This window comes from Streptomyces sp. NPDC007264, assembly GCF_042869095.1.
In the GTDB taxonomy this organism is placed as follows: Bacteria; Actinomycetota; Actinomycetes; order Streptomycetales; family Streptomycetaceae; genus Streptomyces.
This window is the reverse complement of the sequence record NZ_JBIAFD010000001.1, coordinates 511,346-566,467: the sequence shown is the minus strand read 5'-3', so window position 1 is coordinate 566,467 and position 55,122 is coordinate 511,346. Positions and strand designations below refer to the sequence as shown.

General features: G+C 73.4%; 55 protein-coding genes, 1 tRNA gene and 1 pseudogene (1 of these 57 running past the window's edge). 15 read left to right on the top strand and 42 right to left on the bottom strand.

What is annotated here, in order from left to right; all coding sequences use genetic code 11:
- Positions 1–309: the 5' portion of a diguanylate cyclase CdgB gene (gene cdgB, locus ACFYMU_RS02570; RefSeq protein WP_388366882.1), read on the bottom strand. It extends 1,365 nt beyond the left edge of the window; the window shows 309 of its 1,674 coding nt (coding positions 1–309); the start codon lies at positions 307–309; the stop codon falls past the left edge of the window.
- Positions 310–745: 436 nt separating this feature from the next.
- On the opposite strand from cdgB, the gene ACFYMU_RS02565 reads away from it, so the two are divergent.
- Positions 746–1,372, top strand: a complete 627-nt coding sequence (locus ACFYMU_RS02565; protein ID WP_388366880.1) for a flavin reductase family protein — start codon at positions 746–748, stop codon at positions 1,370–1,372.
- Between the two features lie 351 nt (positions 1,373–1,723).
- Here ACFYMU_RS02565 and ACFYMU_RS02560 read toward each other — a convergent pair.
- Positions 1,724–1,795: pseudogene (locus ACFYMU_RS02560) on the bottom strand (hypothetical protein); the annotation flags it as partial.
- Positions 1,796–2,302: 507 nt separating this feature from the next.
- Positions 2,303–2,731, bottom strand: coding sequence for an alternative ribosome rescue aminoacyl-tRNA hydrolase ArfB (gene arfB / locus ACFYMU_RS02555; RefSeq protein ID WP_388366879.1), 429 nt, complete (start codon positions 2,729–2,731; stop codon positions 2,303–2,305).
- A 195-nt stretch (positions 2,732–2,926) separates the two neighbouring features.
- Between arfB and ACFYMU_RS02550 the strand changes: the two genes are divergently transcribed.
- The 4 genes from ACFYMU_RS02550 to ACFYMU_RS02535 all read left to right on the top strand — a co-directional run bounded on the left by ACFYMU_RS02550 (position 2,927) and on the right by ACFYMU_RS02535 (position 5,448).
- Positions 2,927–3,502, top strand: a complete 576-nt coding sequence (locus tag ACFYMU_RS02550; RefSeq protein WP_388366877.1) for a TerD family protein — start codon at positions 2,927–2,929, stop codon at positions 3,500–3,502.
- 162 nt (positions 3,503–3,664) lie between these two features.
- Positions 3,665–4,213, top strand: a complete 549-nt coding sequence (locus tag ACFYMU_RS02545; protein WP_388366875.1) for a GNAT family N-acetyltransferase — start codon at positions 3,665–3,667, stop codon at positions 4,211–4,213.
- A gap of 13 nt (positions 4,214–4,226) precedes the next feature.
- Positions 4,227–4,724 carry a hypothetical protein gene (locus ACFYMU_RS02540; RefSeq protein WP_388366873.1) on the top strand — a complete coding sequence of 166 codons (498 nt, stop codon included), beginning with the start codon at positions 4,227–4,229 and terminating at the stop codon, positions 4,722–4,724.
- A 49-nt stretch (positions 4,725–4,773) separates the two neighbouring features.
- Entirely contained in the window at positions 4,774–5,448 is a 675-nt protein-coding gene (locus ACFYMU_RS02535) for a pentapeptide repeat-containing protein (protein ID WP_388366871.1), read from the top strand.
- Positions 5,449–5,543: 95 nt separating this feature from the next.
- On the opposite strand, the gene ACFYMU_RS02530 is transcribed toward ACFYMU_RS02535, so the two are convergent.
- From ACFYMU_RS02530 to ACFYMU_RS02485, 10 genes are all read right to left on the bottom strand, one after another.
- Positions 5,544–6,326, bottom strand: a complete 783-nt coding sequence (locus tag ACFYMU_RS02530; RefSeq protein ID WP_388366869.1) for a gamma-glutamyl-gamma-aminobutyrate hydrolase family protein — start codon at positions 6,324–6,326, stop codon at positions 5,544–5,546.
- Positions 6,323–7,852 (bottom strand): aldehyde dehydrogenase, encoded by a 1,530-nt coding sequence (locus tag ACFYMU_RS02525; protein WP_388366867.1) that lies wholly within the window; start codon positions 7,850–7,852, stop codon positions 6,323–6,325. Before ACFYMU_RS02525 ends, ACFYMU_RS02530 begins: the two co-directional genes overlap by 4 nt.
- Complete coding sequence (locus tag ACFYMU_RS02520; RefSeq protein WP_388366865.1) at positions 7,849–8,586, bottom strand: gamma-glutamyl-gamma-aminobutyrate hydrolase family protein; 738 nt, start codon at positions 8,584–8,586, stop codon at positions 7,849–7,851. Before ACFYMU_RS02520 ends, ACFYMU_RS02525 begins: the two co-directional genes overlap by 4 nt.
- Positions 8,587–8,588: 2 nt before the next feature.
- Complete coding sequence (locus tag ACFYMU_RS02515) at positions 8,589–9,305, bottom strand: substrate-binding periplasmic protein (protein ID WP_388366863.1); 717 nt, start codon at positions 9,303–9,305, stop codon at positions 8,589–8,591.
- On the bottom strand, positions 9,302–10,702 hold the full coding sequence (locus ACFYMU_RS02510) for a glutamine synthetase family protein (protein ID WP_388366861.1): 1,401 nt from the start codon (positions 10,700–10,702) through the stop codon (positions 9,302–9,304). Before ACFYMU_RS02510 ends, ACFYMU_RS02515 begins: the two co-directional genes overlap by 4 nt.
- Positions 10,703–10,789: 87 nt before the next feature.
- The gene (locus tag ACFYMU_RS02505; protein WP_388366859.1) at positions 10,790–12,016 is read right to left on the bottom strand and encodes an NAD(P)/FAD-dependent oxidoreductase; all 1,227 of its coding nucleotides are present in this window, start codon (positions 12,014–12,016) and stop codon (positions 10,790–10,792) included.
- A gap of 1 nt (position 12,017) precedes the next feature.
- A complete protein-coding gene (locus ACFYMU_RS02500; RefSeq protein WP_388366857.1) occupies positions 12,018–12,206 on the bottom strand; it encodes a ferredoxin in 189 nt (62 codons plus the stop codon).
- A gap of 270 nt (positions 12,207–12,476) precedes the next feature.
- The gene (locus tag ACFYMU_RS02495) at positions 12,477–13,676 is read right to left on the bottom strand and encodes a cytochrome P450 (RefSeq protein WP_388366855.1); all 1,200 of its coding nucleotides are present in this window, start codon (positions 13,674–13,676) and stop codon (positions 12,477–12,479) included.
- A gap of 156 nt (positions 13,677–13,832) precedes the next feature.
- Entirely contained in the window at positions 13,833–14,582 is a 750-nt protein-coding gene (locus tag ACFYMU_RS02490) for a cache domain-containing protein (RefSeq protein WP_388366853.1), read from the bottom strand.
- On the bottom strand, positions 14,575–15,348 hold the full coding sequence (locus ACFYMU_RS02485) for a FadR/GntR family transcriptional regulator (RefSeq protein WP_388366851.1): 774 nt from the start codon (positions 15,346–15,348) through the stop codon (positions 14,575–14,577). The genes ACFYMU_RS02490 and ACFYMU_RS02485 overlap by 8 nt, the downstream gene beginning before the upstream one ends.
- Positions 15,349–15,579: 231 nt before the next feature.
- Here ACFYMU_RS02485 and ACFYMU_RS02480 point away from each other — a divergent pair, with 231 nt between their 5' ends.
- Positions 15,580–17,127 carry an APC family permease gene (locus ACFYMU_RS02480; protein ID WP_388366849.1) on the top strand — a complete coding sequence of 516 codons (1,548 nt, stop codon included), beginning with the start codon at positions 15,580–15,582 and terminating at the stop codon, positions 17,125–17,127.
- A 179-nt stretch (positions 17,128–17,306) separates the two neighbouring features.
- On the opposite strand, the gene ACFYMU_RS02475 is transcribed toward ACFYMU_RS02480, so the two are convergent.
- Positions 17,307–18,257, bottom strand: coding sequence for a GlxA family transcriptional regulator (locus ACFYMU_RS02475; RefSeq protein ID WP_388366847.1), 951 nt, complete (start codon positions 18,255–18,257; stop codon positions 17,307–17,309).
- Between the two features lie 287 nt (positions 18,258–18,544).
- On the opposite strand from ACFYMU_RS02475, the gene ACFYMU_RS02470 reads away from it, so the two are divergent.
- Positions 18,545–19,066 carry a hypothetical protein gene (locus ACFYMU_RS02470; protein ID WP_388366845.1) on the top strand — a complete coding sequence of 174 codons (522 nt, stop codon included), beginning with the start codon at positions 18,545–18,547 and terminating at the stop codon, positions 19,064–19,066.
- A 2-nt stretch (positions 19,067–19,068) separates the two neighbouring features.
- Entirely contained in the window at positions 19,069–19,404 is a 336-nt protein-coding gene (locus ACFYMU_RS02465; protein WP_388366843.1) for a DUF3817 domain-containing protein, read from the top strand.
- Here the strand turns inward: ACFYMU_RS02465 and ACFYMU_RS02460 are convergent.
- The 4 genes from ACFYMU_RS02460 to gabT form a co-directional block, all read right to left on the bottom strand.
- Complete coding sequence (locus ACFYMU_RS02460; RefSeq protein WP_388366841.1) at positions 19,379–20,569, bottom strand: acyl-CoA dehydrogenase family protein; 1,191 nt, start codon at positions 20,567–20,569, stop codon at positions 19,379–19,381. The two genes, ACFYMU_RS02465 and ACFYMU_RS02460, sit on opposite strands and share 26 nt — an antisense overlap.
- Entirely contained in the window at positions 20,566–21,747 is a 1,182-nt protein-coding gene (locus ACFYMU_RS02455; protein WP_388366839.1) for a CaiB/BaiF CoA transferase family protein, read from the bottom strand. Before ACFYMU_RS02455 ends, ACFYMU_RS02460 begins: the two co-directional genes overlap by 4 nt.
- A 97-nt stretch (positions 21,748–21,844) precedes the next feature.
- Complete coding sequence (locus ACFYMU_RS02450) at positions 21,845–23,362, bottom strand: aldehyde dehydrogenase family protein (protein WP_388366837.1); 1,518 nt, start codon at positions 23,360–23,362, stop codon at positions 21,845–21,847.
- On the bottom strand, positions 23,359–24,702 hold the full coding sequence (gene gabT, locus ACFYMU_RS02445) for a 4-aminobutyrate--2-oxoglutarate transaminase (protein ID WP_388366962.1): 1,344 nt from the start codon (positions 24,700–24,702) through the stop codon (positions 23,359–23,361). The genes ACFYMU_RS02450 and gabT overlap by 4 nt, the downstream gene beginning before the upstream one ends.
- A 255-nt stretch (positions 24,703–24,957) precedes the next feature.
- Between gabT and ACFYMU_RS02440 the strand changes: the two genes are divergently transcribed.
- Entirely contained in the window at positions 24,958–26,436 is a 1,479-nt protein-coding gene (locus ACFYMU_RS02440; protein ID WP_388366835.1) for a PucR family transcriptional regulator ligand-binding domain-containing protein, read from the top strand.
- A gap of 48 nt (positions 26,437–26,484) precedes the next feature.
- On the opposite strand, the gene ACFYMU_RS02435 is transcribed toward ACFYMU_RS02440, so the two are convergent.
- From ACFYMU_RS02435 to ACFYMU_RS02420, 4 genes are all read right to left on the bottom strand, one after another.
- Positions 26,485–26,961 (bottom strand): GNAT family N-acetyltransferase, encoded by a 477-nt coding sequence (locus ACFYMU_RS02435; RefSeq protein ID WP_388366833.1) that lies wholly within the window; start codon positions 26,959–26,961, stop codon positions 26,485–26,487.
- Between the two features lie 68 nt (positions 26,962–27,029).
- Positions 27,030–29,681 carry a glycosyl hydrolase gene (locus ACFYMU_RS02430; protein WP_388366831.1) on the bottom strand — a complete coding sequence of 884 codons (2,652 nt, stop codon included), beginning with the start codon at positions 29,679–29,681 and terminating at the stop codon, positions 27,030–27,032.
- Between the two features lie 115 nt (positions 29,682–29,796).
- Entirely contained in the window at positions 29,797–31,203 is a 1,407-nt protein-coding gene (locus ACFYMU_RS02425) for an NAD(P)/FAD-dependent oxidoreductase (protein ID WP_388366829.1), read from the bottom strand.
- A gap of 9 nt (positions 31,204–31,212) precedes the next feature.
- Complete coding sequence (locus ACFYMU_RS02420) at positions 31,213–31,866, bottom strand: rhomboid-like protein (RefSeq protein ID WP_388366960.1); 654 nt, start codon at positions 31,864–31,866, stop codon at positions 31,213–31,215.
- A 127-nt stretch (positions 31,867–31,993) separates the two neighbouring features.
- Here ACFYMU_RS02420 and ACFYMU_RS02415 point away from each other — a divergent pair, with 127 nt between their 5' ends.
- Positions 31,994–33,067, top strand: a complete 1,074-nt coding sequence (locus ACFYMU_RS02415; protein WP_388366827.1) for a nitrous oxide reductase family maturation protein NosD — start codon at positions 31,994–31,996, stop codon at positions 33,065–33,067.
- A gap of 46 nt (positions 33,068–33,113) precedes the next feature.
- A complete protein-coding gene (locus ACFYMU_RS02410; protein ID WP_388366825.1) occupies positions 33,114–34,142 on the top strand; it encodes a methyltransferase in 1,029 nt (342 codons plus the stop codon).
- A 73-nt stretch (positions 34,143–34,215) separates the two neighbouring features.
- Here ACFYMU_RS02410 and ACFYMU_RS02405 read toward each other — a convergent pair whose 3' ends face one another.
- From ACFYMU_RS02405 to ACFYMU_RS02340, 14 genes are all read right to left on the bottom strand, one after another.
- Positions 34,216–34,548 (bottom strand): TcmI family type II polyketide cyclase, encoded by a 333-nt coding sequence (locus ACFYMU_RS02405; RefSeq protein WP_388366824.1) that lies wholly within the window; start codon positions 34,546–34,548, stop codon positions 34,216–34,218.
- Positions 34,549–34,565: 17 nt separating this feature from the next.
- Entirely contained in the window at positions 34,566–35,045 is a 480-nt protein-coding gene (locus tag ACFYMU_RS02400; protein WP_388366822.1) for an SRPBCC family protein, read from the bottom strand.
- Positions 35,046–35,047: 2 nt separating this feature from the next.
- Positions 35,048–35,305, bottom strand: a complete 258-nt coding sequence (locus tag ACFYMU_RS02395) for an acyl carrier protein (protein WP_388366821.1) — start codon at positions 35,303–35,305, stop codon at positions 35,048–35,050.
- Positions 35,306–35,362: 57 nt separating this feature from the next.
- Positions 35,363–36,601 (bottom strand): ketosynthase chain-length factor, encoded by a 1,239-nt coding sequence (locus ACFYMU_RS02390; protein ID WP_388366819.1) that lies wholly within the window; start codon positions 36,599–36,601, stop codon positions 35,363–35,365.
- Entirely contained in the window at positions 36,598–37,866 is a 1,269-nt protein-coding gene (locus ACFYMU_RS02385; RefSeq protein WP_388366817.1) for a beta-ketoacyl-[acyl-carrier-protein] synthase family protein, read from the bottom strand. Before ACFYMU_RS02385 ends, ACFYMU_RS02390 begins: the two co-directional genes overlap by 4 nt.
- Positions 37,863–38,324: a cupin domain-containing protein gene (locus ACFYMU_RS02380; RefSeq protein WP_388366816.1), complete on the bottom strand. Its 462-nt coding sequence runs from the start codon at positions 38,322–38,324 to the stop codon at positions 37,863–37,865. The genes ACFYMU_RS02385 and ACFYMU_RS02380 overlap by 4 nt, the downstream gene beginning before the upstream one ends.
- 75 nt (positions 38,325–38,399) lie before the next feature.
- The gene (locus ACFYMU_RS02375) at positions 38,400–39,557 is read right to left on the bottom strand and encodes a SchA/CurD-like domain-containing protein (RefSeq protein WP_388366814.1); all 1,158 of its coding nucleotides are present in this window, start codon (positions 39,555–39,557) and stop codon (positions 38,400–38,402) included.
- A 397-nt stretch (positions 39,558–39,954) separates the two neighbouring features.
- The gene (locus ACFYMU_RS02370; RefSeq protein WP_388366812.1) at positions 39,955–40,446 is read right to left on the bottom strand and encodes a GNAT family N-acetyltransferase; all 492 of its coding nucleotides are present in this window, start codon (positions 40,444–40,446) and stop codon (positions 39,955–39,957) included.
- A gap of 355 nt (positions 40,447–40,801) precedes the next feature.
- Positions 40,802–41,434 (bottom strand): hypothetical protein, encoded by a 633-nt coding sequence (locus ACFYMU_RS02365; RefSeq protein ID WP_388366811.1) that lies wholly within the window; start codon positions 41,432–41,434, stop codon positions 40,802–40,804.
- Positions 41,431–41,697, bottom strand: coding sequence for an SHOCT domain-containing protein (locus ACFYMU_RS02360; RefSeq protein WP_388366810.1), 267 nt, complete (start codon positions 41,695–41,697; stop codon positions 41,431–41,433). Before ACFYMU_RS02360 ends, ACFYMU_RS02365 begins: the two co-directional genes overlap by 4 nt.
- A gap of 147 nt (positions 41,698–41,844) precedes the next feature.
- Positions 41,845–42,495 carry a phosphatase PAP2 family protein gene (locus ACFYMU_RS02355; RefSeq protein ID WP_388366808.1) on the bottom strand — a complete coding sequence of 217 codons (651 nt, stop codon included), beginning with the start codon at positions 42,493–42,495 and terminating at the stop codon, positions 41,845–41,847.
- A 129-nt stretch (positions 42,496–42,624) separates the two neighbouring features.
- Complete coding sequence (locus ACFYMU_RS02350; protein WP_388366806.1) at positions 42,625–43,569, bottom strand: M56 family metallopeptidase; 945 nt, start codon at positions 43,567–43,569, stop codon at positions 42,625–42,627.
- A 28-nt stretch (positions 43,570–43,597) separates the two neighbouring features.
- Positions 43,598–43,987, bottom strand: coding sequence for a BlaI/MecI/CopY family transcriptional regulator (locus tag ACFYMU_RS02345; protein ID WP_388366805.1), 390 nt, complete (start codon positions 43,985–43,987; stop codon positions 43,598–43,600).
- A 105-nt stretch (positions 43,988–44,092) separates the two neighbouring features.
- Positions 44,093–44,165: transfer RNA gene (locus tag ACFYMU_RS02340), tRNA-Thr, on the bottom strand.
- Between the two features lie 177 nt (positions 44,166–44,342).
- Between ACFYMU_RS02340 and ACFYMU_RS02335 the strand changes: the two genes are divergently transcribed.
- The 4 genes from ACFYMU_RS02335 (at position 44,343) to ACFYMU_RS02320 (ending at position 48,669) form a co-directional block, all read left to right on the top strand.
- The gene (locus ACFYMU_RS02335) at positions 44,343–45,608 is read left to right on the top strand and encodes an RNA-guided endonuclease InsQ/TnpB family protein (RefSeq protein ID WP_388366803.1); all 1,266 of its coding nucleotides are present in this window, start codon (positions 44,343–44,345) and stop codon (positions 45,606–45,608) included.
- Positions 45,609–46,086: 478 nt separating this feature from the next.
- Positions 46,087–47,223: an ABC transporter ATP-binding protein gene (locus ACFYMU_RS02330; protein WP_388366801.1), complete on the top strand. Its 1,137-nt coding sequence runs from the start codon at positions 46,087–46,089 to the stop codon at positions 47,221–47,223.
- Positions 47,224–47,409: 186 nt separating this feature from the next.
- A complete protein-coding gene (locus ACFYMU_RS02325; protein ID WP_388366799.1) occupies positions 47,410–47,865 on the top strand; it encodes a hypothetical protein in 456 nt (151 codons plus the stop codon).
- Positions 47,866–47,937: 72 nt separating this feature from the next.
- Positions 47,938–48,669, top strand: a complete 732-nt coding sequence (locus ACFYMU_RS02320; RefSeq protein WP_388366797.1) for an NDP-sugar synthase — start codon at positions 47,938–47,940, stop codon at positions 48,667–48,669.
- A gap of 131 nt (positions 48,670–48,800) precedes the next feature.
- Here the strand turns inward: ACFYMU_RS02320 and ACFYMU_RS02315 are convergent, their stop codons facing one another.
- The 6 genes from ACFYMU_RS02315 to ispD form a co-directional block, all read right to left on the bottom strand.
- Complete coding sequence (locus tag ACFYMU_RS02315) at positions 48,801–50,552, bottom strand: DoxX family membrane protein (protein ID WP_388366795.1); 1,752 nt, start codon at positions 50,550–50,552, stop codon at positions 48,801–48,803.
- Positions 50,553–50,692: 140 nt separating this feature from the next.
- Positions 50,693–51,631, bottom strand: coding sequence for a 23S rRNA (guanosine(2251)-2'-O)-methyltransferase RlmB (gene rlmB, locus ACFYMU_RS02310; protein ID WP_388366793.1), 939 nt, complete (start codon positions 51,629–51,631; stop codon positions 50,693–50,695).
- 129 nt (positions 51,632–51,760) lie between these two features.
- Positions 51,761–53,161 carry a cysteine--tRNA ligase gene (cysS, locus tag ACFYMU_RS02305; RefSeq protein WP_388366791.1) on the bottom strand — a complete coding sequence of 467 codons (1,401 nt, stop codon included), beginning with the start codon at positions 53,159–53,161 and terminating at the stop codon, positions 51,761–51,763.
- 99 nt (positions 53,162–53,260) lie between these two features.
- A complete protein-coding gene (locus ACFYMU_RS02300) occupies positions 53,261–53,668 on the bottom strand; it encodes a PPOX class F420-dependent oxidoreductase (protein WP_388366789.1) in 408 nt (135 codons plus the stop codon).
- A gap of 117 nt (positions 53,669–53,785) precedes the next feature.
- Complete coding sequence (gene ispF, locus ACFYMU_RS02295; RefSeq protein WP_388366787.1) at positions 53,786–54,280, bottom strand: 2-C-methyl-D-erythritol 2,4-cyclodiphosphate synthase; 495 nt, start codon at positions 54,278–54,280, stop codon at positions 53,786–53,788.
- Positions 54,270–55,046, bottom strand: coding sequence for a 2-C-methyl-D-erythritol 4-phosphate cytidylyltransferase (gene ispD, locus ACFYMU_RS02290; RefSeq protein ID WP_388366785.1), 777 nt, complete (start codon positions 55,044–55,046; stop codon positions 54,270–54,272). The genes ispF and ispD overlap by 11 nt, the downstream gene beginning before the upstream one ends.
- Between the last annotated feature and the right edge of the window lie 76 nt (positions 55,047–55,122).

The following is a 55,122-nucleotide window of genomic DNA, read 5'->3' as shown; positions in this document are numbered from 1 at the left end:
CGGTATGAACCGCAGGTCTCCCCAGGCCTCGCCCATGCCCAGCCGGCGCTCCCAGGCGTCGCGGGAGCCGACCCGACCCGTGATCAGCGCCTCGGCGGCGGAGTTCCCGGCGAACGCGGCCACGACGAGGTCGCCGTCGGGGCGTACGAGGTTGACGGCGGCGAGCTCGTACCCGAGACCGTTGACGATGCCGTCGGCGACGGTCTGCAGTGTGTCCGCCAGGCTGCGGGCCGTGTTCATGTCCGCCATCACCTGGTGCAGCTGCCGCAGCGTCGCGAGGCGGACATAGGGCTCCGACTCGGTCTCCATCCGCCCTCCCCTCGATGTCTCGCGGCAACTCCAGGGACGCGTCGCCGAACTACGGTTCCGCCGGTTTCCTCGTCACGCTACGGGGCGTACTCCGGAGGTAGCGTCGTGCAGCGTCCCCGCCACTGAATCACAGCGCGCTGCCCACTAGGTACACAGGGTCAACAAAATACTGCCCCTGTGACTCAAGTCACAGCAGAACATGAACAATTGGGTAGGGATTCCGCGTTTTCCCCGCGCCTTTACGGAAGGCAATTCGGGAGTTGTGCGGATGCCGTGATCATACGTGCCAACTAACGGGCAGATGCACCGAGTTGCTTTCCACGGACCCTACCGCGAGACCCGGCCCGGCTCGCCCCGGGGTCCGCCGCTGGTCCTAGGTCGCGGTTCGGGCCCGGGGCCGATGCGGACGCCCCAAGGCGCCGACTAGCGTTCTGGCGTGCTCAAGACTCCCCCCGCCCCGTCCGCGCCCGCCGTCCCGCCCGCCTCCGGGCATGCTGAGGGGGTGAGCAACGACGAGTTCCGCGCCGTCATGTCCCGGCTGGCCGCCGGCGTGGTCCTGGTGACCGCGCACGAGCCGGCCCTGGACCCGGAGGTCCCGCCCGTCACCCGCCACCGCCCTGACGGGGGCGCTCCGCGCCGCGACATCACTCAGGGTGAGGACGTCGGCATGACGGCGACCGCCTTCCTCTCGGTGTCCCTGGACCCGCCCCTGGTCCTGGTCAGCCTGCGCGAGGGAGCCCGCATGGACGAGCTGCTGGCCGAGCAGCCCCTGTGGGCCGTCTCCGTGCTCGCGGAGAGTCAGCGGCACATCGCGGGCCGCTTCGCCATGAGGGGCCGCATCAGCGACCGGCTCCTGTTCGAGGACATCCCCTACGTCCACGGCGAGGTCAGCGGCGCCCCCCTGGTCCGCGGCGCCCTGGCGACCCTGGAGTGCCGCACCGAACAACGCGTGCCCGCCGGCGACCACACCCTGGTCATCGGCCGCGTCCTGACGGCCCACGTACCCAGCGCCGAAGGCGGCCCCCTGCTGTACTTCAGGGGCCGCTACCGCCACCTGGGCTGAGCCCCGAAAGCGACGCGACCTCGAATGGGGCGCGGCCCGAAAGGGGCGCGGGGAACTGCGCGACCAGCCACGGACGACCCGCACCGATCCACCACCCCACGAGAATCCCGGGCCCGGCCCGAAAAGGGGCGCGGGGAACTGCGCGACCAGCCACGATCGACCCGCACCGATCCACCACCCCACCCCCACGAGAATCCCAGGGGCCCGGGGCGGAGCCCCGTGACGCCACCCCCGAGAGGGCTCACCGCACCACGACCTCCAGCGCGGCCAGCGCCTTCGCGTCCGCGACGATCTGATCGCCACGATCCGCCCCCGCACCACCGTGAAGCACAGCACCCGCCCCACCCGGCCGGTCCCGGAACGGCTGAGCCTGATCCAGGTCTCCTGGACGGCGTCGTCGGCCTCGGCGAGCGAGCCGAGCATGCGGTGGGCGACGGCGCGCAGACGGGGGCGGTGGGTCTCGAACCGCTCGACGAGGAATTCGCTTTCCGCGCCGAGACCCTCGCCGCCGCGCCTTTCGTCCTTCCCTTTGTCCGGCACGCCGTTTCGCCCGTCGTACGGCCCCTCGTATCCCCCGTCGTATGCGATGCCGTACGTCATGCCGTATGCCGTGCCGTATCCCGCGCCGTTCCCTGCCGGGAATTCGCTCTCGCCCATCCGCACATCTCCTCGCCGCCGTTCGTCAGTGGATTGACGGACGGCGGCGAGAAGACGTGGCAGGAGCGTCCGCCGACGCGCGCCGGCTAGGCCCTGTCGTTCGGATCAGGCCGGCTGTGGGTCCCGCCGCCTTCCGGGCCGACCCGAGCGGGGTCCGGTGCGTGCAGCTGCAAGGCGGAGGAGGGCGCCGACGCGGGGCGTCGGCAACCGACGACAACGCCGCAGATGTGCGCACCGGACCCCGCGACGCCGGGATGATCCGAACGACAGGGCCTAACGCCAGTCGTTGCCCGAGCGCCCTCGCTTGGTCTCCGAGCGCTGCTTCTTCTCCCGCAGTCGGCGCTCGTTGATCCCGCGGGGGATGCGGGTCGCCCTGCGGGGCCTGGGCGGCGGCGCCGTCGCCTCGGCGAGCAGGGAGGCGAGCCGCACGGCGGCGGCCTCGCGGTTGCGCCACTGCGAACGGTGCTCGGAGGCGCGGACGGTGACGACGCCGTCGACGAGCCTGCCGGCGAGCCGCTGGAGGGCCCGCTCCTTCCACACCGGCGGCAGTGCCTGCGTCTTGGCCAGGTCGAAGCGCAACTCCACCTGGGTGTCGCTGGTGTTGACGTGCTGTCCACCGGGCCCCGAGGACCGCGAGAAACGCCACATGAGCTCGGCCTCGGGGAGCGAGACGGAGCCGCGGACGAGGTAGGGACCGGACATGCCTCCATGGTCGCGCGCCGTCCGGTTCGCGTCACCCCGTTTTCGGGCGGCCCGAACCATTTGGGTAAAGAAAGTAAAGAGATCCGGAACCGTGGGGACCCCCCTTGGCGTTGGTACGGGTAGCTGTAGCTTCGTGCCCGTACGAAGCCGTAGGTACCGCAGCGCGCACGCGAACGAGGGAAGGGACTCCCAACAATGGCTGTAAGCCTGTCCAAGGGCGGCAACGTCTCGCTCACCAAGGAGGCCCCAGGCCTGACCGCCGTCACCGTGGGCCTCGGCTGGGACGTCCGCACCACCACCGGCACGGACTTCGACCTCGACGCCTCCGCGATCGCGGTCACCGGCCAGGGCAAGGTCTACTCGGACCAGCACTTCGTCTTCTTCAACAACAAGCAGACCCCGGACAACACGATCGTCCACACCGGCGACAACCGCACGGGCGAGGGCGCGGGCGACGACGAGGCGATCAACGTCAACCTGGCGGGCCTCCCCGCCGACATCGACAAGATCGTCTTCCCCGTCTCCATCTACGACGCCGAGTCCCGTTCGCAGAACTTCGGCCAGGTACGCAACGCGTACATCCGCATCGTCAACCAGGCCGGCGGCCAGGAGATCGCGCGCTACGACCTGTCGGAGGACGCCGCCACGGAGACGGCCATGATCTTCGGCGAGCTGTACCGCAACGGCGCGGAGTGGAAGTTCCGCGCGGTCGGCCAGGGGTACGCCGCGGGCCTGGCCGGCATCGCCCAGGATTTCGGCGTCAACATCTGATCGCCCGGCGGCGCCCGTTCGTACGTACCTGCGGGTACGGACGGACGTACGTCGTGCAGGGACCGGGTCCGTACGTCGTGACACCCCCGCCCGCGGTGCGCGTGGCCGGGGGTGTCCGCGCACTCCCGGTCCGCGGCGCCCGTCCCGCGTTACGGTGCCCTCGTGCTCCTCCATCCCCTCCCCCGCACCCCCGGCGGCACCGTCCCGGCCCCGCTGCTGGCCGAGCTCACCTCGCTGTACGCCTCCAACCGCGCCTACCACGCTCTCAGCGGCGACTTCCCGGACCCGGACGACATCCGGCCGGAGCAGGTGGCGGCCGCGCTGGCCGAGGAGGCGGCGAACCCGGACGTCGAGGTGCTGGTGGCACGCGGCGAGCAGAGGCTCGTCGGGCTCGCGATCACCCTGGCCCGCCATCCCGACCCGGCCGACCCGGACCCGTGGATCGGGCTGCTGATGGTGGACGCGGGCATGCAGGGGCAGGGCCACGGCCGCCGGCTGGCGTCACTCGTCGAGGACCGCCTGCGTGCCGCCGGCCACACCGCCGTGCGCCTCGCCGTCCTCGACGACAACCCCGGCGGCCTCGCCTTCTGGACCGCCCTCGGTCACACGGTCCTCGGACGGCGCGAGGACCTCCAGCGGGGCCGGCCCTGCACGGTGCTGCGCAAGGTGCTGACGCGGCGGCCCGCCGTGGGGGGACCGGCCGGGCCGTGACACCATCGCCCCCGTGCTCGACATCGGCTACGCCCTCTCCCTCCGCTTCCCCGACCCCCCGCAGACCGACTACCGCCGCGCGGACGTCCACGCCCTGCGGCACGACCTGTTCTGCGGTGACGTCTATCTGGCCGACACCGAGGCGGACCGGGAGCTGTCCACAGCCTGGGGATGGGTGCCGGTGCTCGACTTCGCGTGGGCGTTGTGCGACATCGCCGAGCGGCTCGACCGCGACCCCCTCGGCAGCCGTGCCGCCCGGCCGCAGCGCGCCGAGCTGGACTTCACCGAGTCCACCGACCGCCTGCTTTTCGAGCGCCGCTTCGGCTGGGTGGAGATCGCGGCGCAGTGGCTGCCGGCCGAACCGCCGCTGGCCTTCTCGCACACCGAACTGCGCCGCGAGGCGCGCGACTTCCTGCACGATCTGATCGCCGACCTCACGGACCTCCATGAGGACCTGGCGGAGAACCCGGCGATCTGGACCCTCCAGGCACGCTTTCCCCGCGTCGGCTGACCGAGGTCGAGGCCGCGCCGGTGTCAGTGGTGGGGTGCAGCATGGGGGCATGGTGCGCAGGAGACAGGTGGTGAAGCCGGCACGGCGGCCGGATGTACGGCTGCCGGAGCTGGTCGCTTTCGAGGACGGGGAGCTGGCGCCCGACGGGGACTACGACGGGCTGGAGTTCCGGGACGGGGACTTCGCCGGACAGGACGGCGGGGGCGCCCGGTTCATGGACTGCGCGCTGACGGGCTGCGCGCTGGACGAGACCCGGCTGCACCGCGCCCGGATGCTGGACTCGGTCCTCACGGGCGCACGGGGCGTGGGCACGGACCTGGCCGAGGCCACGCTGCGCGACGTGGAACTGGTGGACGCCCGGCTCGGCGGGGTGCTGCTGCACGGGGCCGTGCTGGAACGGGTGCTGGTGCGCGGCGGCAAGATCGACTATCTGAATCTGCGCGGGGCGCGGCTCACCGACGTCGTCTTCGAGGGCTGTGTCCTCGTCGAGCCGGACTTCGGGAGCGCCCGGCTGGAGCGGGTCGAGTTCATCGACTGCGTCCTGAAGGGGGCCGACCTCACGGGGGCGGTCCTGCGGGACGTGGACCTGCGCCGCGCGGCGGAGCTGGACCTCGCCCGCGGCGTCGACCGCCTGTCCGGCGCGGTGATCAGCCACGCCCAGCTCCTGGACCTGGCACCCGTGCTGGCGGCGGAGCTGGGACTGCGGGTGGCGGAGGCCGGCTGACCCGGGAGGGAGCGCGGGCTCCCGGGGCGCCGCGTACCCGCCGCGCACGAGCCGGCCTGTGCGGGGTCGGCTCGTGCGGGGTCGGCTCGTGCGCGTCAGTGCGGCGCGGCGCAGGCGGTGACGAAGCCGGAGAACAGCCGGCGGCGGTGGACTGCGCAGCCGTCGGGGTCCTCGGGGTGCCACTGCACACCGACCACCCACCGTCCCGGGTGCTCCACCGCCTCGACCACTCCGTCGTCGGCGCGTGCCGCGACGATCAGGCCGGCGCCGACCCGGTCGACGGCCTGGTGGTGGCCGGAGCGCACCGTCGGCCGGAGTTCCCCGGCGAGGTCCGCCACCCGGGTGCCGGGGGTGATCGTCACCTTCTCGTCGAGGAACATCGGCTGCCCCGGGCCGCCGTGGTGCAGCCGGTGATCCGCGAGGTCCGGTACCAGGGTGCCGCCGTGGGCGATGTTGACCAGCTGGCTGCCGCGGCAGACGCCCAGCACCGGCCGGGCCGCGGCGCACGCCCACCGGATCGCGGCGAGGGTGTGCTCGTCCGCACGGCGGTCGACGCCGTAGGAGTTCGGCACCGGCCCGCTCACCCCGTACAGCTCCCCGTCCACGTCGCCGCCGCCGAGCACCAGCAGTCCGTCGAACGCGGTCACGGCGGACGGGTCGGGCAGCGGCTCGGCGGACGTGTCGATCAGGAGGTGCGCGGCGCCCAGGTCGCGCAGGGTCGCCAGCGCGGTGCGGGTGAAGCGCCGCACCAGCCCGGCCACGGGCACGGTGAGGCCGGGGAAGTTCAGCGAGACCAGGACCGCGATCCGCGGCCCGTCCGCCGGTGCGGGACCCGGGGGTTCGACCTCGTGCCGGTGCACGGCGGCGCGGGCGCTCACAGCCGGATCCAGGTGGTCTTGAGCTGGGTGTACTTGTCCAGCGCGTGCAGCGACTTGTCGCGGCCGAAGCCGGACTGGGCACAGCCGCCGAACGGCACCGTGATGTCGCTGTCGTCGAAGCAGTTCACCCAGACCGTGCCCGCGCGGACCGCCCGGGACATCCGGTGGGCGGTGGACAGGTCCCGGGTCCACACGGCGGCGGCCAGACCGTAGTCGGTGCCGTTGGCGATCCGCACCGCCTCCTCGGCGTCGTCGAAGCCGATCACCGTGAGCACGGGTCCGAAGACCTCCTGCCGGGCGATGCGCATCGCCGGGTCGACGTCGTCGAAGACCGTCGGTTCCATGTAGTACCCGCCGGTCCCGGCCAGCACCCGGCCGCCGCCCAGCACCGGGCGGGCGCCGTCCTCGACGGCGCCGCGCACATGGCCCAGGACCCGCTCCAGGTGCTTCTCCTCCACCAGCGCCCCCACCCGGGTGCGCGGGTCGAGCGGGTCGCCGACCACGGTGCGGCGCGCCGCGTCGAGGACCAGCTCGAGCAGTTCGTCCTTGACCGAGCGGTGGACGAGCAGCCGTGAGCCGGCCGAGCACACCTCGCCCTGGTTGAAGAAGATGCCCCCGGCGACGGCCCGGGCCACCACCTCCAGGTCCGGCGCGTCGGGCAGCACGATCTGCGGTGACTTGCCGCCGAGTTCCAGGGAGACCTGCTTGATGTTGGACTCGGCCGAGTAGGACAGGAAGAGCCTGCCGACCTCCCCGGAGCCGGTGAAGGTGACGGCGTCCACGTCCGGGTGGCGGCCGAGGGCGGCGCCCGCCGTCGGGCCGAGGCCGGGCACCACGTTGAGGACACCGTCGGGCACGCCCGCCTCGGTCGCCAGTTCCGCGAACCGCAGAGCCGTCAGCGGGGACTGCTCGGCCGGTTTGAGGACCATGGTGTTGCCCGCGGCGAGGGCGGGCGCGACCTTCCAGACCGCCATCATCAGCGGGAAGTTCCACGGCACCACGGCGCCGACGACCCCGAGCGGCTCACGGGTGACGGTGGCCAGCACCTCGGGGCCGGTGGGCGCCACCTCGTCGTACCGCTTGTCCGCGGCCTCGGCGTAGAAGTCGAGGGTCTGGACGGTCACCCGCAGGTCCACGGCGAGCGCGTCGGTGTACGGCTTGCCCATGTCGACGCTCTCCAGCAGCGCCAGTTCCTCGGCGTGCTCCTCCACCAGCCGGGCCAGCCGTTGCAGCACCGCGCGTCGCCGCCGGGGGTGCAGGGCCGACCAGCGGCCGCCGTCGAAGGCCCGCCGGGCGCTCGCCACCGCGCGGTCGACGTCCGGCGCGCCGCCGGCGGCGACCCGGGCGATCACCCGGCCGTCGCGCGGGGAGACCTTTTCGAGGACGGCGCCGTCGACGGCGTCCGTCTGCCGCCCGTCGATGTGCAGCCGGGTGGGCGGGGCGAGGGCGGCGAAGCGCTGCTCCAGTTCCTGGCGCCGTGCCAGGGCCGCGGCGGCCTCCGGCCCGGCGTCCGGTGTCGCGGTCATGAGACGACGTCCTTTCGGAGGGGAGTGGGGACACGGGTGCGCAGGCGGGCGCGGTCGACCAGGTCGCCGAAGAGCGCCGCGTCCTGCCGTGAGCTCGCGGCCAGGTCCTCCGGGTGCCACTGCACGGCGAGCACATCGGCGGACGTGTGCTCCACGGCCTCGACGCGGCCGTCGGCGGAGCGGGCCGCCACCACCAGTCCGTCGCCCAGGCGGTCCACGGCCTGGTGGTGGTAGGAGGAGACCGTGAAGGCGGCCGGGCCGACCACCGATCGCAGCCGGGTGCCGGGCAGCGCGGTGACCGCGTGGAGCGCGTCGCGGTGCTCCACCGGGCCGGGCGGCAGATGCTGCAGGAGGGTGCCGCCGCACACGGTGTTGAGCACCTGCAGGCCGCGGCAGATCGCCAGGGCCGGCAGGCGGTGCGCGAGCACGGCGCGGGCCACGGCGAGGTCGAGGTCGTCCTGCTCCGGGTGGTCGGGCTCGGTCCGGGGGTGGCGGGCCTCGCCGTAGTGGGCGGGGTCCAGGTCGGAGCCGCCCGGCAGCACCACGCCGGCGGATCCGGCCAGCCGCCGGGGCAGTTCCGGCAGGGCGCCGCGGTCGGCGCCGTGCAGGACCAGCGGCTCGCCCCCCGCCGCGAAGACCGCCTCGCAGACGGCCTCCGCGGCGACGGTGGCGGCGAACCGCAGCCCGGACACGGAGGCCGCGCGGCGGCCCACGACGAGGATCGCGGGGCGCACGCTCACCCTCCCGCCCCCGGGTCGGCGAACGGGTAGGCGAGGGCGGGCAGCCATGCGGTCCAGGCCGCGGCCAGCCGTCCGTCGGCGATGACGCGGCCGAGCGCGCCGTCCAGGGCGGCCAGCGTCCCGGGCCGGTCCTTGGCCACGCCCAGCGCCCAGCGGTTGCCGGTGCGCACCGTGAAGGCCAGGGCGAAGTCCGGGTCGCCGCCCAGCGGCACGAACACCACGTCGTCGTCGACGACCGCGTCCACCTCGCCGGTGCGCAGGGCCGCCAGCATCTCCGCGAAGACGTCGTCGGAGCCACCGCCGAACGGCACCGGCACCGCACCGTCGAAGGTCTGCGCGAGCGCCATGTTGGTGGAGCCCGCGATGGCCGCGACCCTCCGGCCGCGCAGCTGCTCCGGGCCGCTCACCTCGTCCCCGCGGCGGACCAGCACCGACTCGTGGAAGACGGCGTACGGGCGGGTGAAGTCCACCAGCGCCGACCGGTCGGGGGTGATGCCCTGACCGCACAGCACGGCGTCCGCCGCACCGCGCCGCACCGCGGGGATCATCTCGGCCCACGGCAGGTACACCCACCGCAGCGGGCGGCCCAGCTCGGCGGCCAGCAGTTCGCCGACGGCCGGCTCGTAGCCCCGGCGGGAGCCGTCCGGACCGGACAGGTGGAACAGGGGTGCCGCCTCGGAGTCGATGCAGGCCAGACGCAGCGGCGCGGTCACGGCGTCTCCTCGGCGTACATGGCGTGCTCCCAGTCCGTGACGGTGCCGCAGAAGCGGGCCCACTCGTCGCGCTTGAAGGCGCCGTACAGCTCGACGAGCTCCGTGCCCAGGGCGTCCTCGACCACCGGGTCGGCCTCGAAGGCGTCCAGTGCCTCGCCGAGCGTCAGCGGCAGCCGGTCGAAGCGGGGGGCGTCGCCGTCGTAGCTCGATCCGTGCTGTGCCGGGCCGGGATCGGTGCCATGGGCGAGCCCGTCCTCGATGGCGGCGAGCAGCACGGCGTGCGAGAGGTAGGGGTTGACCATGGCGTCGGGGAGTTTGAACTCCAGCCGCCCGTTCGCGGACAGGCGCACCGTGCAGGTCTTGTTGTCCATGCCCCAGTTGATCTGCGAGGGGGCGAACTGGCCCGCGTCCCAGTAGCGCTTGTACGAGTTGACCGTGGCCCCCATGACCGCCATGGCGCCCGCCGCGTGGCTGAGGATGCCGCCGAGAGCGTGCCGGCCGGTCTCGGTGAGGTGCAGCTCGGTGACACCGGGGTCGGCGAGGACGTTCACGCCGTCGCGCCACAGGGAGAGGTTGTGGTGGCAGCCGTTGCCCATCATCCCGGTGGCGGGCTTGGGCATGAAGCTCGCGGTGACGCCGAGTTCGCGGGCGACCTGGCGGCAGATCTGCCGGTAGACGACCAGCCGGTCGGCGGTGCGGTCGGCGTGGTCGTACATCCAGTTCAGTTCGAGCTGGCCGGGGTCCTCGTAGTCGCCCTCGATCATGTCCAGGCCCAGTGCCTGCCCGTAGGAGATGACCTTCTGGTAGATGGGGCGGTACCGCTCCAGATGGTCCACGTGGTAGGCGGGGCTGGAGCCGGGGCGGAAGCGGGCGTCGAGACCGGGACCGCTCCAGGTCATCTCGGGCTCGCAGCCGCTGCGCAGTTCCAGACCGGTGCGGGCGGTGAACGCGGCGTGCCGCCGCAGCAGGTTGCCGCGCACGTCGGTGGCGAGCGGCCGCCCGCCCGCCTCGGGGCGGTGGTCGGGCTCGTAGAGGCGGCAGAAGAAGCGGCCGGTGCTGCTGTCCCAGGGCAGGACGGCGAAGGTGTCCAGGTCGGGGACGGCGGTGAACTCGGCGGCCTCGGCGCCGCCGCCGAGCAGGTTGCCGGCCCGGTCGGTCTGCAGGTCGCTGACGGCGGTGCGGTGCAGCTGGACGCCGCGTTCCGCGTTGCGCGCCAGGTGGCGGGCCGGGACCACCTTGCCCACGACGCGGCCGGTGATGGTGACGGCCTGGTAGTAGAGGTACTGCACGCCCGCCTCGTCGATCCGCTTGCGGATCGCGTCCAGCGCGGCCTGGTCGGTGTTGCGCTCGCGGTGCCGGTCCAGTGCGGTGGCTGCGGGCGTCGTCGTGATGGTCATGGCTCCTCGTGGCAGGGTCGGGGGCGGCGGAGTGGCGGGGTCGGGGCGGCGGAGGCGTGGGCGGGGGCGTGGGCGGAGGAGGCGGGGTCAGGCGGCCGGGGCGTGGGCCGTGCCGGCCTCGCGCAGCTCGCGCAGGCGGGCGGGGGGCAGGTTGACGGCGACGACGCCGACGGGCCGGGACCGCCGGTGGTAGGTGGCGAGGAGACCGGCCCGCGGGTCGGTGAGGTCCCCTTCGGCCAGGCGCACCTCGTCGGCGAGGGCCGGGGCGCCGAAGCTCTGCAGGCGCAGGCCGAGTTGGTCGCTCCAGAAGGAGGGGAGCGGGCTGAAGGGCTCGGGGGCGGGCGCCCGGCCGGCCAGCAGGGCCGTCAGGGTGGCCGCGGCCCGCTTGGCGGTGTCGCCGGGGACGGACCAGTGCTCCACGCGGCGGGGTGTCGTGTCGAAGAGCGGGTTGGGGAAGCGGGCGACGTCGCCGACGGCGACCAGGCGGTCGCTGCCGACGGCCAGCAGGGCGTTGTCGCAGAGCACCCCGTCGCCGAGGTCCAGGCCGGGATTGCCGCTCAGCCACTCGGTGTTGGGCACGGAGCCCACGGCCTCGACGACGGCGTCGGCGCCGAGGGTGGTCCCGTCGTCGAGGTCCACGCCGCGGACGTGGTCCCGGCCGAGGACGGCGGCCACCGACCGGCCGGTGCGGAAGGTGATCCCGGCCGCCTCGTGGTGGCGTTGCACGGCCCGCGCCAGGTCGGCGCCGAGGACGCGGCCCATCGGGGGCCCGGCGGGCTCCACCACGGTGACCCGGCAGCCGAGCCCGAGCGCGGTGGCCGCGACCTCGCAGCCGATGAAGCCGGCGCCGACCACGATCACGCGGGCCCCGGGGCTCAGCGCGCCGCGCAGCGCGACGCAGTCGTCCAGGGTGCGCAGCGCGTACCGCCCGGCCCTCGGGCCCGGCAGGGTGAGCCGCCGGGGCCGCAGGCCGGTGGCGGCGACCAGCCCGTCGTAGCGGATCTCGGTGTCGTCGGCCAGGGTGAGCAGGCCCCGGGCCAGGTCGGCGCGGACCACCGCCCGGCCGAGCCGGAAGTCCACGTCCCGGACCGACGCGCGGCGGCGGAAGGCCACCGCGGCGTGCAGCCGGGCCGGGTCGCTGTCGCCGGGGTCGGGGTCGGCGAGCAGTTCCTTCGACAGGGGCGGGCGGTTGTAGGGCGGGTGGGGTTCGTCCCCGAGGACGGTGACCGGGCCGGTGTGCCCGGCGGCACGCAACTGTTCGGCGGTGCGCAGGCCTGCCAGGGAGGCGCCGACGACGGCGATGCGGGCGGACACCTCAGTCCTTGATGAGGATGGCCTGGACGGGGCAGGCGTCGGCGGCCTCCTCGACCGCGGCGAGCTGGGTGTCGTCGGGGTGGGCGTCGTGGACGAGCCTGCCCTCGTCGTCCATCTGGAAGACGACGGGTGCCGCGATGGCGCACTGGCCGTGGTCCTGGCACTTGGCGAGGTCGACAGTGATCTGCATGGGGGTGGTCCTCTCGGGACGGAACGGAACGGAACGGGGCGGGACGGGGCGGGGCGGGACGGGACGGTGGGCGGGCGGAGGCGTCGGGTGCCGGCCTGCACGCAGGGGTACGGACCGGGCATACGGGCCGGGCATACGGGCCGGGCGCCGGCCCGGGCGCAGGGGTACGGACCGGGCGGTGGGAGCGCAGGCCGGACGGAGGGGCGCAGACCTGACGGCGGGGGCGCCGACCCGACGGAAGGGGAAGAGGTCAGGCGGCCGGGGAAGAGGTCAGGCGGCCGGGGTGAAGGTGAGGGGCAGCCGGACGGGGCCGGTGTTGCCGGAGTCGGGCAGCCATGCGGCGCCCTCGTCGATACGGGGGTCGCGCAGGCGGCGGGCGAGCAGCGGCAGGGCCTCGCTCATGTCGCCGCGGGCGACGAAGTGGCCGAGGCAGTGGTGGGCGCCGCCGCCGAAGCCGAAGTGCGGCCTGCGTTCGGCGGTGATGTCGAAGGAGGGCTCTCCGAACACCCGGGGGTCGGTGCCGGCGGACTCGCTGAAGAGGTGCACGGTGGTGCCTGCGGCGATGTCCAAACCCTGGAAGGTGAAGTCCTCCCGGGCCTCGCGGGTGACCCAGGTGACGGTCGGGTTGACGCGCATGACCTCCTCGACCGCCGCGGGGCCCAGCTCCGGCCGTTCGGCGAGCAGCCGCCACTGGTCGGGATGCCGGGTGAAGGTCTGCATGGCCAGGCCGAGTTGGTTGCGGGTGGTGTCGAAGCCGCCGAAGACCAGAAGCACCAGGCCGTCGCGCAGCTCGCTGTCGCTGAGCGAGTCCGCGTCGCGGTGGGCCCGGACCAGTGCGGAGACGAAGTCGTCGCGCTCGGCGCGGCGGCGGTCGGCGATGAGGTCGTCGGCGTAGGCGTACAGATTGGCGAGCGCGGCCTCGATCCTGGGCAGTTCCTGACGGATCGTCACACCCATGGCGAGGCCGACGGTGGCCGACTCCCGGGCGATCACCGGCCATTCCGACTCCGGCAGGCCCAGCATGTGGGCGATCACCCGGGCCGCGTACGGCTCGGCGAACTCGGACACGAACTCGCACCGGCCCGGTTCGAAGCCGTCGATCAGCTCGGTGGCGAGGGCCTGGAAGCGGGGCACCAGGCCGGCGATGAGCTTCGGGGAGAAGGCGGGGTTCATCAGCCGGCGCAGCCGGTGGTGCTCCTCGCCCTCCTTGTTGAGGATCCAGCCGGCGAACCAGTCGGCGAAGGGGCCCTCGGTGACGCCGTTGTGGGCGGGCCAGGCGACGCTGCCCTGGCGGAGTTTGGGGTGCTTGACCAGTCGGCTGACCTCCTCGTGGCGGAGCACCGCGAGACCGTAGGTGGTCCGGGCGTACCAGCTGCGTTCGCGTGCGGCGTGCACGGCGGCCGACTTGATGGAGAACAGGGGATCGGTGATGTCGAGGTAGGGCACGGCGTCGAGCGCGGCAGCAGTCAAGGGGACTCCCACGGTCTGGCGGGGCGAGCGGAGTGGCCAAATACTCTAAAGCTAGAGTTTGTATGTCAAGGGCTCATGGAAAAGGGGCCGCCGGAGCCCCATGGCTCCGACGGCCCCTCGACCGCCCCGCAGAGACGCGCCGGTCAGACCCGGCGGCTACCCGCGCGCCGCCAGCGCCAGCACCCAACCGCTGTCCCGTCCCACCTCGCCCACGGCGAGGAACACCCCGTCTCCCGCGTGCGGCAGCCGCGGCAGCCGCGCCCCCACCAGCCAGCGCGGCGAGTTGGCCGCGACCACCCTGCGCTCCGGTCCGACCAGCACCGCGTCGTGGCCGGCCCCGCGCAGCAGCCCCAGCAGCCGCGGCTCCAGCGCGTCCATCCGCAGATCGGTGCCGGCCACTCCCAGGAAGGCGCCGTCCACCACCGGCACGGTGAAGGTGCAGACGTAGTGGTCGGCGGCCGAGTAGTCCACGTACGGGCCGAACACCGCGCGGCGGCCCTCGTCACGGGCGGCCGCGAACCACTCCATCTCGAAGTAGTCGTACACGTCGACGGTGGTCGGATCGAGATTGAGCCGCATCGGCGCCAGTCCGGAGGCGACGCGCTGCCACCACGTGATGTGCCGTTCCCGGTCCGGCAGCAGTCCCGCCGCCGTCAGGAAGCCCAGGCCGTCCGCCATCGGCTGCGCGGCCAGCCGCTCCTCCACCACGGCCCTGATGCCCGTCAGGTCGCCGGCCCGGAAGGTGCCGCCCGCCGAGAGCACCGCACGCCGCCGCCGGACCACCTCGGCGGCGACCGCCTCCGGCCCGGCGAAGATCTCCGCGAGCAGGCCGCGGATCCGCGCCAGCAGGGTCTCCAGCACCTCGGCCGCCGCTGCGGCCTCCCCGGGAGTACGCGCCTCAGCCACCGTCGGCCACCTCGTCGCTCTCGTGCTCGGTCAACCGCAGGTGCAGCTCGATCATGCGCCGCAGGTTTCCCTGGACATGCCGCTCGGCCAGCACCCGCGCACGGTCGCCGTCCTCCTCGGCGATCGCGGTGGCGATGGCGTGGTGCTCCTCCACCACCTTGTCCACCGGTGTCCCGTCCCCGTGCGCCAGCCAGAGCAGCCCCGCCGTGCCCGCCTGGAGGTCCACCTCGTGCCGGGTGAGCCGCTCGGACTGCGAGGCGATGGCCACCTCGATGTGGAACCGGCTGTCGGCCCGGATCCGGGCACCGAGCCCGTCGGCCCGGGACAGCTGCTCCACCAGGTTCAGCAGCCGCCGCAGGCTCGCCGCCGAGGCCCGCTCGGCGGCGAGGCGGGCGGAGGTGCCGGACACCGCGAGCTGCTCGTCCGCCAGGTCCCGCAGCTCGGTGACGGTCGTGGCCCGCAGGCGCGCCTCCAGCGGAGCACGCGGCGGACTGGCGGGGCGGCGGACGAAGGTGCCGCCGGTGCGGCCGCGGCGGGTCTCCACCAGCCCCTGTTCGCGCAGCACCGCCAGCGCCTCGCGCAGGGTCATCGGCGAGACGCCCAGCTGGGTGGCGAACTCCGCCTCGGTGGGCAGCTGTTCCCCGTCCACCACCAGCCCCAGATGGATGGCCTCGCGGATGCGCTGGACCACCTCGTCGCTGCGGCCGGCCGAGCGCAGGGGCGAGATCAGCGCGGTGCTCGGCGCGGGAGCGCCCTGTGCGACCATGGCCCCTCCTCCGCTCCGGTTTCCGGCTGGTTAACCCTGTCCGGAAGGCTTGTGCGCTAACCCATGAACTTGTAGCTTTTCGCGCAGCCATCCACCGGCAGCCTTCCGGGGACGGCCAGCATCATAACCAGCGGCGCCGATCGCCCTCCTGCGACGCCGCCTCACCGCGGACCGACCAGCCGCCCCTCCCGCCATGGCCTCTGCCCGCCGGTTCTAGACAACGGAGCCCGCATGAGCCCCACCCCTGCCCTCCCCACGGACGACGACGCGCAGCACCTCGCCTCGCTCGGCTACACGTCCGAATTCAAGCGAGACATGAGCCCCTGGGCCAACTTCTCGCTCGGCTTCACCTACCTGTCGCCGGTCGTCGGCGTCTACTCGCTCTTCGCCTACGCCCTGGCCACCGGCGGACCGCCGATGATCTGGAGCTTCGTCATCGTCGGTCTCGGGCAGCTGCTGGTCGCCCTCGTCTTCAGCGAGATCGTGGCGCAGTTCCCCGTCGCGGGCGGTGTGTACCCGTGGGCCCGCCGCCTGTGGGGCCGACGCTGGGCCTGGATGACGGGCTGGGTGTATCTGGTCGCGCTGCTGTGCACCATCGCCAGCGTCGTCTACGGCGCCGGCCCCTACCTCGCCGCGGCCTTCGGATTCACCGCCACGGTGAACACCACCATCATCTGCGCGCTGGTGATCCTGGCCCTGGCCACCGTGATCAACTTCCTCGGTACCCGTGTGCTGGCCATGGCGGCCCTCATCGGCTTCGTCGCCGAGATCGCGGGCGCCCTCGCGGTCGGCGGCTGGCTCCTGGTCAACCACCGGCACCACGGCCTCGGCGTGCTGTTCGACAGCTTCGGCGCCCAGGGCGACCACAGCTATCTGTGGGCCTTCGCGGCCGCCGGTCTGATCGGCGTCTACCAGTACTACGGCTTCGAGGCGTGCGGCGACGTCGCCGAGGAGGTCCCCGACCCGGGGCGGCTGATCCCCAAGGCCATGCGTCGCACGATCTACATCGGCGGAGCCGCGGCCACGTTCGTCTGTCTCGCGCTGGTGCTCTCGGTGGCCGACATCCCGGCCGTGATCGCGGGCAAGGACGTCGATCCCGTCTCCACCCTGCTCGACAGCGCGTTCGGCTCCGTCGGCTCGAAGATCGTCCTCGCCGTCGTGCTGATCTCCTTCCTGTCCTGCGCCATGAGCCTGCAGGCCGCCGCGAGCCGGCTGGCGTTCAGCTACGGTCGCGACGACATGATCATGGGCAGCCGGCTGCTGCGGAAGTTCTCCCCGGCCAAGCACGTCCCCCCGTACTCGCTGCTGCTCGCCGCCGTCGTGCCCGCCGTCATCGTGATCGGCTCCAAGGCGTCCACCGACGCCCTCACCAAGGTGATCAGCTTCGCCTCCGTCGGCATCTACATCGGCTTCCAGATGGTGGTGCTCGCCGCGCTGCGCGCCCGGCTCAAGGGCTGGCAGCCCAGTGGCAAGTACCGGCTCGGGCGCTGGGGCCTGCCGGTGAACGTCGCGGCGCTGGTGTACGGCGTGATCGCCATCGTCAACATGTGCTGGCCGCGCACCCCGGGCACCCCCTGGTACGACAACTGGATCGTGCCGCTGTCCGCCGTGGTCGTCGTCGGCACCGGGCTGATCTACATGGCGGTGCACCGGTCCTACGGGCGCAGCGAGGCACCGTACGACGACGCGATCCCCAAGGAGGCGCCCGACTCCACGGCGGCCGCCGCCCCCGAGGCGGATGCCGGCCCCGGCGCGGACCGGACGCCGGTCGACGCCTGAGCGCACGGCGCGACCCGGCGCGGAGAGGCGCGGAAGAGGCGCGGAAGAGGCGCCACCGATCGCTCGGGAACCCGTATGACACCGGCCCGCAGGACCTGCTCGTGGTCCTGCGGGCCGGCGTCGTCCGGACCGGCCCGCCGACCGGCCGGCGGACGGCTTCCCAGGTCCGCCGCGGTCGGTCAGTCGCGGACTGACCTGAACGTGCGCCGGTAGCTCTGCGGGCTGACGCCCGTCGTGCGTTTGAAGCGGTCACGGAAGGTGGTGGGTGAGCCGAAGCCGACCTGGCCGCCGATGCGTTCGACGGAGTGCTCCGTGGTTTCGAGCAGGTGCTGCGCCTGGCGGATGCGGGCTCGGTGGAGCCACTGGAGCGGGGTGGTGCCGGTCTGGTCGCGGAACCTGCGGATCAGGGTCCGGGTGCTGGTCCTGGCCTGTTCGGCGATGTCGGCGAGGGTGAGTTCACGGGACAGGTTCTCCCGCAGCCAGGTGAGCAGTGCTTCCAGCTCGGAACCCTGCGGTGTCGGATCGTGGTCGTGGACGATGAACTGGGCCTGGCCGCCCTCCCGTTCGAGGGGCATCACCGACAGGCGGGCGGCATCGGCGGCGACGGCCGAACCGTAGTCACGGCGGATCATGTGCAGGCACAGGTCCATGCCTGCGGCCGCGCCGGCCGAGGTGAGGAACTGGCCGTTGTCGACGTAGAGGACGTCCGCGTCGACGTCGACGTCCGGGTACGTGGCGGCCAGCAGCGGGGCCGCGCGCCAGTGGGTGGTGACGCGCAGCCCGTCGAGGAGCCCGGTGGCAGCCAGGGGGAAGGCGCCCACACAGATGGAGGCCATCCGTGTGCCGTCGGCGGCGGCCGACCGCAGCGCGTCGCGCACGGGGGTGGGAAGTGGGGCGGTGGGTTCGTCGACGCCCGGCACGATGATCGTGTCCGCGTCCTCGAGGCCCTCCAGGCCCCACGGGGCGCGCAGGGTGAAGGCCCCGGCGTCGATCGCTTCACGCTCGGCGCACACCCGGACCCGGTAGCCGGGGCGCCCGTCGGGCAGACGGGTCCGGGAGAAGACCTCGATCGGGGTGGACAGGTCGAACGGGATCACCTGGTCCAGCGCGAGAACGGCGACGCGGTGCATGGCGGGAATCTACCTCCCCGCCGATCGGGGCGGCGCCGGGACGTACAGGTGGAAACCCCGTGTCCCCACAGTTCCCGGGCCTCCAGGAGCGCCTGGCATTATCTCGTTGAAACCTGTCGTTCGTGCCACTGGGCGATCACGGCGGCAGCCTGTTGACTCCGGAGCGTCCGACAGCGATCGACGTCCGAGGAAACATCTATGCACATCCACGTTGTCCTGTTCGACGGCTTCGACCCGCTGCGCGTCGAGGCCACCGGCGAGCGCCGGACCGCCCAGGAGGACCGGGCGTGACCAAGCTCCTCCTGTCGCTGCACGTCCTGGCGGCCCTCGTGGCCGTCGGCCCGGTCGCCGTCGCCGCGAGCATGTTCCCCGCGACGCTGCGCCGGGCCCTCGGCACCTCCGGCGACGGCAACGGCGACGGCGACGGCGCAGGAGCAGGCGCAGGCGCAGGCGACGTCCTGACGGCCTTGCGGACGCTGCACCGGATCTGCCGGGTCTACGCGGGCGTCGGCATCGCCGTTCCCCTCTTCGGCTTCGCCACGGCCGGCAGCCTCGGTGTCCTCGGCGACATCTGGCTGATCGCCTCGATCCTGCTGACCGCGGCGGCCGCCGGCGTGCTGGCCCTGCTGATCCTGCCGGCTCAGGGCCGTGCCCTGGCCCAGGCGGAGAGTTCCGCCTCGTCGCCGTCGTCGGCACACTCCTCGTCGGCGCCGGGTGGACTCGCCATGCTCACCGGCGTCTTCAACCTGCTGTGGGCCGCAGTCACCGTGCTGATGATCATCCGCCCCGGCTCCACGACGGGGGTGTGACGGTGCGCCCGCAGCCCCTGCGCCCTCTGCGCATCGCGGCCCGCACCGAGCTGATCTCGCTGATCGTGTTGCTGGCCAACCTGTTCACCGTGCACCTGAAACCCGTCTCGTCCTTGATGGGCCCCACCCACGGCTGTGCCTACCTGTTCACGCTGGTCGCGACCTGGCGCCTCAAGGAGGCGCCGACGGCCGCCAAGGTCCTGGCCGTGGCCCCGGGCGTCGGCGGGCTGCTCGCGCTGCGGCGGCTCGCCCGGGGCCGTCCCCATGGATCACGTTCCGGAAGCGGACGGCTTCCGGGCGAGATCCGGGGTGTCAGCGGAAGGCCGCCCGGCCGGTGAGGGCCTGGCCGATGACCAGGGTGTGCATCTCGGGTGTGCCCTCGTACGTCAGGACCGACTCCAGGTTGTTCATGTGCCGGATCACCGGGTACTCCAGGGAGATCCCGTTGGCTCCGAGGATCGTCCGCGCCGTGCGGCAGATCTCCAGCGCCTTGGTGACGTTGTTCAGTTTGCCCAGGCTCACCTGCTCGGGACGCAGCCCCACGGTGTCCTTGCGGCGGCCCAGGTGCAGCGCGAGCAGGGTGCCGTTGGTGAGTTCCACCGCCATCTGCGCCAGCTTCGCCTGCGTCAGCTGGAAGCCGCCGATGGGCCGGCCGAACTGGGACCGCTCCCCGGCATAGGCGAGCGCGGCGCGGAAGGCGCTGCGGGCCGCGCCCATGGAGCCCCACAGGATCCCGTACCGCGCCTCGTTGAGGCAGGACAGCGGGCCGCGCAGGCCCCGCACCTCCGGCAGGGCGGCCGACGCGGGCAGGCGCACCGATTCCAGGACGAGTTCGCTGGTGACCGAGGCCCGCAGGGACATCTTGTGCTTGATGGCACGGGCGCCGAAGCCGGGGGTGCCGGTGGGGACGACGAAGCCCCGCACGCCCTCGTCCGTCTGCGCCCAGACCACCGCGACCTGGGCCACGGACCCGTTGGTGATCCACATCTTGGTGCCGTCGAGCACCCAGTCGCCGCCGTCCCTGCGGGCCCGGGTGCGCATCGAGCCGGGGTCGGAGCCGTGGTCGGGTTCGGTCAGGCCGAAGCAGCCGATGGCGTCGCCCGAGGCCATCCGCGGCAGCCACTCCTGCTTCTGCTCCTCGCTGCCGTGCCGCCAGATCGCGTACATCGCCAGTGAGCCCTGGACGCTGACCAGGGAACGGATCCCGGAGTCGCTGGCCTCGAGCTCCAGGCACGCCAGGCCGTAGTCGACCGCGCTCATCCCGGGGCAGCCGTAGCCCTCCAGGTGCATGCCGAGCAGCCCCAGCGTGCCCAGCTCCTTGGCGAGTTCGCGGATCACCGGCAGGTCCCCGGACTCGAACCACTCCGCGACGTACGGGTCGACCGCGCGGTCGCACACCTGGCGCACGGCCGCCCGGACCGCCTTCTCCTCGGGGCTGAGCAGGTCGTCGATGCCGGCCAGGTCCAGCGGATCGGCCTTGGGGGCGGGGGTCTTCGTGCTCATCGGGGGACCTCTCGTGAGGGATGGGGCAGGGGAGGGCACTGCGGATCGGCCAGCCAGGCGCGGACGCGTTCACCGTCCGCGCCCAGGCCCGGCGGCGGTGCGGCCGGGCGGACCATGGCGGTGGAGTAGGCCGCCGGGTGGCGCGGCGCGGCCGTGCCGCCGCCGGCCGGCGCCGTGGTGGGGTCCAGGCCCAGCCGTTCGGCCAGCGCGAAGCCGTCGGCCACGGTGCCGACCCGGCCCGCCGGCACCGCCGCGGTGGTCAGGCGTTCCTGCCAGACCGCGCAGTCCTCAGCGGCCAGCAGCTCCTCCAGCGCGGCGACCAGCTCCTCACGGTGGGCGACCCTGGCCGCGTTGGTGGCGAACCGCTCGTCCGCCGCGAGGCCGGGCGCGCCGAGCACCGCCGCCATGCGCGCGAACTGGCCGTCGTTGCCGCAGGCCACGGCGAGCAGCCCGTCACGGCAGCGCAGCGTCTCGTACGGGGCGATCGACGGGTGGCGGTTTCCCATCCGGCCGGGCGGGCGGCCCGTCTCCAGGAACGACTGCGCCTGGTTGACCAGGGCACCGAGCAGGCTGGACAGCAGGTTGACCTCGACCCGGCAGCCGCGCCCGGTGCGGGCCCGGCCCGCCAGCGCGGCCAGCACGCCGACGGTGGCGTCCTTGCCGGTGAGCACGTCCACCAGGGCGACCCCCGCCTTGGTGGGCTCTCCGTCGGCGTCGCCGGTGATGCTCATCAGACCGCCGACCGCCTGCACCACGAAGTCGTAGCCGAGCAGGTCGGCGCCCGCGCCGGCGCCGAATCCGGTGACCGAGCAGTAGACGACGCCGGGATTGCCGGCCGACACCTCGTCGTAGCCGAGGCCGTGCCGGTCGAGGGTGCCCGGTCGGAAGTTCTCCACCAGCACGTCGGCGCGCCGGGCCAGTTCCCGGGCCAGGGCCAGGTCACCGCCGTCGGCCAGGTCGAGGGTGACGCTGAGCTTGGAGCGGTTGACGCTCTCGAAGTACGTCGTGGAGGACGCCGACCACGGAGGTCCCCAGGACCGGGTGTCGTCCCCGGTGCCGGGGCGCTCCACCTTGACGACGGTGGCGCCGAGGTCGGCCAGCGTCATCGTGCACAGCGGGCCGGCCAGCACCCGGCTGAAGTCGGCGACGAGGATCCCCTCCAGGGGCCCGCCGCTCATCGCGCACCCGCCCGGCCCGGGCCGCCCGGGGCGACCGGGGCGACCGGGGCGACCGGGGCCACCGGGGCCACCGGGGCCACCGCGGCCACCGGGCGGCTCATGCCGGGGCCCCTTCCAGGAGGCCGCCGACCCGGCGCGGCAGCCGCCACGGGTTGGTGTCGCGCAACGGTTCGGGGAGCGCGGTCTGCGGCACGTCCTGGAACGCCACCGGCCTGGTGAAGCGGTCGAGGGCGGCGGCGCCCACGCTGGTGGCGTCCGGGCGGCTCGTCGCCGGCCAGGGGCCGCCGTGCTGCTGCGCCCACGAGGTCGCCACGCCCGTCGGCCAGCCGTCCACCACGACCCGGCCGGCCTGCCCGGAGAGCAGGTCCACCAGCCACGGCAGGTCGGGGTCCGCCGGCCCGGCCGAGGCGATCGCCGCCGCCAGGCTCGGCTGGAGCCGCCCCAGCAGCTCCCGCAACCGCGCCGGGTCGTCGTACTCCACCACCAGCGCCACCGGGCCGAAGCACTCCGCGAGCAGCGGCGAGCCCGGGCGCAGCGCCCCGGCGGGGGCGGCCAGGACGGTGGGTGCGGCGGCGAAGCCCCGCGCGGCGGCGTCCACGGAGGCCACCGGGTGTGCGCCGGCCGCGACCAGGTCGGCGAGGCCCCGGCGGTAGGCGGCGGCGATGCTCTCGGTGAGGAGCCAGCCGGGCGCCACCCCGGCCAGCGCCTCGGCCGCGGCGTCCGCCGCGCCGCTGCCGCGCGGCGCCAGCAGCAGACCGGGCTTGGTGCAGAACTGGCCCTGGCCCAGGGTGAAGGAGGCGACGAAGCCGGCGGCCGCCCGCCGGACACCGCCTTCGGCGGCGCTCGCGGCAGGGGTCAGCACCGCCGGGTTGACCGTGCCCATCTCCGCGAAGACCGGTACGGGCACGGGCCGCCGCGCCGCCCGCTCCACGAGGGCCGTGCCGCCCGACTGCGAGCCGGTGAACGCCACTGCGGCGACCTCCGGCGCGTCGACCAGGGCCAGGCCCGCGTCGAAGCCCGTCACCAGCGCGAAGGCGCCCTCGGGGGCGCCGGCCCCGCGCAGCGCCGCCGTCATCGTCGCGCCGAGCCGGGCGCTCAGCCGCGGGTGCGCCGGGTGGGCCTTGGCCAGGACCGGGCACCCGGCGGCCAGCGCGGACGCGGTGTCGTGCCCGGCCACCCCGAAGGCGAAGGGGAAGTTGCTGGCGCCGAAGACCGCGACGGGGCCGAGCGGCCGGTTCATCCGGCGCAGGTCGGGGCCGTCGCCGCGGTCGACGCGCAGGTCCAGCCAGCCGCCCTCGGCGGCGACCGCCCCGTAGAAGCGGGCCTGCGCCGCGGCGCGGCCGATCTCGCCGCGCAGCCGCTCCGTGCCCAGCGCGGTCTCCGCGTCCGCCAGCGCGGCCAGGTCTTCGACGTCGCTCTCCAGCGCGTCGGCCACCGCGTCCAGCCAGCCCGCCCGCACGGCGGGCGGCACGGCGGCGACCCGCCCGGCGTCCCGCGCCGCGCCCGCGGCCAGCCGGGCGACCTCCTCGGGCGCGGTGACGGCGGGACCGTCCGCGCAGGCGCCGGTGCGCGGGTCGCGGCTCACCTCGGTCCGCCCGGCCGCCGCGGGGCTCACGACGCGCTCCGGATCGCCGCCACCAGCACGTCCAGGCCCTCGCGGAGCAGGTCCTCGGGGATGACCAGCGGCGGCAGCAGCCGGACGACGTTGCCGTAGGTGCCGCAGACCAGGGTGACGACGCCCTCCGCGTGGCAGCGTGCGGCGACGGCCCGGGCCAGGTCCGGGTCCGGGTCCGGGTCCGGGTTCGTGTCCGGGTCCGGGTCCGGGTCCGGGGAGTGCGGGCGGACGAACTCGACGGCCATCATCGCTCCGCGGCCACGGACCTCGGCCACCGTCACAAGCTCGTCGGCCAGCGGCTCCAGCCGGTCGCGGACGATGCCCTCGATCCGCCGGGCCCGCTGCAGCAGCGTCCCGTCCGCCAGCATCTCCAGCACGCCGAGCGCCGCCGCGCAGGCCACCGGGTTGCCCGCGTAGGTGCCGCCGAGTCCGCCGGGTCCCACCGCGTCCATCAGCTCGGCACGGCCGGTGACGGCGGCCAGCGGCAGCCCGCCGCCGAGTGCCTTGGCCGTGCAGACCAGGTCGGGGACGATCCCCTCGTGCTCGCAGGCGAACAGGGTTCCGGTGCGGCCCATGCCGGCCTGCACCTCGTCGGCGACCAGCACGATGCCGTGCTCGCGCGCGATGCGCTCCAGGCCCGGGAGGAACCCGGGTGCCGGCACCACGAACCCGCCCTCGCCCTGCAGCGGTTCCACGACCAGGGCCGCGACCGTGTCCGCACCGACCCGGTCCAGCAGTTCCCGCAGCGCGGCGAGTGCCTGCTCCGCGCAGTCGCCGGGGCCGCCGGGCCACCGCAGCGGGTAGGCGTAGGGGGCCCGGTGCACCTCGCCGGGGAAGGGGCCGAAACCGCTCTTGTAGGGCACCTCCTTGGCGGTCATGGCCAGGGTCATCATGCTGCGGCCGTGGTAGGCGTGGTCGAACACCACCACGCCCGGGCGCCCCGTCGCCGCGCGGGCGATCTTGACGGCGTTCTCCACCGCCTCGGCGCCGGTGGAGAACAGCGCGGTCCGCTTGGGGTGGTCGCCCGGGGTGAGGGCGTTCAGCCGCTCGGCGACCTCGACGTAGCCGTCGTACTCGGTCACCAGGAAGCAGGTGTGGGTGAACCGCCCGGCCTGCTCGCGCACCCGGGAGACCACGGCGGGCGCACTGGCCCCCACGCTGGTCACGGCGATGCCCGAGGCGAGGTCGATCAGGTGGTTGCCGTCCACGTCCACCAGGACGCCGCCTCCCGCCCGGTCGACGAAGACCGGCAGTGTGACGCCCAGTCCGTGCGGCAGCGCGGCGTCGCGGCGCTGCTGGAGCCGCCGCGATCGGGGTCCGGGGAGCGCGGTGCGCAGGATGCGGCGCTGCTCGGGCTGGGCGACGGCGGCGGCAGCGGCGGCAGCAGCGGCGGCGGATTGCGGTACGTGGTGGTCGGGAGAGGGCGTGACGAGGGAGGTGTCGGGAGTCACGGGGGGTCCTTCCGAAGCCGGAGACCGGGGGTGCGTGGGCCGCATCGTAGGCAGCGCGGGCCCGCCGGGACTTTGGACGATCCGACCGGCTCTACGGCTTTCTCGTGCAGAATGCACCAAGTCGACGCTCTCGGGAGGAAGACCGTGCCCACCCTCGACGTCCTGGTGCGCGCCCTCGGCGACGACCTGGCCCCGGTCCCCCCGGCCGTCCCCGTGCCCCGCCGCGAGGTGACCGGCGTCCACGTCAGCGAGCTGACCGATCCGACCCCGTACCTCTCCGGCGGCGAACTCCTGCTCACCACCGGCATGGGCCTCACCGGCCAGACCGCCCAGGCCCGCGCCTACGCCGCCCGGCTGGCACGGCACGGCATCGCGGGCCTCGGCCTGGGGTTGGGCCCGGTGCACACCAGCGTGCCCGACACCCTGGTCGAGGCGTGTGCCGCGGCCGGGCTGCCGCTGCTGAGCGTGCCCGGGCCGACCCCTTTCCTGGCGGTCGCCCGCACCTACTGGTCGCTCCTGGCCGCCGCCGGGCAGGAGGAACTCACCGCCGCCCTGGGCGCCCACCGCGACCTGGTCAGGGCCGCGGCCGGGCCGACCCCGGTGACGGCCGTGGTCCGGATCCTGGCCGCCGCCGTCGAGGGCTGGGCCGCCCGGCTGGGACCGTCGGGTGAGGTGCTCGAGGTCTGGCCGCGCCGCCGCCGCACCCACGCCCGTCAGATCGCCGCCGAGGTGGCCAGGCTCCGCGTCGCGGGCCCGCACTCCTCGGCGACCTTCCCCCTCGGCGACGAGGACGTGGTGCTGCACCCGCTGGCCGGGCACGGACGGCTCAGCGGGTTCGTGGCCACCGGCTGCCCCCGCCCCATGCGGGCGGCCGACCGGCAACTGGTGCTCACCGCCTGCGCGCTGCTGGCGCTGCAGAGCGAGCAGCAGCGCCGCGGTGTCGCCGCGTCCCGCGCCTCCCGCGCCTGCGTGGCGCGGCTGTTGCTGACCGGCCACGTCGACGCGGCCCGCTCGCTCGCCGCGGACCTGGGCCTGGGCGTGCCTCCGCGGCGGGTACGCCTGCTCGGCCTGGCGGGGCCCGCGGGCGCCGTCGACGACGTCCTCGACGCCCTGGAGGCGGCCGTCGCCACGCCCCCGCGCGAGCTGATCGCCCTGTCGGAGGCCGAGGAGGTGTGGGCGCCGCTCGACCCGGCCGACGTGCCCGCCGCCCTGGACGCGGTCCGCGGCCTCACCGCCGGGCACCCGGTGGGGGCCAGGGCGCTGCTGGGCGCACAGACCGCTCTGCCCGACCTGCACCACCAGCTGGCCACGCTGCGCCGGGCCCTCGCGGCGCAGCTCCCCGGCACCGTGCGGGACATGGGCGCGGACGGGGCGCGGGCACTCGCCGCCGCACCCTCCCTGGAGCCCCTGCTCTCCTACCGCCGTGCGGATCTCGTCCCCGCCGTGGCCGCCTATCTGCGCCACCGCGGCCAGTGGGAACGGGCGGCCGCCGATCTCGGCGTGCACCGCAACACCCTGCGCCACCGGATCGGCACGGCGGCACGGCTGCTCGGCGCCGACCTGGACGACCCGGACGTCGCCAGCCGCACCTGGCTGGCGATGCGCGAACGCCATCTGGCGTGACGCCCGGCCGCGGCCCGCCCGCCCGGCCGACCCACGAGGACGGGTCGGCTACCGGTGGGCTCCCAGCCGGGCCAGCGCCCCGTCCGTCAGCCGGTACAGGGTCCACTCGTCCTGCGGGTGGGCGCCCAGCGCCTCGTAGAAGTCGATCGCCGGACGGTTCCAGTCCAGGACCGCCCACTCCAGGCGCTCGTAGCCGCGTGCGACGCAGATGCGGGCCAGCTCCGTGAGCAGCGCCCTGCCGTGGCCGGCGCCGCGCGCCTGCGGGCGGACGTACAGGTCCTCCAGGTAGATGCCGTGCACGCCCCGCCAGGTGGAGAAGTTCAGGAACCACAGCGCGTAGCCGGCGATCTCGCCCCCGTCGTCCTCGGCGACGTGCGCGTACGCCGCCGGGCGGTCGCCGAACAGTGCCTCCGTGAGCTGCTCCGGCGTCGCCCGCGCCTCGTCGGGCGCCTTCTCGTAGGCGGCGAGTTCGCGGATCAGGGCGTGGACGGCGGGGACGTCGGCGGGGGTCGCGGCACGGATCATGCGCGCAGTGTCACACAGGAGGGGCGGGGCCCCGGGCCCCGCCCCTCACCGCACGCGGCGTCGGACGCTCAGCGCAGGCGCCGCGGGTCGATCGCCCAGATCCCGCGCCCGTGCGTGGCCGCGTACAGCCGGCCGTCGGGGCCGGTGCGCAGTTGGAGGACCGCCGTCGTCGGCAGGCGCTCCCCCGCCACCTTCCAGCTCCGCGAGCCCGCCCGGCGGACCAGGACGCCGAGGTCCGTGCCCAGCACCACGGTGCCGTCCTTCAGCAGCACCACGGAGTCGGCGGGCACGTCCGGCAGGTTCCCGGAGACGTCCTTCCAGGTCGTGCCCCCGTCCCGGGTCTCGAAGAGGTGGCCGAAGCCCGCACCCGGGCCCTCCGTCCACTTGCGCGAGAAGCCGTTGACGGCGAGCAGCACGTGGTTCGAGTCCGCCGGGTCGATCGCCAGGCCGGAGAGGTAGCGGTTGGGGACGGTCCCGTCGACGGGCAGGTCCAGTTGGTGCCAGCCGGTGCCGTCCGCGTTGCCGACCGCGATGCCCCGGGTGAAGCCCTGGTTGTTGCAGGGCCCGCACCAGGCGGCGTACACCCTGCCGCCGGAGGAGGCGACGGCGGTCGCGGTGTGGCCCTCGCCGAGGTCGTAGGCCCCGAACCACTCGCTGCCGCTGCGGATCGCCCAGCCCTTGGTGTTCGTCCACACGTGCCGGCCGCCCGCGACCCAGGTGTCCGGGTCCTTGATGTCGGCGTTGAGCGGTGCGATGAAGCGGGCCTCACCGGTGGCGTTGTCGGGCGGCGCGACCGAGTAGCTGGTGGCCTTCGAGGGGTCGTCGACCCAGCTGCCGTCGTTGACGGCGCAGTTCTGCGTGACCGACACCGCCAGGTACACGTACTCCGCCGCGACGTTGCACCCGTTGGCGGGGTCGACGATCGTGTCGCCGCCGTCGCCGCCGAAGTTCGAGCCCATCACCCGGTCGCCGGGGCGCAGGATCGACTGCCCGTTGTCCTGCAGACCGCCGCTGACCGCGACGCCGCGCGCCGCCGGGTCGATGCCCACGCCGACCGAGTAGTACTGCAGCGCGTCCATCGTGCCGTCGTTCAGGGACGTCCAGTCCGTGGCGTGGCCGTCGGCGTTCGCGGAGCCGTCCACCGGCCGCCGGAACACACCGCCGTCGTCGCCGACCACGACGTACGGTTTCCCGCCGTCGCTGCCGATCGCCACCGCGTGCTGGTCGGGGTGCGTGGTGGGCGGGCAGGCGCCGCTCTGCCGGGCGGGGTCGATGGACCAGCAGGGGAAGCCGAAGTTCCAGTACGGGCCGGGGACGGTCCAGTCGGCGCCGCCGTCCTTGGTCTCGAAGACCTCCTCCAGACCCGCGTACACATGGTCGGGGTTCTTCGGGTCGACGGTGAGGAACTGGTCGTACCAGGCCTGGACGCCCGGCTGGTAGCCGGCACCGGTCAGCGCGGAACCGGAGTCGCGCAGCCGCGTGTGGTCGGCGATCCTCGTCCATGGCCCGGTCGGCGAACCGGACTTGGAGACGAAGACGCCCGCGAGCCCGCTGTCCGGGTTGGACGCCGTCATGGCCGGCGACTGGTCGATGGCGTAGTAGCGCGAGCCGTCCGCGCTGCGCGCGAAGGTCACGTTGCCCACGTCGTCGCTGTCGCTGGGCAGGTCCCCGAGCCCGGTCAGCCGCTCCCAGCCGTGGGCGCCCCTGGTGTAGAAGCCGTTGTAGGTGTCGCCGCTGCGCCAGCCGACCGCGAGCACGACCTTGCGCGGGTCCTTGGGGTCGATCGCGACGTCGCTGGTGATGTTCTTGTACGGGGCCGAGGGCTCGCCCGCCTTCGCGCCGCCCGGCAGATAGTCGGGGTTGGGGGCGAACTGGAGCTTCCACGGGCCCTTGAGGGTCTTGGTGGAGTGGCTCCACACGCCGTGCGTGGTCGCCGCCCACACCGTGTCGCCGCCGAAGCGGAGCGCGTTGATGGACGTCGACTCCAGTTCGTCGCCGCCGACCCGGTCGCGCTCGGCGAACCGGCCGTGGCGCGGGTCGTCGAGGACGTAGACGCCGGTGCCGAGGAAGGCGGTCGCGCTGGTGTTGGCCTCGCCGGTCGCGTACCACAGCCGGCCGCGCGGATCGAGTTGCAGATCGCCCGTGGACAGGGCGGGCAGGCCGTCGGAGATGTTCGTCCAGTGCCCGCCCCCGGTGCGGGAACGGAAGACACCGCCGTTGGCCGCGCCCGCGTACACATAGCCGTGGTCGTCGGCCGCGAGTCCGGTCACCCGCCCGGTGACCCGTCCGGCGCCGCCGCTGGAGTTGGAGCTGATGTCCCGGTAGCGCGGATCGTCGGAGTCGTAGGGCAGCCGGGTCACGTCCCGCCATCTGCCGTCGGTGTGCGGGAGCGCGCTCAGCGCGTCGTACGCGGCCCCGTAGGCGCCCGGCGCCACCACCCCGGGCGAGGTCCGGGCCTCCGCGTACTGGTCCGCCTGTTCGGCGATGTTCCCCGACTCGTCCTCGTCGCCCCCGGGGTCGCCGGGGTCCGCCGTCTCCGCGAGGGCGGACCGGCCCTTCAGCTGGTTCGCATGGGCCTGTTCCCGGAGCGCGCGCACACCGAAGGGATCCACCCCGGTGCCGGACGCCGCCTGGGCCTGCGTCACCGTCAGGCCCAGTGCGGCGGAGGCGGCGAACAGCGCCGCCCACGCCCGTCTTCTGCGAAAACCGTCGCCTGCCATGAGAAAGGTGCCCTCCCGGGGAAGCCGTGACGTACATGACACAAGCTGCCCCACAGCTTTGGGGAGACGGGAGGTGCGGGAGAAGCAGGGGACGGCAATCAGCCGGTAAAGGTTCTCAGTTGCGGCCGGCCACCCGGTCCGCGAACCGCGCCAGTCGGGACGACTCGGCGCCGTACGAGGCCAGTTCGCGCCGGTCCGCCGTCCGGTAGGTGGCGTACATCCCGTGCACGCCCAGCCAACGCAGCGGCTCCGGCTCCCACTTGCGCACCCGGTGGTTCACCCACGGCAGCGCGGTCAGGTCGGTCGCGCCCGCCTGGTCCGCGTCCTGCCGCACCAGATCGCGCAGGGTGCGCGCGGCCAGGTTCGTGGTGGCGACACCCGAGCCGACGTAACCGCCCGCCCAGCCCAGGCCCGTCGACGGGTCCAGGGACACCGTGGCGCACCAGTCGCGCGGCACCCCGAGCACGCCCGACCAGGCGTGGGTCACCCGCACCCCGGCCAGCGACGGGAAGAAGCGGACCAGGATCCCGTACAGCGCCTCGACGGTGGCGGGCTGGGTGCTGCCGTCGTTGTCCGTGCGGGAGCCGAAGCGGTAGGGGACGCCGCGGCCGCCGAGCGCGATCCGGCCGTCGGCGGTGCGCTGCGCGTACATGTACGCGTGCGCCATGTCACCCAGCGTCTCGCGCCCCTCCCAGCCGATCCGCGCCCACTGCGCCTCGGTCAGCGGCTCCGTCGCGATCATCGAGGAGTTCATCGGCAGCCAGGTGCGCCGCTGGCCCTTCAACGACGCCGTGAACCCCTCGGTGCAGCGCAGCACGTACGGCGCGCGGACCGTCCCGTACGGCGTCACCGCGTGCCGCGGGCGGATCTCGGTGACCGGCGTCCCCTCGTGGATCGTCACGCCGAGCGCCTCGACGGCCGCCGCGAGGCCCTTGACCAGTTTGGCCGGGTGCAGCCGTGCCCCGTGCGGGGTCCAGGACGAGCCGACCGCACCGGCGACCCGGATCCGCTCGGCGGTCTCCCGGGCGCCGTACAGTTCGCGGTCCTGCTCGCCGTACGCCGCCTCGTGCTCGTGGAACGCCTTCAGGCGGGCCAGTTGCGCGGGCGTGTACGCCACCTCCAGGACGCCGCCGACGTGCACGTCCGCGTCGATGTCCTCCTCCTCGGTGACCCGCACCACCTCGGCGACCGTCTCGTTCATCGCCCGCTGCAGCCGGACGGCTGCCTCGTGGCCGTGCAGTCTCGCGTACCGGTCGCGGCCCGCGACGCCGTTGTAGAGCCAGCCGCCGTTGCGCCCGGAGGCGCCGTAGCCGCAGAACTTCTGCTCCAGCACGGTGACGCGCAGCGAGGGCGCCGCCTTCTTCAGGTAGTACGCCGTCCACAGGCCGGTGTAGCCGCCGCCGACAATCACGACGTCGGCGGACGTGTCGCCGGCGAGCGGCTCGCGCGGGGCGGGGAGGCCGTCGTCCGCGTACCAGAAGGAGATGCCGCCGTTGGCGATGCTGCTGACTGCGCTGCTCATGGGCGGACGTTAACCGCCGGTGGAGGGCACTGTCTCCTTCGGATTCCGTGTTTTTCCGCGGCCCCGGGCCAGGGGACGGCAGGCGAGACCGACCAGTACCGCGGCGAAATGCCCGACGTCGGTGAAGGCGGGGGCCGCGGTCAGCGGCAGCGTGTACACGAGCAGCACCACCGCCAGATACGCGGACCGCCAGGGCGCCGCGATCCGGTACGTGAGGACCGCGACCACTCCGGCCAGGGCGTAGCTCACGCCGATGTCCAGGGCGTTGACCGCCGCGTACGGGGCCGCCCCGTCACGGATCGCCCACAGCAGCGCGCCCTCGCCGGCGAACGTGGCCAGCACGTGCGCGGCGACGCACACGGCCAGCCAGCGCGCGGTGCCCAGCCAGCGCTCCGCCTGCGCGTGGAAGACCGTGTACAGCCCCGCGTACGGCAGCCAGTGCCCGCCGTCCATCCACATGGCACTCGCCACGAAGGCGTGCACGGGACGGGAGGACAGCTCACGGAGGTTGGTGGACCGGTGCCGCAGGAACGCCTGCTCGAACTGCGGCGACATGTGGTGCAGCGCGACGGTGGTCACGAACAGGATCAGCAGCCAGACGTAGGTCCCCGGGGCGCTGCGGACGTACGCCGCCACGGCCCCGAGCCCGCGTCCCGCCCGCATGCCCCGGTTCACACCCGCCAGTATCACCGGGGAGGCGATCGAGACGCCTGCCGAGCCGGGTGGCGGGACACGCCACCGAATGGCCGATCCCGGTTTCGACGGCTCATCAGGTCATAGCGTGATGAACGTGACAAAGCACCACATCGCCCCTGTCGTATGCGCCGCAGTTCTCACCGGTACGGCGCTCGGCGCCGCACCGCCCGCCACCGCCCCGACGACCCGGCTGCTGCACCCCGGGGACTCCGTCCAGGAGGCGGTGGACGCCGCCGAGCCGGGCGACACGATCCTCCTGTCCCCCGGCACCTACCGCGGAAGCGTCCGGGTGACCACCTCGCGGCTGACCCTGCGCGGCACCGGCCCGGGCACCGTGATCGCCCCCGCCCCCGCCCCCGCCCCGGCCGCCGCGGCCACGGACGCCTGTGCCCGGGCCGGCAACGGGATCTGCGTGGAGGGAACGGACGGCCAACCCGTCCGCGACACCACCATCGCCTCGCTGACCGTGTCCGGTTTCGCCAAGAACGGCCTGTGGTCGTCCCGGACCGACCGGCTGACCGTCCACGGCGTGACCGCCGAGAAGAACCGGCAGTGGGGCATCGCGCTGGAGCGCGCCACCCGCGGGGCGATCGTGGACGACACCGTCCGCGAGAACGGCGACGCGGGAGTGATGCTCGTCAACACCCTCGACACCGAGACGGGAGCCACGGACACCGGCGGAACGGTCATCGCGCGCAACCGGATGCAGGGCAACCGGGTCGGCGCCTCCGTCCGACGCGTCAGGAACGTCACCGTGGCGAGCAACGACATCACCGGGAACTGTGTGGGGATGTTCGTCGTCGGCGACGAGAACGCGCCGCCCACGGGGGCGGTGACCGTGAGCGGCAACATCGTCCACGAGAACAACCGGTTCTGTCCCAAGACCGCACGGCTGCCCTTCCGCCAGGGCTCCGGCATCGTCCTGACCGGCGTCGTGGACACCCTGGTCGTCCGGAACGTGGTCAGCGGCAACACGGGCACCTCCCCCTTCTCGGGCGGCGTCGTGCTCTTCAAGAGCATGGTCGGCGTCCCCAACGACCGGAACCGGATCAGCAACAACACGCTGCGGGGCAACGGCCCGGCGGACCTCGTCGACCGGGACACCGGCAAGGCCAACGCCTTCCACGGCAACAGCTGCCAGGCGTCCCGGCCCGCGGGACTGTGCTGACCGCCCGGCCGCACCCCCCTGTGCACCCAGAGAGGAAAGGCGGCACATGACGACCGCAACCCCCGCCCCACCACCGTCCATGCGGCTCAGGGAGCTCGTGTTCGGGGCCGCGTGCGCCGCCGCCCTCCGCGCGGCCGCCCGGCTGGGCGTCGCCGACGCGCTGACGGACCGGCCCATGACCGTGGAGGACCTCGCGGCCGCGGTGAAGACCGAGCCGGGACCGCTGCGGCGGCTGCTGCGCGCCCTGTCGTGCTACGACGTCTTCACGGAGAAGGAGGACGGGACGATCGCGCACACCGAGATGTCCCGGCTGCTGCGCGAGGACGATCCGCACAGCCTGCGCGCCATCTCGCTGTGGTGCACCGAACCCTGGACCTGGGACGCGTGGCCGAGGCTGGACGAGGCGGTGCGCACCGGGCGCAACGTGGTCCAGGACCTGTACGGCAAGGAGTTCTTCGACTACCTGAACGAGGACGCCCCGGAGTCCGCCGACGTCTTCAACCGCGCCATGACGACCTCCAGCAAGCAGTCGGCGCGGGAGGTCGCGGAACTCCTCGACCTGTCGGGCAGCTCGTCGGTCGCGGACATCGGCGGCGGCCAGGGGCATGTGGTGGCGCGGCTGCTGGAGAAGTACCCGTCGATGCGGGGCGCCCTGCTCGATCTGCCGCGCGTGGTGGAGAACGCCGATCCGCGGCTGCGCCGGGGCGGCGCGCTCGCCGACCGGGTGCGGATCGTGCCCGGCGACTGCCGCGTGGCCGTCCCGGTCCGGGCCGATGTGTACATCATCAAGAACATCCTGGAATGGGACGACGACAGCACCGCCCGCACGCTGCGCAACGTCGTCGAGGCGGGCGGGCCCGGAGCGCGGGTCGTGGCGATCGAGAACCTCGTCGACGACACCCCCTCCATGAGGTTCAGCACCGCGATGGACCTGCTGCTGCTCCTCAACGTCGGCGGCGCGAAGCACACCACCCGCAGCATGGTCGACCGGCTGACGGCAGCGGGCCTGGTCATCGACTCGATCCGCCCGGTCAACCCCTATCTGCACGCGTTCGACTGCACCGTCCCCGGATGACCCCCGTCCCACGTCCCACCGGTCGCCGGGCCCGCGTCGTGCGCGGACCCGGCGACCGGTGGCCGTGGGGCGTTCAGGCGCCGCCGTCCCGGTCCCATCGGTAGAAGCAGTGCGCCATCGCGTCCTTCGGGGAGCGCCACGTCGCGGGGTCGTACGCACTGACGTACGCCGACAACCGCTCGCTGATGTCCCTGAAGGCGGGGTGGTCGGCCACCTTGGCGACGGCCGGTCCCGGCTCCCGCTCGGACTCGATGAGGTGCAGGTACACCTCGCCGAACTGGAAGAGGCTGCGCCGGGCGACCCCGACGAGATGCGGCAGTTCTCCCCGGTCCGACTCCTCGAACACCTTGGCGATGTCCGGAGCGGACCCCGGAGCCATGCGGGCGACGATCAGTGCCTGGTGCATCCGCCTGTCCTCCCGGCTCAGTCGCTCAGCGCCGGCGCGGGCCGGTGCTCGGCGGCGACCTTCTCGATGCGGTCCCGGATCAGGCCCATCTGGACCTTGGAGTTCCGGTTGATGTTGTCCGTCATCCAGTCGTCGTCGACCGGCGCGTCCGGCTTCATCTCGAAGTCCTGCGTCCACACCATCCGGGTGCCGTCGGCGACCTCCTCGTACCGCCACAGGATGTTCATGTACGCGAAGGGCCCCGGCTCGACGCGGCGCGCCTTGACGGTCAGGGCGCGGCGGTCCGTCTCCCGCTCCGAGACCCAGCTCCAGACGGTGCCGTTCTCGTCGGGGTGCATGGTGAGCCGGAACGTCGTCCGGTTCCCCTCGCGGGACAGGATCTCGACGGACGCGTACTCGCTGAACAGGTGCGGCCAGTTCTCCAGGTCGTTCGTCATGTCCCAGACGAGGTCCACCGGCGCGGCGATGGTGATGGCGTTCTCCGTGTGTCCGGCCATGGTCAGGCTCCTGCCATGAGGGTGGTGTTGACGAGGTCGAGGAACTGCCGGGGCGTCCTGCAGCGCTCCGCGTCGGGAGGCATGGGCGTGCCGTGCCGGTTCTCCAGTTCGCCGACGATGCCGAGCAGGCCGAGCGAGTCGATGCCGAGGACGTCGAAGCCCGAGTCGTACTGCTGCTCCAGCTCCTGCGGGGAGACGGTGACTCCGGCGGCCTTCTTCATGAGCTCGGCCAGTTCATTCACGGTGATGTGGGCACTCATGCCATTCCTCTCCTTTGCTCCGGGTCCTACGAGTCGTCGTTTTCTTCGGTCGTTCGCCTACGGGGTGCCGTGCCGCAGCACGAGAGCCGTGTTCGACCCCATGAGCCCCCGGCTGAGGACCAGCGCCGTGCGCACCTCTGCGGCACGGGCGCGGACGGTCACCAGGTCGAGGTCATGGCAGATGTCGACGACGTTGGGGGTGGGCGGGATCAGGCCGTGCTCCATGGCGAGCACCGCCGCCGCGGCGTCCAGCACGGGCGCCGCGCAGTAGGCCCGGCCGATGCCGGTCTTCGGCGCCGTCACCGGCACCCGCCTGCCGTGCGCGCCGAGGGCGTCGGCTATCGCCAGCGCCTCGGCCCGGTCCGCCTGCGGTATGCCGAGGGCGTCGGCGAAGACGACGTCGACCTGCTCGGGGGCGCAGCCGGCCTCGTCCAGGGCCCCGCGGATGGCCTGGGCGAGCCCCTCCCGGGACAGCTCCCAGCGGGAGGCACCGGTGAACGTCGCCGCGTGTCCCGCGAGGGTGGCCCGCACGGGAACGCCCCGGTCACGGGCCGAGGTCTCCGCCTCCACGACGAGCATGGCGCCGCCCTCACCCGGCACGAACCCACAGGCGTCGGCGGTGAACGGGCGGTAGGCCCGCACCGGGTCGTCCAGGGTGCTGAGCTCCTCGTAGCCGAGCTGGCAGACCATCGAGTACGGGGCCAGCGGCGCCTCGGTCGAACCCGCCACGATCACCCGGGTGCCGCGCTCCACGGCCCGCGCGGCATGGGCGAGCGCGTCGAGGCCGCCGGCCTCGTCGGCGGCGACCACCGAGCAGGGCCCCTTGAACCCGCGGCGGATGGAGATCTGGCCGGTGCTGGCGGCGTAGAACCAGGCGATGGACTGGTACGGGCCGACGAAGCGGCTGCCCCGGCCCCACAGCTGCTGCAGCTCCCGCTGCCCGAACTCGCCGCCGCCGGAGCCGGCCGCGGTGACCACGCCCGCCGAGAACGGCGCGCCGTCGACGTCGGCCTGGCCCAGCCGGGCGTCCTCCAGGGCGCGGTCGGCGGCGGCCATGGCGAAGTGGGAGAACCGGTCGGTCTGGACGAGGAAGCGTTCCTCGATCACCGACGGGTCGAAGGCACGGACCTCCCCGCCCACCCGCAGCGGCAGGTGGTCGCAGCCCTCGCGGGTGATCCGGTCCAGGACGCTGACGCCTTCCTGCGTGGCCTTCCAGAAGGTGTCGGTGCTCGTTCCGTTGGGCGCCACCACACCGATTCCGGTGACGGCCGCGCGCCGGGTTCTCGGTGCGCTCATCGTGTCCTCTCCCTCGGCCGGGTCAGGATCACCGCGGACTGGAAGCCGCCGAACCCGCTCCCCACGGAGAGCACGCTGTCCAGCTTCCGTTCGCGGGCGACGCGCGGGACGTAGTCCAGGTCGCACTCGGGGTCCGGGGTCTCGTAGTTCGCGGTGGGCGGCACGGCCTGGCGGGCCAGCGCCAGGACGCAGGCCACGACCTCGATCGCTCCGATCGCCCCCAGGGAGTGGCCCACCATGGACTTGATGGAGCTCATGGGGGTGGCGTACGCGTGCGGCCCCAGGGCGCGTTTCACCGCGGCCGTCTCGTGCCGGTCGTTCTGCCGGGTGCCCGAGCCGTGCGCGTTGACGTAGTCGATCGCCGAGCCGTCGAGGCGGGCGTGGTCCAGCGCGTCCTCGATCGCCCGGGCCATCTCCAGTCCCTCGCTGGTCAGACCGGTCATGTGGTAGGCGTTGCCGAAGGTGGCGTAGCCGCCGATCTCGCAGTAGATGTGGGCGCCGCGGGCGCGGGCGTGCTCCAGCTCCTCCAGGACCAGCACCGCCCCGCCCTCGCCCATCACGAACCCGTCGCGATGGGCGTCGAAGGGACGGGAGGCGTGCGCCGGATCGTCGTTGTTGGGGGACGTGGCCTTGATCGCGTCGAAGCAGGCCATGGTGATCGGTGAGATCGGCGAGTCGGACGCGCCGGTCACACAGATGTCGGCCCTGCCCTCCTCGACGGTGTGGAAGGCGTACCCGACCGCGTCCAGCCCCGAGGTGCAGCCGGTGGACACCGTCTGCACCGGCCCGTGGGCCCCGAAGCGCTCCGCCACCATCGACGCCAGCGTGCTCGGCGAGAAGGCGCGGTGCAGATGGGCGCCCGCCTCGCGGTGGTCCACGTCCCAGCGCTGCCCGCGATGGCTGACCAGGACGTAGTCGTGCTCCAGACGGGTGGTGCCGCCGACCGCCGTGCCCAGGCAGACCCCCACCCGCCAGGGGTTCTCCCGGGCGAGGTCGAGGCCCGCGTCCCGCACCGCCTCCTCCCCGGCGGCCAGGGCGAACTGGATGTACCGGTCGGCACGTTCGATCTGCTCCGGGTCCAGCCCGCAGGCCACCGGGTCGAAGTCGCACTCGGCGGCGATCCGCGAACGGAGGCCGGTCGGGTCGAAGAAGGTGATGCCTCGCGTCGCGGTACGGCCGTTGGCGAGCAGATCCCAGAACGCCGGGACGCCGATGCCGCCCGGTGCCACGACGCCTATGCCGGTGACCGCCACGCGCCGGGTCATGAACGGACCTGACCTCGGTCGGCCGGCCGGGCACCGCCCGCCCCGGCTCCCTCCGCGGCGACGGCGACGGCGTCCGTCTCCTCCGTGTCGACATGACCCAGCTGCGGGCGCGGGGCCAGCGGCCCCAGATGGAAGACGATACGGGCCTCGTCGTCACCGACGTTGCGGAAACGGTGCCGCATGTAGGCCGGGATCATCAGCCCCTGCTCGGGCCGCAGCGGCGTGGGCTCACCGTCCAGGTCCACCTCCAGGCGGCCGCGGACGACGTACACGAACTCCTCGGAGTACGGGTGGTAGTGCTCCCCGATGCGCTCTCCGGGCTGCACGATGGCCACGCCCATGAAACCGCTGGTGGAGCCGACCGTGGCGGGAGTGAGCATGGCGCGCAGGTCACCGCCGCGCCTGCGGTTGGGGTCGATCTCGCTGAGATCCACGATTCTGGGACGGGGTTTGATCACGTCGTTCCTCCGATAGGGCTTGCGTCGACATGGGCTGTGGCCGGCCGCCGCGCCACCGCGGCCCGCCGGCGCGGGTCAGGCTTCGGGCGACCGGCGGTCGGTGATGAGGTCCATGCGGGCGAGCGCGAGGAAGCGGGCGAGATCACCGCGCTTGAGCGCGGAACCGTCCGCACCGACGGCGCGGCCGTCGAGGAGGGTCGTCAGCTCCGCCACCTGCCCCGGATCAGGCAGGCCCAGGGACAGGGCGGGGTCGGCCTCGAGACCACCGCGGATGTCGATCAGACGCACCACGATCTCGTCGCGCTGGAAGATCGTGCTGCTGCAGACCGGGCTGTCCGGATCGTCGGCCGCCGCCTCGTCCCGCTGGGCGAGCAGCCGGGCCAGCCGCGTGCCGCAGCCCGGCCGGGCCGGGTAGCACAGCGCGTGCCGCTCCGCCTCCAGACACTCCTGGTCCGCCGTCACATGGTGCACGGCGGGGACCGCCGCCCGCGTGAAGAAGACCCGTGCGGACTCGGGGTCGGCGAGGTCCCGCTCCTGCTCCAGATACGGGTTGATGGCCTCCTCGACGGCCCGCACCTCGGGCTGCCGGGAGACGTGGCGCAGCGCGGCGAGCAGGTCACCGCGCACCTCGATGGCCCGCACGACCCGGTTGCCGTGCATGAACAGGGAGGTGCGGCACAGCCGTGTGGTGTCGTCGACCTTCGCCTCGGGCGAGGCGTAGTCCGCGAGGAGCCGGGCGACCGTCGGCTCGCTGCCCGGCTTGACGGTGAAGGTGAGCGCGTGGCGGATCAGGCCGTCGCCGATCCGGGGCGACGTCTGGAGGCGGCGCTGCCCGGAGCGCAGGCCCGGCGCCTCGCCGCCGGTCTCGCGCACGATGTGGAAGCGCAGCGACCTGGTGTCGCGGACACAGCTGTGCAGCGGCTTCACCATCTGCACGTGCTCCTCGCTGTTCACCCAGTCGAGGAAGGGCGGGGCGCTCTCCCACTCGCTGGTGATCAGCCACTGGGAGGGGTTCTCGATCGACTGGCAGAGCTGGTCGCTGACGTGCCCGGGGACGGAGGCGACCTGGTTGCACAGTTGCTCGTACGCCTCCAGGAACTGCTGCTGGGCTCCGTCGTAGACGTCCACCAGGAGGACGACGCGGAGCCTGGACCCATCGAACACGGACTGGGAGACCCGTTTCGACACCTGTCGCGTCGCTGGTCCTGAAACACGGTCAGACGTTGTGGTCATCCTGCGCACATCTCCTTCGCGGGGCAGAGGTCGACGACGGCCGCGGGTGACGCGACGTCAGCGTTCCTCCACCCTGTGCCGGTCCCCAGGAGTGCGCGACTCGTATGAACCACGTGGGTGATGGGGGTACGGGCCCGCTCGCGGAAGGTGCCGGGGACCCGGCGGAAAGCCCGCCCGTCGGCCCGGCCGGACCCCGGGCCACCCGTGCGGGCGATGCGCCGTCCCCGGCTGCGGCCGTCGCGGATCGGTCCGCGAACTCGGCTGTGCTGTCCCGCTGTTGGGCGCGCCGACGGGTGTACGGCGGAGCCGCGGAGGCGAACGGCGCGCCCCTCGAAGGAGTGATCGCGGTTTGGGGGCCCGAGGGCCGAGGGGGCGGCCGCACTCGCGGCACCGCCTCTCAGCGCACCCGCTTCGCCATCAGGCACACCGTGAACGGAAGGTGCGGGAAGGCCCGCTCGCCGACCTCGGCGAACCCCTGGGCCTCGTACCAGCGCTTGAGGACCTGGTGATGCCCCACGATCCCGATCGCCGCGACCCGTCCCCCGGCCGCGCGCACCTGGGCACAGGCGAAGTCCATGAGGGCCGCGCCGTGGCCGCGGTGCCGCTGCTCCGGCAGCACGGCGAGGCGCTCCACACGGAACCCGCCGTCCCCCGACTGTCGCACCGACACGCACCCCACCAGCCGCTGCCCGTCGACGAGGGTGAACGTCCGCACTCCCTCACGCCTCGCCTCCAGCAGCCGGTCGAGGGTGATGAAGGCGGGGTGGGACGGTACGTCCTCCTCGGTGAGGTGCCACTGGTCGGCGACGGTCCGGAAGGCGGCCCGGACGACCGGGACGCAGGCGGCGAGGGACGCCTCGTCACGGACCTCGCCGATCACCGTGCTCATGGCCGCTCCCCACCTCGCGCCGCCGCCGGGGACCTGTCGGGCGGCGGCTCGATGCCATGGCACCGTTCTTCGGCGCCCACGGTACCGGCCGCGGGTACGGGCCCGGCGGACCGATGGCTGCCGCGACCGGCGCCCCACCCGGCCCGGGACGCGGACTCGGACTCGGACTCGGACTCGGACTCGGACTCGGACTCGGCCACTCGTCGACGCGCCCGGTCGCCACGGAACCGGCCGCCCGCCCGCGGCGTCGCGGGCACGGCCACCGGCGCGGGCATGGGCGCGGGCGCGGGCATGGGCACGGGCGCGGGCATGGGCACGGGCGCGGGCGCGGGGGCGGGGGCGGGGGCGGGGGCGCCTACCCGCGCCCTGGGTGGTCCTGCATCCCCAGGAACCGGCCGTGCCAGGTGTGGTACCAGACCTCGCCGGTACGGGAATTGACCGAGAGCATGCCGGTGATCCGATGACCGCGCAGCGTGTGCAGGGTGTAGTAGCCGGGGAACGCCTCGGGCTCGGCGGCGTGCAGGGCCGGGCGGTGCTCGCGCAGCCACTGGTCGGCGATCCGCACCGCGCGGTCGGCGCCGATCACCGGGGTGCCGGTCCCGGCGGCGGGCATCATGCCGTAGGCGGTGTTCCACATCATGGCCGGGCCTGGCTCCGGCCGGACCGTGCCGCCGCGGTCGACGAGGACCTCGGTGGCGCCCTTGCCGTCGGGGCCGAGCAGTACGGCGTAATAGCCGTTGCTGAACTCCATGACCTCCCCGACGTGCAGGCCCCACCGGCCGGCGAAGCGCCCGGCGGCCCGGTCGGCGTCGGCGAGCGTGCGGACGGGGCCCTCGGGAGACACGACGCCCGCCATCGTCCGGGGGCCGCGCGGGCCGTGGTGCCCGTCGCCGCCGCCCGCCACCCACACCAGTGAGGCGATCAGCGCCGCCACCGCGGCGACCAGCACGGCCAGCGGCAGCCACCGGCCCCGCAGCCAGGTGGTCATCGGGGCCTCGGCCGGTGAGCGGCCAGGTGCTTGCGGGCCTCGGTGTAGGTCTCGGCGTCGATCTCGCCGGAGGCGAAACGCCGGTCGAGGATCTCCTCGGGTGTCTCGCGTGGCGGCGGCCCACCGCGGGTGCCGCCGTCACGAGGCGCGGGGTGGTGCGTGAGGCGGACCACCGCCCACACCGCCAAGGCGATCAGCGCGATCCACAGCAGGGGCATGAAGGCCATCCACCACGCCCAGCCGCCGCCGTCCCAGTACATCATCGCGGCTCACCTCCTCAGGAGGGTTCTGCTGCCCACTCTCCGCCGTGTCCGGGCGGCACGGGAGGGCCCTTCGGCCCCCACGCCGGACCGCCCGGCCCCGCGTGGGGCGCCTGAGGGGCGTCCCGGCGCCGTCTCGCCCCGGACCGCTCACCCGGCGGCGTCGGGGGCGGCGGGGTGGGCTGTCGGCAGCGACCGAAGTGCGCCCCCGGTGCGCAGGCGGGACACCAGGGGGCGGACCAGGCCGCGCAGGGCCTGGGCGGCGACGAGGGCGACGAGACCGGCGATGACGACGGCGCCGAGGACGTCGTGCGGGTAGTGGTCACCGACATAGACGCGGGTGAAGCCCTCCAGGAGCGCGCAGACGGCGGCGATGGCGCCGAGCCGGCGGTCGAGGAGGAACAGCGCGGCGGCGGTGGCGGCGGCCACGGCGGTGTGACCGCTGGGGAAGGCGTAGTCGCCGGGGGCGGGGCACGCGTCGACGTAGTAGTCGTGGGGGAGAGCGCGGCAGGGACGGCCCTCCGCCACGAACTTCTTGATCACTTCGGCGACGGCGAAGGCGGCGACGACGCTGACCGGGGCGGCCAGGGCGAGGGCCATGGCGGAGTCGTCACGACGACGGGCCCGCCACCAGCCCACCACCATCAGGACGGCGAAGACGCCCAGGCCGAGGTTGGTCGACAGTTCCACGGGGGTGTTGAGCCAGGGAGTGGCGCGGGCGAAGTCGGTGATCGAGGTGAACAGCGAGCCGTCGACGCGGGAGCCGTCGAGGGCGAGGTGGACCGGTGCGGGGGAGGTCATCGGGCGGGATCTTTCGGGCAGGCGGAGACCGCGGTGACACCAGGGTGCGGAAGGATGAACGGCAGCCTGACATCTACACGCGCGTAGAAGTTTGGCGCGGCACACGGGCCCGTCGCGGCAGGGCGGCGCTCACCAGGCGCCGATCGTCTCCAGGAACAGATGGAGGTCGTGCGCGGCCTCCGCGCTGGACCAGGCCGCGGCGAGCAGGACCGCGACGGTGGCGGCGACGAGCAGGGGACGGCGGCCGGCCGGCGGCGCGAGCAGGGCGGCCACCCGGCGGGGCACGGGTCCGGCGCCGGCGAGGGGATCACGGCGGCGGCCGAGGATGCCGAGTGCGGCCCCCGGCGGACGGGAACGGGCGGGCGCCCGGCGGGCGGCGAGGGCGGCCTTGCCCACGGCGCGGGCGACACGGGCGCGGTCGCCCGTGGCGGCGGCCGCGTCCTCGTCGGCCCAGCGTTCGGTGGTGTAGGGGACGGCGCCGGCCAGCGGGCGCAGCAGCGGGTTCGCCGCGGCACCGAACTGGGCCAGCGCGACGAACGCGTAGTGGTGAGCGGCCAGGTGGGCGCGTTCGTGGGCGAGCAGGATCTCGTGCTCGCCCGCGTCCAGCACGTGCAGCATCCCGGTGGAGACGACGACGCGGCCGGGCAGTCCGGGCAGGGCGAAGGCGTCCGGTGCCGGATCGTCGACGACCACCAGTCCGTCGCGCGCCGGCATACAGGCCGCGTCCAGCGCGGCGGCGGCCAGAGCCCCCGTGCGGCGCCAGAGCATACGGGCCGTGGTGACCAGGACCCCGCCCAGGAGCAGCCCCGCGATCAGGGCGACGGACAGCTCGGTGGGATCCGCGCGCCGCGCGACGGGCACCGACCAGTGACCGAGCCCGGCGATCCCGGGCACCAGGGTCAGCCCGGCGATGGTCAGCAGGCCCAGCGAGACGGTGCTCGCCACCGCCAGCACCAGCGAGGAGACGGTCAGCAGCCAGGTGGCCAGGCGCGGTTCGCAGCGCTGCGACACCTGCCGGGCGCCCAGCGGGGCCAGCAGGGGCAGCAGCAGCGGAAGGTAGACGACGATGCGCATCCGGGCCCCTCTCGTACGGTCGCCGGGCTCAGTCGCCGCTGTCCGGCTCGGGGCCGAGCAACTGCCGCAGCAGGTCCGCGTCGGTGGCGGACAGACCGTCGGCGAAGCGGGCGAGCACCGCCTCCCGGTCGGCGCGCGCCTCCAGGACCGTGCGCATCCGGCGGGCGGCGAGCCCGGCGTCGTCGGCCACGGGAGCGTACGCGTAGGCCCGGCCGCGCCGGGTACGGGTGAGCAGGCCCTTGGCGTGCATGCGGGTGAGGATCGTCACCACGGTGCTGTAGGTCAGCTCGCCGCCGAGGCGCTCGGCGACCTCGCCCGGGGTCAGCGCGGCCTCGGCCCGCTGCAGCAGCCCGAGGAGCTCGGCCTCGCGCGCGCCGTTGGGCAACCTGGGACCCCGGCCGTGCGCTTCTCCGTCCATGGGGTTCGCCGTTCCGTCGCTCGTCGTGCCGTGGTGCGGTGCGTGCCTCCACGGCCGTACAAAGGCTGCACAACGGCCCCGGACCGGAAGTCCGGGGCCGGACGGAGCCGCCTGTCGGAATCGAACCGACGACCTGCGACTTACAAGATCGCTGCTCTGCCAATTGAGCTAAGGCGGCACCACGCACTACAACGCCGTACGCGCAGGCGGCACCACTGTACACAGAGCTCGTTTCGCCAAGCCACGAAGTTCCCCCACTCCACGCGATCCCACAACCACGCGTAACCATGCGCACGCTCGTTCGTTGATCGGTCTGACGTGCTGTACCGAAGATCGGAACGTCGGGGAGGGGTTCGTGGGGCAGTCGACGGGAAAGCCGAAGCCGCAGGTGGTGAGGGGCGACGAGGCCGACCGCATCAAGCGTGAGGTCCTCGGCATCGGCGACCGCCGCAAGCACCACACGCGCAAGGCGACTCGACTGCAGCCCCACACGAAGGAGCCTGACACCCGGCACCGTCTGTACCGGTTCCGCTTCTACCCCACCAAGGAGCAGGCCGAGCAGTTGGCTCGGACGTTCGGAGCCTGTCGGTGGGTCTACAACGAGGGGCTGGCTCTGCGGTCGAGCGCGTGGGAGGAGCACCGGGTGAATGTGGGGTTCGCGGAGACGTGCCGGGCGCTGACAGGCTGGAAGCAGGCGGAGAAGACGGCGTGGCTGAAAGACGTGTCGTCGACCGTTCTTCAACAGTCCTTGCGGCATCTGGACCAGGCGTACGGCCGGTTCTTCAAGGGGGAGGCGAAGTACCCGAAGCGGAAGAAAAAGGGGCAGTCGCGGGATGCGGCGTCCTATGCGCGTACGGGTTTCAGGTGGGTCGAGAATCCTGAGTGGCCGGGCACGGGTCTGATCACGTTGGCCAGGCAGGCAGAGCCTCTGCACATCCGCTGGTCGCGGGCGCTGCCGGCAGGGACTGTCCCGGTCCGGTTGGCGGTGACGCGGGACCGGGCCGGCCGGTACTTCGTGTCCGCTCTCGTGGAGGAGCGAGTAGCGACACTGCCTGCCGCGCTCGAACCGGGGTCGCGAGAGCCGAAGGCGGTGGGGCTGGATCTGGGGCTGGCGTCGCTGATCACCATGGATGACGGGACCAAGGTTGATCATCCGCGGTTGTTGAAGAGGTACGCAGAGAAGCTGGCGCGGTTGCAGCGGGAGCTGCACAAGAAGGTGAGGGGATCCAGAAACCGGGAGAGGGCCAGACAGAAGATCGCACGCCTCTACGCGCTGATCACTGATGTACGCAGAGACATGCTGGACCAGTTCACAACCCGCCTGGTGCGCGAGAACCAAGTGCTCGTGGTGGAGGATCTGTCCATCATGACCCTGCTGCGATCGGCGCGCGGCAAGGGCAGGCGGTGGAAGGCGAAGCTGAACCAGGCGATCTTCGACGCCGCGTGGGGCGAATTGCTGCGGCAGTTGCGGTACAAGTGCGAGTGGTACGGCCGGACGCTGGTGATCGTCGACCGCTTCTTCCCCTCGACTCGGCGCTGCTCGGCATGTCATGCCAAGGGGCCGCGGATCGGACGTCTCAGTACGGCAGTGGTCCTGTGCCGAGTGCGGAGTGGCCCATGACCGTGACGTGAATGCGGCCGTGAATCTGCGGGACTAGGGGATGCGACTGTACTGGCTGGTGGCGGCCCGGCTGCCACCGGGGAAGAAGGTTCCGACGGAACTCAGGGCATCGGAGCTGGAGAAGTGTCTGCTGGCCGCGTGAGGCGGCTGGTGCGGTGCGGACCGACGGGCCGTCGGCCGGAATGCCTGTGGAGCCCGCGTAGGACGTGTCGGGCACGGCTCACCAGGGCTGTGTGCGGTACGCGGCGGGCAGTGAAGCAGGAAGCCTCGCGCATGGTCAAAAGAGCGGTGCTCTACCGCCTGTCCAAATTTCCAGAAGTTCACCACCCTCCAGACGCTGACAGGAGAGGCGAACGCCGGGTACCGTCCTGAGCCAGTTCACCCTTGTGGACTACACCACCACGGAACCCCGTAGTGGCAACCACCTTTACAACGGATCGTCCGGCACGTTCCTGCCGGTGAAGGGGGCCCTTTCGTCATGGCCACTGTCTCGTTCGACAAGGCGACCCGGATCTACCCGGGTTCCGACAAGCCCGCCGTCGACGCGCTCGACATCGAGATCGAGGACGGGGAGTTCCTCGTCCTGGTCGGCCCGTCCGGCTGCGGCAAGTCCACCTCGCTCCGCATGCTGGCGGGGCTCGAGGACGTCAACTCCGGAGCCATCCGCATCGGCGAGCGGGATGTGACGCACCTGCCGCCCAAGGACCGGGACATCGCCATGGTGTTCCAGAACTACGCGCTCTACCCGCACATGTCGGTCGCCGACAACATGGGCTTCGCGCTCAAGATCGCCGGCGTGTCGAAGGCGGAGATCCGGCAGAAGGTCGAGGAGGCCGCCAAGATCCTCGACCTCACCGAGTACCTGGACCGCAAGCCGAAGGCGCTCTCCGGCGGTCAGCGCCAGCGGGTCGCCATGGGCCGCGCCATCGTGCGCGAGCCGCAGGTGTTCCTCATGGACGAGCCGCTGTCCAACCTCGACGCCAAGCTCCGCGTCTCCACCCGCACCCAGATCGCCTCGCTCCAGCGCCGCCTCGGCATCACCACGGTGTACGTCACCCACGACCAGGTCGAGGCCATGACGATGGGCGACCGCGTGGCCGTGCTGAAGGACGGGCTCCTCCAGCAGGTGGACTCGCCGCGGAACATGTACGACCGCCCGGCCAACCTGTTCGTCGCCGGCTTCATCGGCTCCCCGGCCATGAACCTCGTCGAGGTCCCGATCACCGACGGCGGCGTGAAGTTCGGCAACAGCGTAGTGCCGGTCAGCCGTGAGGCCCTGAAGGCCGCCGCCGACCGGGGCGACCGCACGGTCACCGTCGGCGTCCGCCCCGAGCACTTCGACGTGGTCGAGCTGGGCGGGGCCGCCGCCTCGTCCCTGTCCAAGGACACCGACGACGCCCCGGCCGGCCTGGCCGTGTCCGTGAACGTCGTGGAGGAGCTCGGCGCCGACGGCTACGTCTACGGCAGCGCCGAGGTGGGCGACCAGACCAAGGACCTGGTCGTCCGCGTGGGCGGCCGCCAGGTGCCGGAGAAGGGCGCGCAGCTGCACGTCGTGCCGCGCCCGGGCGAGACCCACGTGTTCTCGACGTCGACGGGCGAACGCCTCTCCGACTGAGACCGGGATCGACGGCAAGGGCCCCGCGGTGGACCGCGGGGCCCTTGCCGCGCTCGCCAAATACCCCGGCACAGAGGGCATTTCGATCGGCCGCGTCAACCCCCTACCCCGAAATCCGGGGTTTCTCGTCCCTCGAACCGGTGACTAAATGTCGCCAAATCACTACACCGCGCTACTCTCACTCGCGTGAAGCATTCCACTACTCCACGGACACGGCGCGGCCGTGGCCCCGCCCACCGGGTCGGCCGCACCCTCGCCCTCGTTCTGCCCGTCGTCCTGGTGCTGTCCGGGACACTGGCGGTCACCCGCGTCAACTGGTCGGGGAGCCCCTCGGACTCGGTCCTCGCCGCCTCGGAAGCTTCCTCGGCGGTCGTCTCGACGCGCGCCTCGTCCCGCGCCCCGCAGGACGTGCTGCGCGACCGGCTTCTGCTGGAGCTCCAGGAGAAGAACCCGGGCGTCGCGCTCACGCACCTCCAGCAGGCCGTCAACGGCCGGCCCTCGCTGGCGAGGCACTGCGCGTCCATCGCCCGCGCGCTGGGCCGCGCCGCGGTCCGCGTGTACGGTCCCTCGCGCGCCCAGTCCTTCGCCCGCCCGGTCTGCGACACGTCCTTCGCCTCGGGCGTCTCGGCCCGGCACGGCTGACGTCCCGCCTCCGGCGGCGAACCCCTGCCGGGCGGGCGAAGGCACCGACGGGGCGCGACGTACAGTTCGGTCATGAGCGATCCGAACGCCGCCTCGCGCCCCGTTCAAGCCGTCATCCTGGCCGGCGGCCAGGGCTCACGGCTGCGTCCGTACACCGACGACCGGCCCAAGCCGATGGTGGAGATCCCCGGCACCGGGACCCCGATCATCGGCCACCAGCTCACCTGGCTCGCCGAAGAGGGTGTCACCGACGTCGTGGTCTCGTGCGGTCATCTCGCCGACGTCCTGCAGAACTGGCTGGACTCGGCCGATCTGCCGGTACGCGTCACCACCGTGGTGGAGACGGAGCCGCTCGGCCGCGGCGGCGGGCTGCGGTACGCCGCCCGGCACCTCCCCCACCCCGACAGGCCCTGGTACGCGACGAACGGCGACATCTGGACCCGGTTCTCGCTCCGCGACATGGCGGACTTCCACGCCGAGCGCGACGCGGTCGGCACCCTCGCGCTGGCACGTCCGCGCATTCCCTGGGGCGCCGTCAAGACGGACGGCTTCGGCCGCGTCACCGACTTCATCGAGGCCCCGCCGGTGACCTTCGAGGTCAACGCGGGCGTGTACGTCTTCTCCGCCGAGTTCGCCACCCTGCTCCCCGAGCGCGGCGACCACGAGCGGACCACCTTCCCCCGGCTGGCCCGGGAGCGCCGTCTCGCGGGCTTTCCGATTCCGCAGGGCGCGTACTGGCGGGCCATCGACACGGCGAAGGACCTCACCGAGGCGGCGAGGGAACTGGCGGCAATGGGGCGTTGACGCCGCGCCGGACGGCGGCCCCACCCACGCCGCGCCCTCTCCTGGCATGCACCGCTGAAGGGGCCCCGCACACCGTGTGCGGGGCCCCTTCGGCAAGGCGTGCACGCGGGCTGGCGCCCCGTGCCGCGCGGTCACCCCAGCAGTCCGCCCACCAGACGGTCCGAGCCTCCCGAGCTGCCGCCTCCGCCGCTGCCCGCACCGCCCGTCGGGCCGCCGGTGCCGGTGCCGCCGCCTCCCGAGGACGACGGGCCCGCGCTGGTGCTCGGGGCCTGCCGAGCCGGCGCCGAGTCCCCCGAGGGCAGTCGGCCCGTGGTGCCCTGGGTCTGGCTCGGCCGCCCGCCCGTGGCCGCGCCCGCGCCGGTGCCCGTCGCGCCCGCCGTGTCCGGTGTCGTGGCCGCGCTCGACGGTGACGACGTCGCGCCCTGCGTGGCCGACGGCTGCGAGGCCGAGGGGCTCGCCCCGTGCCGGTCCTTCGCCGGTGTCTCGGGCAGCGGCGAACCCGGCAGCTCGTTGCGCGGCGCCTCGCCGGGCCCCGGGACCACCACCCGGTCCGCGTCCCGCACCGCGCCGCCGAGCATCGACCCGGTCAGCAGCGTCAGCCCGGACACGACCGCCGTCACCAGCACGCCCCGGCGCAGCACGTACCGCCGCAACTCCCAGATGTCCGCGCGCGGGCCGAGCCGGCGCCAGGCGCTGCCGGCGAGCCGGCCGTCCACCGAGTACACCGGCGCCCCGGCGATGATCAGCGGGGACCAGGCGGCGAGATAGATGATGTCGGGCGTGTCGTAGGCGGACGCCGTCCGCCAGCTGACGGTGACGATCAGTGCGGCCGACAGCGTCGCCCCGACCCCGGCCGCGACCCGCTGCCACAGGCCCAGCACGGTGAACACGCCCACGATCACCTGGAGGAAGGCGACGGCGAGACCGGTGCCCACGGGGTGGTGGAGCGCGAACTGCCGCAGTGGCTCGGCGGGTTCCCAGGGGTGCAGCCCGGTGAGCCACGTGACCATGGATCCCCGCTTGCCGCCGTCGAAGAAGACGGGGTCGCAGAGCTTGCCCATGCCGGAGTAGAAGGAGATGGAGCCGAGGAAGATCCGGAGGGGCAGCAGCACCACGCCGAGGTTCATGCGGCGGCCGGGGTAGTAGGCGTGCCGCACCGGGTCTCCGCCGTGCCGCCTGGCCCGCGGCCCCGGCTCCCCGCTCCCGGTCTCGACCAGCAACTCCCGGTCCCGGTGGTCCGGTTCGCCGTAGGCCGATTCGCCGTGGACGGGGCCCCCGTAGGCGGGCCCGCCGTAGGAGTCGCGGTGGGCGAGCTCCTCCTGGAGGTCTTCGTCGTACGCGCTGCCGGAGCTCCGCATCTGCGGCAGCAGCCGTGTCCCGCCCACGTCGTGGCCGCGCGGGCCGGCGAAGGGCGAGGGCCCGGCGGTCCGTGCGCTCAGGTCGTCGTAGCCGCCGGCTCCTGGGAGGTCGTCGGCACCGATGCGCGGAAGGACCTGGGTCGCGCCCGCGTCGAGGGCCGGCTCCTCGCCGTGGCGCACGCTCGCGCTCCGCGCGGCCTGCAGCAGCCGGTGGGCGCCGCTGTCGTCGGGTGCGGACCTGCCGCTCCAGACGACGGGCCGCCGGCGGCCGCCCGTGACGGCGCCGCCCGCCGTACCGACGGCGGGCAGGCGCGCGGTGTCCTGCGCGGCGCTCATGTGCCGTGCGACGCGCGGGGACTGCGCGCGCCGTGCCGGTCCGCCCAACTGCACACGGAAGCTCGCATGGTTGACGACGACCTGCGCCGGGTCGCACGGCACCTTCACCATGCTCAGGGCGGGAGTGTCGTCGAATCCCGACGAGCGGCCCCCCGTGGATGTGCGGGGTGTTCTGGTCTCCACACTCATCTAACCGAGTGACGTGTGGTTAGGACACTGCCTTGACCGCGTGGATCTGTCCGGACCCCGTCAAGCTTGCCCTGTACGACCGGATCACCCCGTACGGGCGACCACCCAAACGGTTGCTCGAACGCCCGCAGGCGTCGGAGTCAGGCGCGTCTGCGGGCCGCCTCGTACAGCACGATCCCCGCGGCCACACCGGCGTTGAGCGACTCGGCGCCGCCCGGCATCGGAATCCGCACCCGGACGTCGCACGTCTCACCGACGAGCCGCGACAGCCCCTTGCCCTCGCTGCCGACGACGATGACGACCGGCCCGTCGAGGGCCTCCAGCGCGCCGAGTTCGGCCTCCCCGTCGGCGGCGAGTCCGACGACCGTGATCCCGGCCTTCTTGTACGCCTCCAGGGCGCGCGTCAGATTGGTGGCCCGCGCGACGGGCGTACGGGCGGCCGCGCCCGCGGACGTCTTCCACGCCCCCGCGGTCATTCCGGCCGCGCGCCGCTCGGGCACGACGACGCCGTGGCCGCCGAAGGCGGACACGGAACGGACCACCGCGCCCAGGTTCCGCGGATCCGTGACCCCGTCCAGGGCGACGATCAGCGGGTCCTCGCCCTCGTCGTAGGCGGCGTCGGCGAGATCCTCCGGGTGCGCGTACTCGTACGGCGGGACCTGGAGGACGAGGCCCTGGTGGTTGAGCCCGCCCGTCATCCGGTCCAGTTCCGGGCGCGGGGCCTCCATGAGGTTGATGCCGCCGCGCTCGGCCGCGAGCTGCAGCGCCTCACGCACCCGCTCGTCGTTGTCCACGAACTGCTGGACGTAGAGCGTGGACGCGGGCACGCCCTCGCGGAGCGCCTCGACGACCGGGTTGCGCCCCACGACCAGCTCGGACGACGCCTTGCCGCCCGTACGGCGCTGGGGGCGGCCCTGGGCGCCGCGCACCCGCGCCTGGGCGGCGCGCTGCTTGGCGTGTCCCTTGCGCATCTCGGCGGGCGGAGTGGGCCCCTTGCCCTCGAGGCCCCGGCGCCGCTTGCCGCCGCTGCCGACCTGCGCGCCCTTCTTGCCGGACATGCGGCGGTTGTTCGCGGCCATGACCTACCCGTCTGTTGAGAATGCCGTACGTATGTCTGCAGTGTGCCGCCCGGAGGGCCGGGCGGCACAATCGATCAAGGCCGGTCCGCGGCCCGCCGGGAAGCGCCCGGGCCGCGGGCCGAGGAGTGGTCAGCGCGGGCCGAGCGACCAGCGCGGGCCCTGGGGGCTGTCCTCGATGACGAGGCCCGACTGACCCAGCTGGTCACGGATGGCGTCCGCGGTGGCCCAGTCCTTGCGGGCACGGGCCGCCTCCCGCTGCTGGAGCACCATGCCCACGAGGCTGTCGACGACCCCGTGCAGCTCCTCGCCGCGGTCGCCGTCGCCGACCCACCGGGGGTCGAGCGGGTCGAGGCCGAGGACGCCGAGCATGGCGCGCACCTCGGCGAGCCGGGCCACGGCGGCCTCCTTGTCGTCGGCGGCCAGCGCGCTGTTGCCCTGCCGGACGGTGGTGTGCACGACCGCGAGTGCCTGCGGGACGCCCAGGTCGTCGTCCATCGCCTCGGCGAAGGCGGGCGGCACCTCGTCGGCGGGCTCGACGGTGCCGCCGGCCTTCTCCACGACGCGCTGCATGAAGCCCTCGATCCGCGCGAACGCGGACTCCGCCTCGCGCAGGGCCTCCTCGCTGTACTCGATCATCGAGCGGTAGTGCGGGGTGCCGAGGTAGTAGCGCAGGACGATGGGCCGCCACTGCTTGACCATCTCGCGCACCAGGACGGAGTTGCCGAGCGACTTCGACATCTTCTCGCCGCTCATGGTGACCCACGCGTTGTGCACCCAGTACCGGGCGAACTCGTCGCCGAACGCCTTGGCCTGGGCGATCTCGTTCTCGTGGTGCGGGAAGACGAGGTCGAGCCCGCCGCCGTGGATGTCGAAGGCGCTGCCCAGGTACTTGTGCGCCATGGCGGAGCACTCCAGGTGCCAGCCGGGCCGCCCGCGTCCCCACGGCGTCTCCCAGGTCGGCTCCCCCGGCTTGGCGGCCTTCCACATGGCGAAGTCGCGCGGGTCCCGCTTGCCGGTCTCCCCGGCCCCGGAGGGCTGCTGGAGGTTCTCCAGCTCCTGGTTGGACAGCTCCAGGTACCCGGGGAAGGAGCGCACGTCGAAGTACACGTTCCCGTCGGCCTCGTAGGCGTGGCCGCGCTCGATGAGCGTGCGCATCATCTCGACCATCTCGGTCACGTGCCCCGTGGCCCGCGGCTCGTACGTCGGCGGCAGGCATCCGAGCGCGTCGTAGCCCTCGTTGAAGGCGCGCTCGTTGTCGTACCCGATCGCCCACCAGGGGCGGCCCTCGTCGGCCGACTTCGCGATGATCTTGTCGTCGATGTCCGTGACGTTCCGGATGAACGTGACCTCGTAGCCGCGGTACTCGAACCAGCGGCGCATGATGTCGAAGTCGAGGCCCGAGCGGATGTGCCCGATGTGCGGTGCGGCCTGCACGGTGGCACCGCACAGGTAGATCGAGACGCACCCGGGCTTGAGCGGGGTGAAGTCACGGATCTGCCGGGCGCTGGTGTCGTACAGGCGAATAGTCACGCGTCCAGGGTAGTGGGCCGCGGACGGTGCCTCACGCCCCCGACCGCCGGGGTCCCTCATTTCGTGACGTCCGGCACGCCGCGGATGCCGGCGGGGACGTCACAGGCGGCCGACGACCTTCCGCGGCACGATCCGTACGACCACCCGCTCGGCGTCCTGGCCCGACGCGGGGTTGAACTCGGCGTACTTCTTGCCGGTGTACTTCAGCGACAACTCGTCGATGAGGCCCGCCCCGCCCTCCGTCGTCATCTCCGCGGTCCCCCGGATCTCCGCGTACTCGTACGGCGACCGGGGATCCTGGACGACGACGCTCACCCGGGGGTCGCGGTCCAGGTTCTTCTTCTTGCGCCGGTCGACGGTCGTGGAGAAGAGGACGTGTTCGCCGTCCCGTTTGACCCACACCGGGGAGAGCTGCGGGCTGCCGTCGGGCTGGATCGTCCCGACGACGATGAAGACGGGGCTGTCGAGCAGGGCCTTGAGCCGGTCGGACAGTACGGCGGACGACATGGGCACCTCCGGGACCTCGGTCGCTGGACGCCCCCCGGGTACCCTCGCACGCCCCCGCCTCACCCGCACGACGAGCCCCGCACCACCCGCGCGACGAGCCCCGCATCACCCGCCGCGTCAGCCCGCCCGCACCACCAGCGCCGTGGCGATCGCCATCAGTCCCTCGTCGCGGCCCGGGAAGCCGAGGCCGTCCGTCGTCGCGCCGGAGACCGAGACCGGTGCCCCGGCCGCCTCGGAGAGGATCTTCTGCGCCTCCTCGCGGCGTTTGCCGATCTTCGGCCGGGGGCCGACGACCTGCACCGCGATGTTCCCGATCCGGAATCCGGCCGCCCGCACGATCCGCGCGGCCTCCGTCAGGAGCGTGACCCCCGACGCGCCCGACCACTCGGGGCGGCCGGTGCCGAAGTGCCGGCCCAGGTCGCCCAGGCCGGCCGCCGAGAAGAGCGCGTTGCACGCGGCGTGCGCGACCACGTCCGCGTCCGAGTGGCCCGCGAGGCCGGGCCCCTCGCCCTCCCACTTCAGGCCGGCGCACCACAGCTCCCGCCCCTCCTCGAAGGCGTGGATGTCGGTGCCGATGCCGACCTGGGGCAGCAGCGGCGCGTCAGAACCCATCGGTCAGCCTCCTGCGTGCCAGGACCGCCTCCGCGAGGACCAGGTCCAGGGGCCGGGTGACCTTGAACGCCTCCTCGTGGCCCGGGACCGCCACGACCGGCAGCCCCAGCTGCTCCACCATGCCGGCGTCGTCCGTGACGTTGTCCTTCACCGTCTCGTGGGCCCTCACCAGCGTCGCGCGGTCGAAGCCCTGCGGGGTCTGCACCGCGCGCAGCCGGGAGCGGTCGGGCGTGGCGAGGACGGGTTCCGGGCCGCCGGGCACGACCGCCGGCTCGACCTCCTTGACGGTGTCGGCGAGCGGCAGCGCCGGCACGACCGCCGGCGCGCCGTCCCGTACCGCCTCGATCACCGCGTCCACGGTCTCCACCGGGACGAGCGGGCGGGCCGCGTCGTGGACCAGGACGATGCCGTACTGCGGCGGCAGCGCGTCGAGGCCGAGCCGCACGGACTCCTGGCGCGAGTCCCCGCCGGGCACCACCAGGAAGTCCGTGCTCCCCCAGCTGCCGCCGGAGGTGCCTCCGGGCAGCGCGTACGCGTCGAGCAGGGACTTGACCTCGGCGACCCCGTCGGGCGGGGCCACCACGACCACCAGCGAGACGGCGCGGGAGGCGGCCATCGCGCGCAGGGCGTGGATGAGCATGGGCGTGCCGTGCAGCGTACGCAGCGCCTTGGGGGCGCCCGGGCCGAGGCGTACCCCCCGGCCGGCGGCCGGAATCACGACCGCGGTGGGCACTGCGGTGGGCGAAGGGCGCGAATCGTCAGACATCGGTTCCTGTCAGGTTTGTGCGCTCGGCCGGGGTGGGTATTGGCCTGGGGGTGTCCTCCGCTCGAGGCGAGCCGAG

What these genes read in the sequence shown, in the direction of transcription:
- ACFYMU_RS02390 (WP_388366819.1), bottom strand. Translation starts at nt 36,601, where the DNA reads ATGAGCGCACCGAGAACCCGGCGCGCGGCCGTCACCGGAATCGGTGTG.
- ACFYMU_RS02430 (WP_388366831.1), bottom strand. Translation starts at nt 29,681, where the DNA reads ATGGCAGGCGACGGTTTTCGCAGAAGACGGGCGTGGGCGGCGCTGTTC.
- ACFYMU_RS02500 (WP_388366857.1), bottom strand. Translation starts at nt 12,206, where the DNA reads ATGCAGATCACTGTCGACCTCGCCAAGTGCCAGGACCACGGCCAGTGC.
- ACFYMU_RS02355 (WP_388366808.1), bottom strand. Translation starts at nt 42,495, where the DNA reads ATGACCTCCCCCGCACCGGTCCACCTCGCCCTCGACGGCTCCCGCGTC.
- ACFYMU_RS02460 (WP_388366841.1), bottom strand. Translation starts at nt 20,569, where the DNA reads ATGAGCACGAAGACCCCCGCCCCCAAGGCCGATCCGCTGGACCTGGCC.
- ACFYMU_RS02300 (WP_388366789.1), bottom strand. Translation starts at nt 53,668, where the DNA reads ATGTCGTCCGCCGTACTGTCCGACCGGCTCAAGGCCCTGCTCGACAGC.
- ACFYMU_RS02480 (WP_388366849.1), top strand. Translation starts at nt 15,580, where the DNA reads ATGAGCCCCACCCCTGCCCTCCCCACGGACGACGACGCGCAGCACCTC.
- ACFYMU_RS02365 (WP_388366811.1), bottom strand. Translation starts at nt 41,434, where the DNA reads ATGACCACCTGGCTGCGGGGCCGGTGGCTGCCGCTGGCCGTGCTGGTC.
- ACFYMU_RS02435 (WP_388366833.1), bottom strand. Translation starts at nt 26,961, where the DNA reads ATGATCCGTGCCGCGACCCCCGCCGACGTCCCCGCCGTCCACGCCCTG.
- ACFYMU_RS02315 (WP_388366795.1), bottom strand. Translation starts at nt 50,552, where the DNA reads ATGAGTGTGGAGACCAGAACACCCCGCACATCCACGGGGGGCCGCTCG.
- ACFYMU_RS02550 (WP_388366877.1), top strand. Translation starts at nt 2,927, where the DNA reads ATGGCTGTAAGCCTGTCCAAGGGCGGCAACGTCTCGCTCACCAAGGAG.
- ACFYMU_RS02475 (WP_388366847.1), bottom strand. Translation starts at nt 18,257, where the DNA reads ATGCACCGCGTCGCCGTTCTCGCGCTGGACCAGGTGATCCCGTTCGAC.
- ACFYMU_RS02370 (WP_388366812.1), bottom strand. Translation starts at nt 40,446, where the DNA reads ATGAGCACGGTGATCGGCGAGGTCCGTGACGAGGCGTCCCTCGCCGCC.
- rlmB (WP_388366793.1), bottom strand. Translation starts at nt 51,631, where the DNA reads ATGGCCGCGAACAACCGCCGCATGTCCGGCAAGAAGGGCGCGCAGGTC.
- ACFYMU_RS02510 (WP_388366861.1), bottom strand. Translation starts at nt 10,702, where the DNA reads ATGACCATCACGACGACGCCCGCAGCCACCGCACTGGACCGGCACCGC.
- ACFYMU_RS02320 (WP_388366797.1), top strand. Translation starts at nt 47,938, where the DNA reads ATGAGCGATCCGAACGCCGCCTCGCGCCCCGTTCAAGCCGTCATCCTG.
- ACFYMU_RS02535 (WP_388366871.1), top strand. Translation starts at nt 4,774, where the DNA reads ATGGTGCGCAGGAGACAGGTGGTGAAGCCGGCACGGCGGCCGGATGTA.
- ACFYMU_RS02405 (WP_388366824.1), bottom strand. Translation starts at nt 34,548, where the DNA reads ATGCACCAGGCACTGATCGTCGCCCGCATGGCTCCGGGGTCCGCTCCG.
- ACFYMU_RS02375 (WP_388366814.1), bottom strand. Translation starts at nt 39,557, where the DNA reads ATGACCACAACGTCTGACCGTGTTTCAGGACCAGCGACGCGACAGGTG.
- ACFYMU_RS02385 (WP_388366817.1), bottom strand. Translation starts at nt 37,866, where the DNA reads ATGACCCGGCGCGTGGCGGTCACCGGCATAGGCGTCGTGGCACCGGGC.
- ACFYMU_RS02525 (WP_388366867.1), bottom strand. Translation starts at nt 7,852, where the DNA reads ATGACCGCGACACCGGACGCCGGGCCGGAGGCCGCCGCGGCCCTGGCA.
- ispF (WP_388366787.1), bottom strand. Translation starts at nt 54,280, where the DNA reads ATGGGTTCTGACGCGCCGCTGCTGCCCCAGGTCGGCATCGGCACCGAC.
- ACFYMU_RS02400 (WP_388366822.1), bottom strand. Translation starts at nt 35,045, where the DNA reads ATGGCCGGACACACGGAGAACGCCATCACCATCGCCGCGCCGGTGGAC.
- ACFYMU_RS02345 (WP_388366805.1), bottom strand. Translation starts at nt 43,987, where the DNA reads ATGGACGGAGAAGCGCACGGCCGGGGTCCCAGGTTGCCCAACGGCGCG.
- ACFYMU_RS02330 (WP_388366801.1), top strand. Translation starts at nt 46,087, where the DNA reads ATGGCCACTGTCTCGTTCGACAAGGCGACCCGGATCTACCCGGGTTCC.
- ACFYMU_RS02425 (WP_388366829.1), bottom strand. Translation starts at nt 31,203, where the DNA reads ATGAGCAGCGCAGTCAGCAGCATCGCCAACGGCGGCATCTCCTTCTGG.
- ACFYMU_RS02395 (WP_388366821.1), bottom strand. Translation starts at nt 35,305, where the DNA reads ATGAGTGCCCACATCACCGTGAATGAACTGGCCGAGCTCATGAAGAAG.
- arfB (WP_388366879.1), bottom strand. Translation starts at nt 2,731, where the DNA reads ATGTCCGGTCCCTACCTCGTCCGCGGCTCCGTCTCGCTCCCCGAGGCC.
- ACFYMU_RS02350 (WP_388366806.1), bottom strand. Translation starts at nt 43,569, where the DNA reads ATGCGCATCGTCGTCTACCTTCCGCTGCTGCTGCCCCTGCTGGCCCCG.
- ACFYMU_RS02360 (WP_388366810.1), bottom strand. Translation starts at nt 41,697, where the DNA reads ATGATGTACTGGGACGGCGGCGGCTGGGCGTGGTGGATGGCCTTCATG.
- ispD (WP_388366785.1), bottom strand. Translation starts at nt 55,046, where the DNA reads ATGTCTGACGATTCGCGCCCTTCGCCCACCGCAGTGCCCACCGCGGTC.
- ACFYMU_RS02420 (WP_388366960.1), bottom strand. Translation starts at nt 31,866, where the DNA reads ATGCGGGCGGGACGCGGGCTCGGGGCCGTGGCGGCGTACGTCCGCAGC.
- ACFYMU_RS02410 (WP_388366825.1), top strand. Translation starts at nt 33,114, where the DNA reads ATGACGACCGCAACCCCCGCCCCACCACCGTCCATGCGGCTCAGGGAG.
- ACFYMU_RS02455 (WP_388366839.1), bottom strand. Translation starts at nt 21,747, where the DNA reads ATGAGCGGCGGGCCCCTGGAGGGGATCCTCGTCGCCGACTTCAGCCGG.
- ACFYMU_RS02485 (WP_388366851.1), bottom strand. Translation starts at nt 15,348, where the DNA reads ATGGTCGCACAGGGCGCTCCCGCGCCGAGCACCGCGCTGATCTCGCCC.